The 57,671-nt window shown below is 33.3% G+C and carries 58 protein-coding genes and 1 tRNA gene (1 of these 59 running past the window's edge); 28 read left to right on the plus strand and 31 right to left on the minus strand.

All coding sequences use genetic code 11. From position 1 onward, the window contains the following. Positions 1-218 precede the first annotated feature (218 nt). The 11 genes from K8344_RS12060 to K8344_RS12110 all read left to right on the plus strand — a co-directional run bounded on the left by K8344_RS12060 (position 219) and on the right by K8344_RS12110 (position 10,764). Positions 219-1,319, plus strand: a complete 1,101-nt coding sequence (locus K8344_RS12060; protein ID WP_237608940.1) for a toxin-antitoxin system YwqK family antitoxin — start codon at positions 219-221, stop codon at positions 1,317-1,319. Positions 1,320-1,568: 249 nt separating this feature from the next. Further along, the gene (locus K8344_RS12065; protein WP_237608941.1) at positions 1,569-2,447 is read left to right on the plus strand and encodes an aspartyl protease family protein; all 879 of its coding nucleotides are present in this window, start codon (positions 1,569-1,571) and stop codon (positions 2,445-2,447) included. A 266-nt stretch (positions 2,448-2,713) separates the two neighbouring features. Further along, positions 2,714-3,796, plus strand: a complete 1,083-nt coding sequence (locus K8344_RS12070) for a S41 family peptidase (protein WP_237608942.1) — start codon at positions 2,714-2,716, stop codon at positions 3,794-3,796. Between the two features lie 332 nt (positions 3,797-4,128). Next, positions 4,129-4,827: a hypothetical protein gene (locus K8344_RS12075; protein ID WP_237608943.1), complete on the plus strand. Its 699-nt coding sequence runs from the start codon at positions 4,129-4,131 to the stop codon at positions 4,825-4,827. Positions 4,828-4,982: 155 nt separating this feature from the next. Beyond that, positions 4,983-5,423, plus strand: coding sequence for a hypothetical protein (locus tag K8344_RS12080; RefSeq protein WP_237608944.1), 441 nt, complete (start codon positions 4,983-4,985; stop codon positions 5,421-5,423). A 363-nt stretch (positions 5,424-5,786) separates the two neighbouring features. Next, a complete protein-coding gene (locus tag K8344_RS12085) occupies positions 5,787-6,761 on the plus strand; it encodes a DUF6624 domain-containing protein (RefSeq protein ID WP_237608945.1) in 975 nt (324 codons plus the stop codon). Between the two features lie 206 nt (positions 6,762-6,967). Continuing rightward, the gene (locus K8344_RS12090) at positions 6,968-7,819 is read left to right on the plus strand and encodes an alpha/beta hydrolase (RefSeq protein WP_237608946.1); all 852 of its coding nucleotides are present in this window, start codon (positions 6,968-6,970) and stop codon (positions 7,817-7,819) included. Positions 7,820-7,986: 167 nt separating this feature from the next. Beyond that, on the plus strand, positions 7,987-8,607 hold the full coding sequence (locus K8344_RS12095; protein WP_237608947.1) for a hypothetical protein: 621 nt from the start codon (positions 7,987-7,989) through the stop codon (positions 8,605-8,607). A 374-nt stretch (positions 8,608-8,981) separates the two neighbouring features. Then, positions 8,982-9,269, plus strand: coding sequence for a hypothetical protein (locus tag K8344_RS12100; RefSeq protein WP_237608948.1), 288 nt, complete (start codon positions 8,982-8,984; stop codon positions 9,267-9,269). A 187-nt stretch (positions 9,270-9,456) separates the two neighbouring features. Continuing rightward, complete coding sequence (locus K8344_RS12105) at positions 9,457-10,266, plus strand: helix-turn-helix domain-containing protein (protein WP_237608949.1); 810 nt, start codon at positions 9,457-9,459, stop codon at positions 10,264-10,266. A gap of 42 nt (positions 10,267-10,308) precedes the next feature. Continuing rightward, the gene (locus tag K8344_RS12110; protein ID WP_237608950.1) at positions 10,309-10,764 is read left to right on the plus strand and encodes a hypothetical protein; all 456 of its coding nucleotides are present in this window, start codon (positions 10,309-10,311) and stop codon (positions 10,762-10,764) included. Positions 10,765-11,142: 378 nt separating this feature from the next. Here the strand turns inward: K8344_RS12110 and K8344_RS12115 are convergent, their stop codons facing one another. From K8344_RS12115 to K8344_RS12150, 8 genes are all read right to left on the minus strand, one after another. Next, a complete protein-coding gene (locus tag K8344_RS12115; protein ID WP_237608951.1) occupies positions 11,143-11,925 on the minus strand; it encodes an ABC transporter permease in 783 nt (260 codons plus the stop codon). Beyond that, positions 11,918-12,628: an ABC transporter ATP-binding protein gene (locus K8344_RS12120; protein WP_237608952.1), complete on the minus strand. Its 711-nt coding sequence runs from the start codon at positions 12,626-12,628 to the stop codon at positions 11,918-11,920. Before K8344_RS12120 ends, K8344_RS12115 begins: the two co-directional genes overlap by 8 nt. Next, positions 12,615-13,868, minus strand: a complete 1,254-nt coding sequence (locus K8344_RS12125) for a nitrous oxide reductase family maturation protein NosD (RefSeq protein ID WP_420908354.1) — start codon at positions 13,866-13,868, stop codon at positions 12,615-12,617. Before K8344_RS12125 ends, K8344_RS12120 begins: the two co-directional genes overlap by 14 nt. Positions 13,869-13,986: 118 nt before the next feature. Beyond that, on the minus strand, positions 13,987-14,421 hold the full coding sequence (locus K8344_RS12130; protein ID WP_237608953.1) for a nitrous oxide reductase accessory protein NosL: 435 nt from the start codon (positions 14,419-14,421) through the stop codon (positions 13,987-13,989). Positions 14,422-14,514: 93 nt separating this feature from the next. Continuing rightward, positions 14,515-15,132, minus strand: a complete 618-nt coding sequence (locus tag K8344_RS12135) for a hypothetical protein (RefSeq protein WP_237608954.1) — start codon at positions 15,130-15,132, stop codon at positions 14,515-14,517. A gap of 139 nt (positions 15,133-15,271) precedes the next feature. Continuing rightward, on the minus strand, positions 15,272-17,242 hold the full coding sequence (nosZ, locus tag K8344_RS12140; RefSeq protein WP_237608955.1) for a Sec-dependent nitrous-oxide reductase: 1,971 nt from the start codon (positions 17,240-17,242) through the stop codon (positions 15,272-15,274). A gap of 32 nt (positions 17,243-17,274) precedes the next feature. Then, complete coding sequence (locus K8344_RS12145) at positions 17,275-17,850, minus strand: fasciclin domain-containing protein (RefSeq protein WP_237608956.1); 576 nt, start codon at positions 17,848-17,850, stop codon at positions 17,275-17,277. A 72-nt stretch (positions 17,851-17,922) separates the two neighbouring features. Further along, a complete protein-coding gene (locus K8344_RS12150; RefSeq protein WP_237608957.1) occupies positions 17,923-18,426 on the minus strand; it encodes a c-type cytochrome in 504 nt (167 codons plus the stop codon). Positions 18,427-18,639: 213 nt separating this feature from the next. On the opposite strand from K8344_RS12150, the gene K8344_RS12155 reads away from it, so the two are divergent. Continuing rightward, a complete protein-coding gene (locus K8344_RS12155) occupies positions 18,640-19,467 on the plus strand; it encodes a universal stress protein (RefSeq protein ID WP_237608958.1) in 828 nt (275 codons plus the stop codon). Between the two features lie 11 nt (positions 19,468-19,478). On the opposite strand, the gene K8344_RS12160 is transcribed toward K8344_RS12155, so the two are convergent. Continuing rightward, positions 19,479-20,111: a hypothetical protein gene (locus tag K8344_RS12160; protein WP_237608959.1), complete on the minus strand. Its 633-nt coding sequence runs from the start codon at positions 20,109-20,111 to the stop codon at positions 19,479-19,481. Positions 20,112-20,313: 202 nt separating this feature from the next. Here K8344_RS12160 and K8344_RS12165 point away from each other — a divergent pair, with 202 nt between their 5' ends. Next, on the plus strand, positions 20,314-20,823 hold the full coding sequence (locus tag K8344_RS12165; RefSeq protein ID WP_237608960.1) for a hypothetical protein: 510 nt from the start codon (positions 20,314-20,316) through the stop codon (positions 20,821-20,823). Positions 20,824-21,122: 299 nt separating this feature from the next. Next, positions 21,123-21,965, plus strand: a complete 843-nt coding sequence (locus K8344_RS12170) for an ATP cone domain-containing protein (protein ID WP_237608961.1) — start codon at positions 21,123-21,125, stop codon at positions 21,963-21,965. Positions 21,966-22,013: 48 nt separating this feature from the next. Here K8344_RS12170 and K8344_RS12175 read toward each other — a convergent pair whose 3' ends face one another. The 7 genes from K8344_RS12175 to K8344_RS12205 all read right to left on the minus strand — a co-directional run bounded on the left by K8344_RS12175 (position 22,014) and on the right by K8344_RS12205 (position 28,539). Next, a complete protein-coding gene (locus K8344_RS12175; protein ID WP_237608962.1) occupies positions 22,014-22,496 on the minus strand; it encodes an acyl-CoA thioesterase in 483 nt (160 codons plus the stop codon). A gap of 212 nt (positions 22,497-22,708) precedes the next feature. Continuing rightward, positions 22,709-24,079: an MBL fold metallo-hydrolase RNA specificity domain-containing protein gene (locus K8344_RS12180; protein WP_237608963.1), complete on the minus strand. Its 1,371-nt coding sequence runs from the start codon at positions 24,077-24,079 to the stop codon at positions 22,709-22,711. 2 nt (positions 24,080-24,081) lie between these two features. Beyond that, positions 24,082-24,915 carry an ATP cone domain-containing protein gene (locus tag K8344_RS12185; protein ID WP_237608964.1) on the minus strand — a complete coding sequence of 278 codons (834 nt, stop codon included), beginning with the start codon at positions 24,913-24,915 and terminating at the stop codon, positions 24,082-24,084. Positions 24,916-24,931: 16 nt separating this feature from the next. After that, a complete protein-coding gene (locus K8344_RS12190) occupies positions 24,932-25,783 on the minus strand; it encodes a universal stress protein (RefSeq protein WP_237608965.1) in 852 nt (283 codons plus the stop codon). A 41-nt stretch (positions 25,784-25,824) separates the two neighbouring features. Then, entirely contained in the window at positions 25,825-26,676 is an 852-nt protein-coding gene (locus K8344_RS12195) for a universal stress protein (RefSeq protein ID WP_237608966.1), read from the minus strand. Between the two features lie 36 nt (positions 26,677-26,712). Continuing rightward, positions 26,713-27,555, minus strand: coding sequence for a universal stress protein (locus tag K8344_RS12200; protein WP_237608967.1), 843 nt, complete (start codon positions 27,553-27,555; stop codon positions 26,713-26,715). A 138-nt stretch (positions 27,556-27,693) separates the two neighbouring features. Then, the gene (locus K8344_RS12205; RefSeq protein ID WP_237608968.1) at positions 27,694-28,539 is read right to left on the minus strand and encodes a universal stress protein; all 846 of its coding nucleotides are present in this window, start codon (positions 28,537-28,539) and stop codon (positions 27,694-27,696) included. A 143-nt stretch (positions 28,540-28,682) separates the two neighbouring features. Between K8344_RS12205 and K8344_RS12210 the strand changes: the two genes are divergently transcribed. Next, a complete protein-coding gene (locus K8344_RS12210) occupies positions 28,683-28,916 on the plus strand; it encodes a hypothetical protein (protein WP_237608969.1) in 234 nt (77 codons plus the stop codon). 61 nt (positions 28,917-28,977) lie between these two features. Here the strand turns inward: K8344_RS12210 and K8344_RS12215 are convergent, their stop codons facing one another. The 3 genes from K8344_RS12215 to K8344_RS12225 all read right to left on the minus strand — a co-directional run bounded on the left by K8344_RS12215 (position 28,978) and on the right by K8344_RS12225 (position 32,196). Further along, a complete protein-coding gene (locus tag K8344_RS12215; RefSeq protein ID WP_237608970.1) occupies positions 28,978-29,817 on the minus strand; it encodes a universal stress protein in 840 nt (279 codons plus the stop codon). Between the two features lie 83 nt (positions 29,818-29,900). Continuing rightward, on the minus strand, positions 29,901-30,959 hold the full coding sequence (locus K8344_RS12220) for a response regulator (RefSeq protein ID WP_237608971.1): 1,059 nt from the start codon (positions 30,957-30,959) through the stop codon (positions 29,901-29,903). Position 30,960: 1 nt separating this feature from the next. Next, complete coding sequence (locus K8344_RS12225) at positions 30,961-32,196, minus strand: PAS domain-containing sensor histidine kinase (RefSeq protein ID WP_237608972.1); 1,236 nt, start codon at positions 32,194-32,196, stop codon at positions 30,961-30,963. 113 nt (positions 32,197-32,309) lie between these two features. Between K8344_RS12225 and K8344_RS12230 the strand changes: the two genes are divergently transcribed. The 5 genes from K8344_RS12230 (at position 32,310) to deoD (ending at position 35,422) form a co-directional block, all read left to right on the plus strand. After that, positions 32,310-32,705, plus strand: a complete 396-nt coding sequence (locus K8344_RS12230) for a hypothetical protein (RefSeq protein ID WP_237608973.1) — start codon at positions 32,310-32,312, stop codon at positions 32,703-32,705. Between the two features lie 73 nt (positions 32,706-32,778). Then, a complete protein-coding gene (locus K8344_RS12235; RefSeq protein ID WP_237608974.1) occupies positions 32,779-33,645 on the plus strand; it encodes a DUF3298 and DUF4163 domain-containing protein in 867 nt (288 codons plus the stop codon). A gap of 121 nt (positions 33,646-33,766) precedes the next feature. Next, positions 33,767-34,069 carry a thioredoxin gene (gene trxA, locus K8344_RS12240; RefSeq protein ID WP_237608975.1) on the plus strand — a complete coding sequence of 101 codons (303 nt, stop codon included), beginning with the start codon at positions 33,767-33,769 and terminating at the stop codon, positions 34,067-34,069. Continuing rightward, entirely contained in the window at positions 34,069-34,740 is a 672-nt protein-coding gene (gene deoC / locus K8344_RS12245) for a deoxyribose-phosphate aldolase (protein WP_237608976.1), read from the plus strand. The genes trxA and deoC overlap by 1 nt, the downstream gene beginning before the upstream one ends. Further along, a complete protein-coding gene (gene deoD, locus K8344_RS12250; protein ID WP_237608977.1) occupies positions 34,724-35,422 on the plus strand; it encodes a purine-nucleoside phosphorylase in 699 nt (232 codons plus the stop codon). The genes deoC and deoD overlap by 17 nt, the downstream gene beginning before the upstream one ends. 73 nt (positions 35,423-35,495) lie before the next feature. Here deoD and K8344_RS12255 read toward each other — a convergent pair whose 3' ends face one another. Further along, positions 35,496-36,332: a universal stress protein gene (locus K8344_RS12255; protein ID WP_237608978.1), complete on the minus strand. Its 837-nt coding sequence runs from the start codon at positions 36,330-36,332 to the stop codon at positions 35,496-35,498. A gap of 10 nt (positions 36,333-36,342) precedes the next feature. Further along, complete coding sequence (gene hpf, locus K8344_RS12260; protein WP_237608979.1) at positions 36,343-36,642, minus strand: ribosome hibernation-promoting factor, HPF/YfiA family; 300 nt, start codon at positions 36,640-36,642, stop codon at positions 36,343-36,345. Positions 36,643-36,842: 200 nt separating this feature from the next. Between hpf and K8344_RS12265 the strand changes: the two genes are divergently transcribed. The 6 genes from K8344_RS12265 to K8344_RS12290 all read left to right on the plus strand — a co-directional run bounded on the left by K8344_RS12265 (position 36,843) and on the right by K8344_RS12290 (position 41,615). Beyond that, positions 36,843-36,925, plus strand: a tRNA-Leu gene (locus K8344_RS12265). A gap of 123 nt (positions 36,926-37,048) precedes the next feature. After that, positions 37,049-37,945: a MerR family transcriptional regulator gene (locus tag K8344_RS12270; RefSeq protein WP_237608980.1), complete on the plus strand. Its 897-nt coding sequence runs from the start codon at positions 37,049-37,051 to the stop codon at positions 37,943-37,945. 152 nt (positions 37,946-38,097) lie between these two features. After that, complete coding sequence (locus K8344_RS12275; protein ID WP_237608981.1) at positions 38,098-39,564, plus strand: phytoene desaturase family protein; 1,467 nt, start codon at positions 38,098-38,100, stop codon at positions 39,562-39,564. Then, positions 39,561-40,403, plus strand: coding sequence for a phytoene/squalene synthase family protein (locus K8344_RS12280; RefSeq protein ID WP_237608982.1), 843 nt, complete (start codon positions 39,561-39,563; stop codon positions 40,401-40,403). Before K8344_RS12275 ends, K8344_RS12280 begins: the two co-directional genes overlap by 4 nt. A gap of 48 nt (positions 40,404-40,451) precedes the next feature. Further along, a complete protein-coding gene (locus K8344_RS12285) occupies positions 40,452-40,901 on the plus strand; it encodes a sterol desaturase family protein (RefSeq protein ID WP_237608983.1) in 450 nt (149 codons plus the stop codon). 3 nt (positions 40,902-40,904) lie between these two features. Continuing rightward, complete coding sequence (locus K8344_RS12290; protein WP_237608984.1) at positions 40,905-41,615, plus strand: lycopene cyclase domain-containing protein; 711 nt, start codon at positions 40,905-40,907, stop codon at positions 41,613-41,615. Between the two features lie 18 nt (positions 41,616-41,633). Here K8344_RS12290 and K8344_RS12295 read toward each other — a convergent pair whose 3' ends face one another. From K8344_RS12295 to K8344_RS12320, 6 genes are all read right to left on the minus strand, one after another. Further along, complete coding sequence (locus K8344_RS12295) at positions 41,634-42,197, minus strand: TlpA family protein disulfide reductase (protein ID WP_237608985.1); 564 nt, start codon at positions 42,195-42,197, stop codon at positions 41,634-41,636. 71 nt (positions 42,198-42,268) lie between these two features. Further along, positions 42,269-44,533, minus strand: coding sequence for an aconitate hydratase (locus tag K8344_RS12300; RefSeq protein ID WP_237608986.1), 2,265 nt, complete (start codon positions 44,531-44,533; stop codon positions 42,269-42,271). Between the two features lie 263 nt (positions 44,534-44,796). Next, entirely contained in the window at positions 44,797-45,750 is a 954-nt protein-coding gene (locus K8344_RS12305) for an AAA family ATPase (RefSeq protein WP_237608987.1), read from the minus strand. Positions 45,751-45,766: 16 nt separating this feature from the next. Next, entirely contained in the window at positions 45,767-47,200 is a 1,434-nt protein-coding gene (locus K8344_RS12310; protein ID WP_237608988.1) for a peptidylprolyl isomerase, read from the minus strand. Then, positions 47,193-48,050: a peptidyl-prolyl cis-trans isomerase gene (locus K8344_RS12315; protein WP_237608989.1), complete on the minus strand. Its 858-nt coding sequence runs from the start codon at positions 48,048-48,050 to the stop codon at positions 47,193-47,195. Before K8344_RS12315 ends, K8344_RS12310 begins: the two co-directional genes overlap by 8 nt. Next, positions 48,047-50,002, minus strand: coding sequence for a peptidylprolyl isomerase (locus K8344_RS12320; protein ID WP_237608990.1), 1,956 nt, complete (start codon positions 50,000-50,002; stop codon positions 48,047-48,049). Before K8344_RS12320 ends, K8344_RS12315 begins: the two co-directional genes overlap by 4 nt. Positions 50,003-50,234: 232 nt before the next feature. Here K8344_RS12320 and K8344_RS12325 point away from each other — a divergent pair, with 232 nt between their 5' ends. Continuing rightward, on the plus strand, positions 50,235-50,477 hold the full coding sequence (locus tag K8344_RS12325; protein ID WP_237608991.1) for a hypothetical protein: 243 nt from the start codon (positions 50,235-50,237) through the stop codon (positions 50,475-50,477). A 116-nt stretch (positions 50,478-50,593) separates the two neighbouring features. Further along, positions 50,594-51,112: an OmpH/Skp family outer membrane protein gene (locus K8344_RS12330; RefSeq protein ID WP_237608992.1), complete on the plus strand. Its 519-nt coding sequence runs from the start codon at positions 50,594-50,596 to the stop codon at positions 51,110-51,112. Positions 51,113-51,288: 176 nt separating this feature from the next. Here K8344_RS12330 and guaB read toward each other — a convergent pair whose 3' ends face one another. The 4 genes from guaB to K8344_RS12350 all read right to left on the minus strand — a co-directional run. Next, entirely contained in the window at positions 51,289-52,761 is a 1,473-nt protein-coding gene (guaB, locus tag K8344_RS12335) for an IMP dehydrogenase (RefSeq protein WP_237608993.1), read from the minus strand. Between the two features lie 107 nt (positions 52,762-52,868). After that, complete coding sequence (locus K8344_RS12340) at positions 52,869-55,301, minus strand: TonB-dependent receptor (RefSeq protein WP_237608994.1); 2,433 nt, start codon at positions 55,299-55,301, stop codon at positions 52,869-52,871. A gap of 10 nt (positions 55,302-55,311) precedes the next feature. After that, positions 55,312-56,676: an HTTM domain-containing protein gene (locus K8344_RS12345; RefSeq protein ID WP_237608995.1), complete on the minus strand. Its 1,365-nt coding sequence runs from the start codon at positions 56,674-56,676 to the stop codon at positions 55,312-55,314. A 64-nt stretch (positions 56,677-56,740) separates the two neighbouring features. After that, on the minus strand, positions 56,741-57,671 hold the 3' portion of the coding sequence (locus K8344_RS12350; RefSeq protein ID WP_237608996.1) for an imelysin family protein. Its footprint extends 191 nt past the window's final position; 931 of the gene's 1,122 nt are visible here — the last part of the coding sequence; the start codon falls outside the window, past its right edge — the gene reads right to left on this strand; its stop codon occupies positions 56,741-56,743.

Genomic DNA, 57,671 nt, shown 5'->3' on the forward strand with positions numbered 1-57,671 from the left:
TCAATCGCAGATTTCTATCCGAAAATAATGGAATATTTAAAAACCTATGAGGAATAAATGCCTGCGTACAACAATGTATATAAAAAATAGGCGAAGCAGTAATAAATTCAAAGCTTTTGGCTTGTATAAAACTTTGTACTTAACCGAAAGTTTAGTGCTACGAAATCGTCTACTTTTAATAAACTAACCGCTGTAAAACTTTTAAAAAAAACTGATTAGTGAAAAAATATTTTCAAATAACATTCCAACTTTTATCGATTTTTTTGTTTTGTTTTTACACAGATTTAGCTGCACAAGAATCTGAATATTTTGATGATTTAATAGAAAAAACTCAAGACGGAAAAGTCAAAATTTATTTAGACGGAGTTTTTCGTATCTCCTACAAAGATTGCTCTAAATATTACTTAATTGCAGAATTTGACGACAGACTTTTTCAATTCAAAGATTCTTTAAAAGTTTATTACAAAAATGATGATTTATTCTTAACTGGCTCATATCAAAATGGTAAACTAAACGGAAAATTCAATTCATTTTATAGAAACGGGGAAAAGAAAATGGAATTTGAATATGCTTTAGGAAACAGAACAGGAATTTGGGAGAGTTTCTCAAAACGTGGTAAATTAATTAAAAAAGTGATTTATAAAAACAATAACGAATTCCTATTGGAACAGCGTACTGAACTAGGAGAAATTATTGTTGAGAATGGAAATGGAAAATTTATTGACAGCCTTTATATGTCTATTTCGGGTTCTCAAAAATCCAAATTAACCGGAAATGTAAAAAGCGGATTACCAGATGGAGAATGGAACTTTTACACTGCAAACGCGAATTATGGGAAAGAATATTTTGAAAATTTTACTTTCAAAAAAGGAATGTCTATATCACCAATTTTAGGTAATGAATTGTATTATAATTACTTCAATGCAACATTTACTGGAATAATTTTTTTAGAACACCTAAAGATAATTGGACCTTCTCGGTGTAATCAAAAAACGGACATTGGAATAAATGATGACTTTTATGAAAAAATTAAAAAACGCTTCTATAAACTAAAATTAAACGAATCAATAACTGATAATTGGTTTTTATTGGAAATAGAAACGGGAACAAATAAAAAGATAATTGATGTATCGATTATTTCAAAAGCGGATAATCAATCAATTAATTTGATAAAAGAATTAATTTTTAGTTTAAAAAAGGCAGTTACTTTTCCTTTCAAATACAAACCAGGTTTTGATTATTTCCCCATTGTAATTAAAAACTCAGAAATATTTACACCATATGATAAAGAAATTGAATTATTGAGTTATAAATATTGAAAAAATAATGTGCTACCACACCGTATAAAATTAATTGCTCTGTAGGAGCCTACTTACAAATCCCGATAGCTATCGGGACGCGGATTTTCTATTCGGTTTTTATTTGCTAAATTAGTTGCATGGAGCACGCCACAAATCATACACAAACACGTTTACCGCAATTATAAAAAATCCGTGATATAATGAAAATTGTCACAAAAGGCCAAGTTAAGCGTCTTATTTGTAAATCAAATCACAGAAAATAATCCTATGAACAAATTATTTGCAGCCTTATTTATCTTATTTACAACACTAAACTACGCACAGGTCAAGACGGACAAAAAAATTGAAATTCCATTTACTCAAACTTCAAATGGTCACATTATAATTTCAGCAAGCATCAATGGAATTCAAGGGAGTTTTATTTTCGATACAGGAGCAGGAATAAATCTCTTGACCAAAAAGTTTGCAGACAAAGTAACCGACCTCGAAAAAACCCATCATTTCTATACAGGACATCGAGCGACAGGCGAAGAAATTCAATCAGATTTATGGAATTCCAAAAATTTAAAGATTGGCGATTTTAAAATAAATAAAGAAATATTTGCTGTTTACGATATTGATTTCCCTCTTGACGGACTAATTTCATTGACGCCATTTAAAGACAAGCCTATTACAATTGATTTCGAGAATAAAATTCTGAGTATCGAAACGGAAAGATCAATGAATCAATCTATGGCAGATAAAGATTTTGAGATGCCCATCCAAATTAATAATGACAGAGATATTAGAATTGGTATTGCCACTACCATAAAATTAAATGACACACTAACATTAAATGTAAGTTTAGATAGTGGTGCTGGATTTAATGTTTTCAGATTTAGTTCGAGATTTATGGAAAATCTTGGAGTAGACAAGGAAAGTATTGAGAGTGAATATAAGCAAAGTATGTTCAAACCAGAAAACGGAAATCAATATTACTACACGACATTATCAAAAATGACGGATATAAACAACAATGTTTCTGTAAGAGATTTTAAGGTTACATTTATTGATGGGTTGATATACGAAGGAATTTTGGGAATAAATTGGATTGGTAAAAAAATAACGATTGATATTCCAAATAAAAGACTAATCGTGCGGAAATAACTATGGCTAAATATCTAAATAAAAAATAGCGCAAGTCTTTACGTAAACTAAGACATGGGCATATTTGGAAAGTCACCAAATTTATAACTTTACTATCATTTCTATTTTCCATATTGATAGCAGTAGCCCTTCGGCGGACGACTTCTAATAAATAAGTTAAATAGTAAAATTTAAAATTTGGCTTGTACTTAAAACCGAATATAATCGCTACATTACACACTACAAGCCATATATAAACACGTTAACGGTTGTATAACACGAAAACAGTGAGGAAATTTATATTCATCATATTATTAATTACATCCATTAATATAGTATCTGCTCAAGACACTCGAATTGAGCAACCAGTAAATAATTTTGAAAAACTCTGGAATGAGTTTAACGCTAGATATGCAAGCTTTAAAATTAAAAACATCAATTGGAGTGAAATTTATAAAAAATACCGACCGCTAATTAATGAAAATACTACAAATGACAGTCTTTTTAAGGTTTGTAACAAAATGCTTCTTGAGCTAAAAGACGGTCACGTTAACTTAATACATTACGGAAAAAAAGGTAAGGTCATAAACAAAGCAAGTGATGGAAGCTCTTCCAAATTCCTTAAAAAGTTTCCTCTTTCAAAAGAAGAAAAACCGAATATTTATCAACTATTAAAAACAACAGATAAAACCCTTAAGGATAAAGGCTTTTCCATTGTTGGTGTTTCCAAAAAAGGTTCTATGGAATATGCAATTTCGAAAGATTATGGGTATTTAAGAATTTTATCAATGGGCAATTTATCTATAAGTGATTATAGAAAACATGTAGATAAGGCAGTTAACGCGTTTGAAAATTTGAAAGGTGTAATAATTGATATTCGATTCAATGGTGGTGGAGATGACAAAACATCATTTGAAATTGCAAGCAGATTTACTGACAAAAAGAGAATTGTACTATACAAAAGAGAGAGAAAAAAGGGAACTTCAGAATTCAAAAAACTAGAAACTAAACACTTAAAGCCTTCGGGTAAAAAACAATTTACCAAACCAATAATAATTTTAACAAGCGACTTGACGGCAAGTGCAGCTGAGGTCTTTACTATGATAATGAAAGAACTACCATACGTAACCATAGTTGGGGACCATACAAATGGAATTTTCTCAGATATGTATGATTTCAAATTACCCAATGGATGGCTTGCTACTTTATCCCATCAGCAGTACTTCTCTTCCGAAATGAAAAATTTTGAAAGTATTGGTATTGAACCTGACATAAAACTATTGAATGAACCTCAGAACATTATTGATAAAATAGATCCTTTAATTGGAAAAGGAATTGAAGAATTGAAAAAAACAACCGCTAATAACTAAAAATCCGTATGGTCGGTACAACTCAACAAGAATGCAGTGTTGACTGAACCGGTGTATGTCGGTTTGTCCTTATGGGGATTGGTTTAGTTTGGGATGGATTTTTAGAAATTGATTTTTCTAATTTTAATTTTTGCACATCCAATATATTTTTAAAAGTTATTATACTTGCTATAACCCAATTAACCACTCTGGAAGCTTTAAAAATCGCATTCTCGAGAAATTTTATAAAATTCATGAAATACGGAAATCTTAAACCTGCAACTGAAGTTATAAGAAAATTAGTGTAGTTTTGGGACAGACTGCCGTTGCCACCCATTTAAAAAAAACGAGAGTTGATTAATAAACTAACATTTATATTTCTAATTTCTATTGGATTCAGTGGATTGTCTCAAAATAAAATTGAGTTAATGACTTCAGATTGTACTCAAGAAAATGGATTTACAATGTTTCAATTGGACGAAGCAAATCCACAAATTTTGACAAAACAAATCTTTAAAAAGGAGAATGGATATTGGGGCGGCCATAAAAAAATAATTCAAAACCAATCGGATAGTTTAAAAATAGAATACACAAATATTTTTGGTCAACAAATTGACACCACATTTGCAAATGCAAAGGAATTGAGTAAAATAAAAATTTGTGTAAATAAATATAAAGATTACGAAAAAAAATCTTTGATAAGGCAATCAATCGAGGGAAACAAAAAATGGATTTTATCTACAAGTTGGGGACATCAAGTTTTTGAATCTGACAAATTAATTCTAAAACCCAAAAAGGGATTTTTAAAATTTAAATATTATAAAAACGGGAAAAGAGTAAAACGCGGTAAAATAAAAATAACCAAAATCATTATTAACCGAATATCCTTATTTGAACGCAAACTTAATTCAATGCAAAATGCAGATGGTGGTTGTAATTTTGGAGTAAGTTATTATCTTGATAATGGAATTGAAAAACTTAATTTTCAAGACAACAGTTGTAATGGATTTTCGAACGACCAGTTATTAACCGAATTAAAAATAATTGAATAAAAAACGTGTGGCTACAATGTATATAAAAAATAGGCGAAGCAGTAATAAATTCAAAGCTTTTGGCTTGTAAGACTTTGTACTTAACCGAAAGTTTAGTGCTACGAAATCGCCTACTTTTCATAAACTAACCGTTGTAAAACATTTAAAAAAAACTGATGAGAAAAAAAATTACCTTATTGTTATTGATTATAATATCAGTAACATTTATAACGAAATTGAATGCGCAATCTTCTGAAAAAGAAATTACAACTGAATTTTTTCGAGTATTCGAAAGCGAACCGATGAAAGCTATGGATTACGCTTTTTCGACTAATAAATGGATGGAGAGAAACATAGACGGAATAGAAAGTTTAAAAACAAAATTTAAAGATATACTTCCTTTGATTGGCGATTATTATGGTTATGAAATGATAACAGAAAAAAGTGTCGGAAAAGATCTAAAATTAATAAGTTATATGCTCAAATACGACCGACAACCTTTACGCTTTACTTTTGTTTTGTATAAACCGAATGACAAATGGCAAGTTCAAAATCTCAATTGGGATGTTGACATAGATGATGAACTAGAAGAGTCTGCAAAATTGAATCAGAATTAGATGAAAAAACGTTTTACAATAACTAAGCATTCGTGTGGACGGTACGACTCAACATGAATGCGGTGTTGACTGAACCGGTGTATGTCGGTTTGTCCTTATGGGGATTGGTCTAGTTTAAGATGGATTTTTAGAAATTGATTTTTCTAATTTTCATTTTGGCACATCTTATATATTTTTAAAAATTATTTTTCTTGCTATAGCCTAATTATCCACTCAGGAAGCTTTAAAAATGGCATTTCCGAGAAATTTTATAAAATTCATGAAATACGGAAATCTTAACCCTGCAACTGAAGCTATAGGAAAATTAGTGTAGTTTTGAGACAGACTGCCGTTAACACACATCAAAACAAAAAACGAACATCAATGAAGAAATCAACGATTTTAGCAATTTTAAGTCTTTTAATGTTCAATCTTTCCTTTGGACAAAACCGAGAAAAATATTCCGAACTTATAAAGGAAGCTTGGAATTTATACCAAACAAAGGATTATAAACAATCCGCTGAAAAATATTCCGAAGCTTTTATTGCTTTAGGAAACAAAGGCAACATATCGGACAGATATAATGCGGCCTGCTCTTGGGCTTTAGCAAAAGAAATTGATTCCTCATTTGTTCAGTTGTTCCGAATAGCCGAAAAAGGAAATTATTCAAATTTTGGACATTTAACAACAGATACAGATTTAGATACTTTACATTCGGACAAAAGATGGAGTGAAGTTCTCGACAAAGTAAAGGCTAATAAAGAAAAAGCAGAAGCCAATTTAGATAAACCGCTAGTGGCAATTTTGGACACCATTTATCAAGAAGACCAGGGTTTAAGAAGACAAATAAGCAAAGTCGAAGAAAAATATGGGAGAGATTCGGATGAAATGATAGCTCATTGGAAAAAAATATCCGAAAGAGATTCTATTAATCTTATCAAAATCAAAAAAATACTTGATGAACGGGGTTGGCTCGGTCCTGACGTTATCGGCAATCAAGGAAATATAACATTGTTTTTAGTTATTCAACATTCTGACCAAGCAGTTCAAGAAAAATATTTGCCAATGATGAGAGAAGCTGTCACAAAAGGAAATGCAAGACCAAGTAATTTGGCTTTACTGGAAGATAGGGTTGCACTAGGGCAAGGAAAAAGACAAATTTATGGAAGTCAAATTGGTCGAAATCCCGAAACTGGAGAATACTTTGTTTCGCCTTTAATTGACCCTGAAAATGTAGATAAAAGACGAGCAGAAGTTGGACTTGGACCAATTGAAGGTTACATAAGTAATTGGAATATGACTTGGGACGTTAAGAAGCATATAGAACAAACTGAAAAAATGGAGAATGAAAAGAAATAAATACGTTTGCTAATAACTAAGCATTCGTGAGGTCGGTACGATCCTTCATGAATGCAGTGTTGACGGAACCGAATCCCCACAGCTATCGGGATGTGAATTTTTGCTACGTACATTTCGCACAACTCGTCGTGTCAATTCGCTTTGTATATGCTAAATTAGGTGCTTAATACACGCCACCAATTATAAACCATTACATGCTAACCAATTTGAAAAAAAGTATAAAACAAACAATATTAAGTCTAATTCTACTTTTAGTAGTTCAAATTGTCTACAGTCAAGAAGTAAGCGAAAAAATTAGCGAAACTGAATTTTCAATTGGCAAGACTATAAAAATTAAATCTCAATTATTAAACGAAATAAGAGAAGTAAATATTTATCTACCCATAAATTACTCAAAGGACAGCTTAAAGACCTATCCTGTAATATATTTACTTGATGGCTCAAAAGATGAGGATTTTATCCATATTTCAGGAATAGTACAATTTGGCTCATTTTCTTGGATAAACATGATTCCCGAATCAATCGTAGTTGGAATAGGTAATGTAGATAGAAAAAGAGATTTTACTTATCCCTCGCAAAGTGAGCTTGACCAAAAAGAATTTCCTACGTCTGGTAAATCTGAAAAGTTTATTTCCTTTCTAGAAAAAGAACTTCAACCCTTTATCGATTACGAATATAGAACAACAGAAATGAAAACAATCATTGGACAATCGCTTGGTGGCCTACTAGCAACAGAGATTCTATTCAAAAAACCCAAACTTTTTGACAATTATATAATTGTAAGTCCAAGTTTATGGTGGGATGAGGAAAGATTGTTAGATGAAAATCCTAAAACGTATCATTCTAAAAAATCGATTTATATAGCTGGTGGAAAAGAGGGAGAAATAATGGAACGAACTGCAAAGGAATTGCATGACAAGCTCAATAAAAACAAAAAGCAAAATACGGATTTGACTTACAAGTTTTTAGAGGATAAAACCCACGGAGACGCTTTGCATATTGCTGTTTATAATGCGTTTGAGAATATATTTAAACAGGAGAAAAAAGAAAAAAACTAGCTACAAAGCCGAATATAATTATTTACTAGTAATAGTTTAATTACAGATCCCGATAGCTATTAAGCCTAGGACTTTCAGTATGGAGTATGCTTGCAAAACTAAGTGCTAACGCACACAACTACCCATAGTCGAGACCGCGTTGTATAACATTTACATAAAATTAGAGAATGAAATTAAAAATTTTGATATTTAGCATATTTCTGAGTAATACAATTTATTCACAATCTGTTAAAGACTCCCTTTTGAAAAAGGATATAACCATTTTAGTAGAAGAAATGGAATTTATGTATGGTTACGACCAAATTATGCGTGAGTACACAATTTTTAAGACTTTTGACAAATCTGAAACAGACAGAATTGAAAACCTTCCAGACAGTTTGAGGGTTATGGAATTGGAAAATCGAAAATTCGTATCGGATAGTATTAGCAAGTTGATTTCTAGAAAATATATTAATCCAATGGATGCTGAACACACCGAGCGATTGATAGCAATAACAAAAAAATACGGATTTCCAAGCACTGAACGAATTAGAAAATACTATAAACAAGATTTTGCTGACCCAGAATTTAATCCCCTACTAATCCTTATCCATTCACCAAAAAAGTATTGGGAGGAACTAAAGGAATTAATGTTAATGGAATATCAGAATGGAATAATCAATCAATGCCAATATGGGTATGCACTTTGGCAATTTACTGGACGAAAAAGCTTTCAACCAATGCTAGATAATGGATTTGTAATGGTTGAAGAAAATGGAAAAACAACGCTAAAATCAACCTGTGACTAAAAACGTAGCACAACCTTGTTTGTCCCCATTTTGTCTCGACAATTGGCTGCCTTCGTGTCGACGGATTACACTACTACAACCTAAACTTTGAACAAGTAATCCGAATACACGCATATTAGCTCAAACCAGTGCTAAACCCTATATTTATGCTAAAAATCTAGTAATTGCAGTAATACTAAACGTTATAACCAATTTTGACCTGTTCTGAATAAAAGCTAAATATTTTAAACATTATGTATAAAAATGATTAAGTATTTAAACTATATCCAGAATCTTTTAAATTCAAAGTTTAAAATAAAATAAAACAAAATTTATCAACTGACCACTGAATCGGAGATTAAGCAAGTTTGAAGATTGAAAAAGCATAATTCTGAATGGAAAAATTAACTGACCTGATAAACAAGCCTAAAAATAATATTATCGGAATTCTAACTGCAACGCTGATTTCGTGGATTATCGCAATGTCAACTGATTTATCGCCAAGTTCAGGTCACGGCGGATTTATTCCATTAGTGTTTTTACCAATAATTGGAATATTTTTTATAGGAGTCTACTATGTTTCTCGGATTTTTACTAAAAAGTACAATTGGATTATTAGTCTATTTGCAATAGTCTATCTTTTACATTTTGCGATTGACTTTTACTTAACGGAGAATATTTAAAAAAAAACGAACATGCTTTCTCCAATGTCTCGCAATCTATTGTGAACACTGAACTTGGGTGACTACAAGTTAATCTCTTCATTATCTCATTTACTGCCGGGATTATTTTCAGCTTTTATTTAGTACCTTACGTTATAATCCACGTATCTAATCATACTCAATCATGATATGGTAATATAAATAACTGATGAAAAATGACTTCATCATACAAAAACCGTTCAATGACCATCTTCAATCGCTGGTGGACTACTACTTTTATATAGATATCCCGATAACGGAGTTAAGCATGGAAGAAGAGTATGTAATTCCTTTTCCTAGAATTACGTTCGGATATTTTTTTGAACATCCATTTTCGGTTACTAACCACTCTACCGAAGAAACTATTAAGGCGGAAATGATTATTTCTAGAATATCCACAAATCAAATTTCGGTGAAACCTATGACGGAGCGAATAAAAATTATTGGAGCTCACGTTAGACCCTATACTTTGGCCTATTTGACAAACGTGAATATTTGTGAAATGCCTTGGCTAATCAGAACAGAGAATTTGTTTGGTAAAAAAGCACTAAATTTCAAGAACAGAATCAACACATTTTCAAATCCAAAGAAAATGTTTGTAGAAATAGAGAACATTTTTTTAAAAACAATATTAGTTAAAGACCTTAATGTTATTACTGAAGCCATTAACATTATTGAATCGAAAAAAGGAAGTATTTCTATATCAACAATTTCGGACAAAATAGGAATTTCTAGCCGTACATTACGAAACCATTTTTATAAATCAGTTGGCTGTTCACCAAAAGAGTACATTCATTTAGTAAAATTAAAACAGGCTATTTTTCAGATGAAACATTCGACCGATTCTTTGACATCGGTGTCGTACACCCAAAATTATGCAGACCAAGCTCATTTTACAAATACGTTCAAAAATATAACCGGAGTTTCACCAAAAAACATACGTGGAAATATGTCTGATTTCCGATTCTTGCAATTTTGAGAGTATATAATGCAATAGTTTTGTTTCATAAATTGTAAAGAAATGAAACGGTCAAAAATAGTTACGGTACACATTATGGCAACAGTAATTGCCGGATTCACAATAAGCTGCTTTTTTAGCTTTTCGCTGATTGCAGAAATACTTGGAGAAGATTTGTTTATAAAACAAGTGAAAACGGGGATACTTTATTGTCTTCCGATTCTTGTTATTACAATGCCTATGTTGGCAATATCGGGGAAAAAACTTGCAGAAAGTTCAAAGAGTCTAATTGTTGCGAAAAAAATGAAAAGAATGAAATTTATTGCCTTAAATGGTGTGGTTTTAATTTTATTAGCAATTTACCTTTACTATCACGCAATTTATAAGACAATTGACAGTGCTTTTTTATATGTACAAATAGTGGAGTTATTAATCGGAGCTGTGAATTTGAGATTGATTGTATTGAACATTAATTCGGGACTAAAATTATCAGGCCGGAAATGGACAAACAGCACATAACTGTGGAAACAGCTGCACAAGTCATTAATTTTAAAAATTCAGTTATTAACAAAGTTTGAAGAGATTTTAATTTATGATCAGTGTAAAGAATCGTCAGATCTCAAGCGTCATAATTACAGCATTATTGGGTTAAGGAAGGAGGTATTTGAATAAATTCTAGTTATCGGAATATATAATAAAGTACTTACCCACTTTCCTACATGTTTAATTGTAAAGCTAAAAATGTCAATATAAAAATGGGAAATGATAAAGAGAGGGAGTAGGAAGTTTTGTAGCCTTAATTATTTAGAATATAAGGAGTTCAAGTTGCATTACGATGACATCAATGCAGGTACACATATTTTAATCTATCGATGTGAATATGTGTACATTCATCGTTTAAAAATCCTTCCGCTTAGCGATTCTCCAAATAAAGAAAGTTGGAATAACAACCCAAAACACTAGCATTACAAAGGATAATATCACACCAAAGCTAGTGCCGAAAAACTGTTGAAATACGGCTCCGGTATAGCCTAATAAAGCAGAAATATCGAGTTTAAGAAGTATTAAAACTCTCGACAAGTCTACTGGGTTTAGCATGGTTGCAAATAGTGAGAATTTATCTAAAGGGTAGTCTTCAAAATACAACAGCGACATTAAAAATAATCCGTCGTAGATAACCGCCATAAAAAGCCAAAGTAAAATAGCATACCCAAAACCTTTGATTTTATTTTCATTAGAAAGTGCTATAACAAAAGCTAAAGCGGTAAAAATAAAGGTAAGAAATCCACCAGTAATTAAGAGTAATGAGAAGTCCCAGATTGCACTGCTATTAAAAATTCCATAAAAAGCAAATGGAAGTCCTAGTCCGATAATTAAACTCATTGCTAAAGAGGTGGCAACCCCAAAGTACTGCCCTAAAAAAATAGAACTTCGCTTAACAGGTTGTGCCAAAAGAAGCTCAGTAAATTCGCGAGAATTGTAATAATACATCACGCCAAAAATGGTTCCAATTAAGGGGACAAGGATGATGATAACGTTCATTAATGTTATCACTGCTTTTGATAAATCGTTGTTTAAAAACAATAGGACAATACCAAGCAGTAAATAAAACAGAAAGTATACGTAGCTCCAACGGCTTCGCATTAAATCGTAAAAACTATATTTTAATATCTTAAGCATAACTTGCGGATAAAATAGAGGCTATTGCGTGTTCAAAATCTGGTTGTTCGGTCTTAGTCTTGAGCTTAGTGATACTACCTTTAAAGTAAATTTTTCCTTCTAAAAGGAAGACTATTTCATCGGCAATTTCTTCAACAAAACTTAAAATATGAGAGGTTACAAGAATTGTTTTTCCCTTCTCTTTTTCGGCAAAAATTAAATTCTTTAATCTTAAATGAGAAATAGGATCTAGACCGCTTGTAGGCTCGTCCAGAATAATTAACGGACTGTCGAACATAAAAGTAAGGACTAAGTTTACTTTTTGTTTTGTACCTCCAGAGAGGTTTACAAGCCGCTTATTCAAAAAAGGTTGCAGTTTAAACAAATCTATTAAAGCTTCGTCATGTGTTGCCTTAGTAGCTCTAAGATCTTTAATCATCTCTATAAGCTCACTTACTTTCAAATTTCCAGGGAAATTGGCTATTTGTGGTAAATAGTCAATCTTATCGCGATATTTAAAGTTGTTTTTTAAAGATTCTCCATTAAAGAGAATTTCACCTGAATCTGGTATTACCATCCCAAGAATAGCTTTTATAAGTGTAGTTTTCCCTGAACCATTCGGCCCGAGAATAGAAAATATTCCTCCTTCACCTATAGAGAGGTCTATGCCCTTTAGCACCTCGTTCTTACCAAATTTTTTATGTAAGTCTTTAATTTCTATCATGGTCTATACGTTTCATTTTTGGATTTTCATCCAATAAATTGTCTGGCGTAAATACTGGAGATACTTTTTCTGAAAAGTCTATGATATCTATAAATAGACTTCGCATTAAAATTATCGTTTCTGGGGTTCGGTTTACTATATATGAAAACAGTTTTACAGGTCGATAGGGAACATCACCTATCCCGTTTTTATTAAGATCGTAGCCGGTATAATTACTCCAAAAATTATTGTCGAATTTATTGTCATTGATTCGTCCGTTATAGGAAATATCGAATGAATTATACAGAAAGTTATTGTTTATTACATGGTTTTGATAGCAGGCACCTTTCACTTTTAAAGCATATCCATTACTCGTAAAATCGTTGTTGGTATATTCCAATCGATTACTTCCTTCTACCGTTATTCCCACGGTATTTTCGAAAAACAAATTGTTTTTTATGTTGGCGTCGTTTACTTCTTTTAACAATAACCCATAAGCCGCTGTTCCCCAGTTTTTCTGAATAATATTATTTTCAACTTGCATAAATTTTGAAAACATTAGTGCTATTCCTGCTCCATTAGTTTCAAAAGTATTATTGATTACATAGTTGTTGTTACTAAACATGAAATGAAGTCCGTATCGAATGTTGTTCTTACTTACATTATCTTTGATAGTTATGTTATCTGAAAATTCTAGATAAATCCCATCGCGAACATTTTGCACATCATTACCAATTACCTCAACGTTTTTGCAATACCATAGATGAACTGCATTTCCAGAGTTAAACTCAGTCACAGCTTCCCCCCTAACCTTATTATTTAAAACTTTACCATCGTTAGATTTTTGAAGATAAATTCCGAAGAAAAGCTTTTCGAGTTCCAAATTCTGAATTAGGAAACCCTTGCTATTTACAACTCGAACCGCAGCATAATCTGTGGTATAACTTACGCCTACGTTTATAATTTTAAATCCGTCTATAGTAACGTTGTCTGTGCCAATGGTTATTACTTCTCCTTTTTCTTGTCCATCAATAGTGGGAAGATTTTCACCAATAAGCGTAATTCCTTTATCAATTTTAATATTAGCTTCTTTATATACACCTTTTTTTACCAAAATCGAATCTCCTTCCGCTGCTTGTTTAACCGCCTCTTTAATAGATTTCACCGGACAAGTAGCGCATACAGTAATTGTTTGAGACCATAGGTTTTTAAGGGAAAACAAGGAAACAAAAAGGAATAATATGAAGAATTTATTTTTCAAAATTTTATTAGATTTTAGCAATACTATGCTTGCAACTCAATCGATTTAGAAATTAAAAACATGGTTTCAGACAGGCTTCTTAGCGCCTTAAAATTTAAAAAACTGCAGAAGTCTATTTCTATTTCAATTTTAAGTGTTTCTGAATATCATTCCAGTTATATATTTTACCAGTAAACGTTTCTTGTGCTTTTTGAGCCTCTTCGATATTTGTAAATGCAGATAGGTTAGCCCCCATAGGACTTTGTAAATTTTCACTTACCAAATAGGATGCGTTTGAAGCATCAATCAATTCACTTGGATTATTTAGGTTAGCCACTATTTTATACGCCATTTCTGTGTCCTTAAATTCATCTTGTAAGGAATGAACCATACATTCAATAGCATCATATTTATACGCCTTCCCTTTAGCCGTAACCATCTGTGCAGCGTGTTGTCTATCTACAATAGTCATATCGCAATAATAACAAGCATCTGAGCCATAATTAATGGGTTTCGGTTGGATATTACAGGCTGCAAACACCAATGAAATTAGTAATAATTGTATGACTTTCATGATTTTAAAAGTTTTAAGGTTTACCCCTTTCATTTTAATAAGACGTATATATATTTTATTAATTCACATTCCGCTAAACAAGGGAAAGGAGTATTAATTATATTCTTTTTTATATTCTTTTTTACCAACAAAGAAGGCTACTACAGTTAATAACATCCCAGTAAGTATCATATAAGCTCCTGCTCCTGGCCAAGAATCTACATCGAAATTCAACATTTTTTGATACCCGATAAGCGGTGGTTTATAAGTCATAGGTGTACCATCAGGGTTTTCTAACTTCATTATAGCTTTTGGATCGAGGTCTGTTCCGTATTCTATCAACCAAAGGTTAAAATCATACATCCCTAATAAACCTAGAATGGACATTACTATAAACCAACCTAAAAACCATTTATAACTTACTTTTCCTAAGAAGCCAAGAATTCCGATGATGACCCCCAATGCAACCATAAGTCCGATTACTTTTGGAAACACATCGAACTCCCACATTTCTTCCACTTTAGGGATTGGTTTCATCCCGATATAGTGGTTAATGCCGTCGATATTTTGAATATCAAATTCTTCAACCCCTTGAATTCCTTGAATGTAAATATCCATTCCTAAAGGCTGTGGATATTGTGGTGCACCAAGCATAATATTCCACAATGGGAATTTAAAAAGACCCAATAATAGCAAGGAGCCAATTATCATTATTATTCCTGCTTTTTTCATTTGTAAGAGATATTAGATGTGAGATGTATTGAATTTTAGGATTTAATTACTTTAAAAAGACGGGGGAAATCAACAACCCCCGTCTTCACTGAAAATACTACTAATCACTAATATGTATTTTCACTACTAAAAACATCTTTTAATCTTCACCTAAAGTCCAAGACAATTCAATATCCGAATCAGCGGGGCTAACACGTACATATCCTTGCATTTCTTGGTGAAGTGCCGAACAGAAGTCGGTACAGTAGAATGGCCATACACCTACTTGTTTTGGTTCCCAAACTAAAGTTTCGGTTGCTCCTGGCATAATTAGCATTTCGGCATTATTTGCACCAATTACTGCGAAACCGTGAGGTACATCAAAATCTTGTTCGTGGTTTGTAATATGGAAATATACTTTGTCACCCACTTTTACACCTTCAATGTTATCAGGGTTAAAGTGACTTCTAATCATATTCATATAAATATGAACTTCTTTTCCATCGCGCTCCACTCTAACATCGCTGTTGTCTAATACTGCATATTTGTGTTTGTTTTCTGCTAGTTTGAAAATTTTTCTAGACTTCGGAGCTACCATTTCTGCAGGAATAGCAGCTGCGTAGTGAGGTTCACCAATAGTAGGAAAGTCTAGCAATAGTTCCATTTTATCTCCAGTAATATCAAATAATTGAGCAGATTGGGTAAGTTCAGGACCGGTAGGCAAGTATCTATCTTTTGTAATTTTATTTAAGGCTACAAAGTATTTTCCAAATGGCTTACGTGAGTTTCCTCCAGGAATCATCCCGTGACCTACAGAGTAGAATACTGGTTGACGGTCTAATACTTCCCAAGTTCCCACTTTCCATTTTACAACTTCAGAAGAGATAAAGAAGGTTGTATAAGCATTTCCTTTTCCATCAAATTCAGTGTGTAATGGGCCTAATCCTGGTTGTTTTACAACTCCAGCAAGAATATCCTCAAAGTTTAAAATTGGAATACCATAGGCTTCTCCATCAAATTTCTTGTTTTCGATGGCATCAAGCATTTTAGTAAAACTGTGAACAGTTAAATCGGCAGAAAGTTTTCCATTACCGATAATGTATTCTCCAGTAGGATCTACGTCACATCCGTGAGGAGATTTTGGAGTTGGCAGAAAGTAAACTGCTCCTGGCACTTCTAATGGGTCTACAGTAAGAACCTCATCAATCATAGTAGAAGTTGCAGTATGCGTATGCTCATCTAAAACGTTGTGTGCATATTTAGCTGGTACTTTTTTCCCGCCACCATTATTTACGTATTCTTCAATTTTTTTCCAGTTTACAGCCGCAATAAAGTCTTTATCGTTTTGTGAAGCGTTTACTTCCAATAACGAGTGGGCTTCCTCGGTATTATATGTAGTAAAGAAGAACCAACCATGACTCTTATCACGTCCTGGGTGAGAGAGGTCGTAGTTAAATCCAGGCATCATTAGCTGGAATTTAATATTCATTCTTCCTGATTCTTGATCTACCTTAATAAAAGTTAAGGCCCCTTTAAAGTTACCCTTGTATTCATTAATAGACATATCTTTCTGTGGCACTGGCACAGAGAAACGTGTTCCTGCTACAACGTACTCAGTATTTTCAGTAATAAATGAAGAACTGTGGTTACCCGCACTATTTGGGATTTCAATAATTTCTTCAGTTTTAAAACTTTCTAAACCTATACGTGCGATACGTGGAGTGTTGTTACCATTAATAAATATCCAACGTCCATCTAGTACTCCTTCAGTTTGAGAAATATCAGGGTGGTGAGAGTCGTCCCAAGGTACAAAACCGAAAGATGTATTTAGCATTGGTTTAGTCTCCTCGGTATATCCCCATCCATTTTCTGGGTTCTGAGAAAACACTGGAAGTACTTTTAACAAACGTCCTGATGGTAATCCGTACACACCAAGTTGTCCACTAAATCCTCCAGACATAAATCCGTAAAACTCGTCATGCTCTCCGGGAGCCACATACACCCTTTCGGCAGCATTGGTTGCCAAACCTCCTTGGCTTCCACTTTTGCTCTTTTTTGTTCCGCCATCATTACAGCTAACCAAACCGGCTACCATAATCGCGGATATTAAAATATTAATTGATTTTTTCATTGGTCTATTATTTAAGTTACATTGTTTTAAAACTAATTTGCAGGTAGAATTACCTTATCTACCACGTGTACAATTCCGTTACCTGCAGGTACACTTGCTATAATTTTTGCTCCTCCTACAGTTACATCATCACCATTTACTTCCACTATTGCATCACTACCATCTGCCTGACCTACTTTTTTAAACTTTTTTAAAAAATCTTTCGAATAATTACCAGGTGTTACGTGATGTTTAAGTATTGAAGCCAATTTCTCTTTGTTTTCTGGCTTTAATAAATTTTCTACAGTACCCTCAGGCAAAGCGTCAAAAGCCTCATCAGTTGGTGCAAAAACCATTAACGGACCCGCGTTAACTAGTGAATTTTCTAAACCCGCCGCTTGAACCGCTGCTACTAATGTTTGGTGGTCTGGCGAACTCATTGCAATTTGAAGAACATTAGGGGCAGACTCATCATCGGTAATAAATGCTTGCCCTTGCTTTTTAGGCACACTATTTTCTACGGAATTCTCAATAAGGGTTCCGTTTCCTTCCGAATTTGTTTCGTTTTTACACGCGGTATAAGCGAGTAATAAAACAGAAACAACAAGTACTTTCAAAATCGCTTTCATCCTGCTTCTCAGTTATTTTAACCCTTGCAGAACGATTAGTCCTGCAAGGGAAATTTGGTTAGTTAAAAATTTTTATAGGGTTCTAAAATACTCTAGTATTTGCCTTGCTTCTTCTTCTGTTAAGCTTTGATTTGCCATTGGCGAACCATTGAATTCTTGTAATAAAGCTTTTGCTAGTGGATCGTTTTTAACCATTCCTTCCGGGTCGAGTATCATATTCATTACCCATTCTGGAGTACGTCGCTCCAAAATTCCCGTTGGAGCTGGACCGATAAACTTTTTGTCAACTTTATGACAAGCCATACATTTTGATTTAAATAACTCTAAACCTTTGGCAGCCATTGCATCGTCAACTTCAGCAGAAAGATCAACGTTTTTAATAGGACCTACCCCTTTATTAGTAAGGTCGATAGTCTCGGAAGGCTTAACAGTTGAAGCTGGTGTTTCTTTTGGAGTTTCCGTTGGAGCTGGTTTTTGCCCAATTTGAATTCCTTCTTTCTTTTTCTCTTCTTTTCCACCGCAACTTACTAAGAGTAAAATTACGAGTGCAGCCATCGATTTAATTATGTTTTTCATAGTTGTTAGAATTAAATTATAGAACAAATGTATTTTATAATGGAAGCTTGTAAAATGATATTTATCATATTTATGACCTTTTGGTCATTTATTGTAAAATTAATTATCTTCGGTAAATTATGTTGTAATTTTAAAATTGAAAATCTAGATATTAATGACATAAATCATTCTTTAAAACAATCGTTGTCAATACATTTGAATAAAGAATAGCTTATGAAAAATATACTCTTACCTACAGACTTTTCTAAAAATTCAAAAAATGCAATCGAATATTCATTGAAGCTTTTTGAAGGAGAAACTGTTACATTTCACATTTTGAATTCACAAAAACCAACAGGATATATGACTGCAGATGTTTTATATGGCGCTGCAGGAGATTCCGTTTATGATGGGATTTTAAACGACAATAAAAAGGAACTTGAAAAGTTAATTCGATACTGTGAAACGCAATCTGAAGGTGAAAACTTCACATTTGTCCCGAAAATTGATTTCGACAATATAGTTGATGCTGTAAATCAAGCAGTAAGTTTAAATAATATTGAACTTATTATCATGGGCACAAATGGAGCAACTGGAGCTGAAGAAGTTGTATTTGGAAGTAATACATTAAAACTAATTAGAAAAGCAAACTGTCCAGTTTTAGCAATTCCTGAAGGATATGTCTATAATAAAATTGAATCCGTTTTACTGTCTGTAAATTCCCAGTATGAACTTAAAACTGATGGTTTAGCAGTAGTTTTAGATATAATTCGAAAACACGATGCAACTTTAAAAATATTGAATATAGAAGAAAACAATGTAGAAGTTGATCCACCAAATGGTAATAATTTCGATCAATTGAAAGATATAAATATAGAGCGTTTTTGTATTAGGAAGATTCCTTCTGCTGTTGCAATTGATGCCTTTACACAATTAATTCCTGTTCAACTTCACGCTATGTTTGTAGAAAGAAAGAGTTTGTTAGACCGTTTTATATATGGCTCAGAAACTTCCAAAATCAGCTATAGCTCTAAGGTGCCTCTGTTGATATTTAGAAAATGATTTTAAGAGTTTTACCTTAGAACTAGCAAGTTGTTCTTCTTAAGTGCTTGCATCAAAGTATTTACATAGTCTCGAATAGAAGTAGCTGCAGTAGGAGGATTTACTATATCTATTTTTCCTCTCCATATTAAATCGTTGTTCCTACCTGGGCAAAGGCAAAACAAAGATGTTTCTGTATTATAAACTGGATAATCTTCAATGTGGTCATTTCCATAAACTACCTTATTTTCATTGTAGTAATCATTAAATGACTGAAAAGATCTTTTAAGGTTTCTGTAAGATTGCGCCATAGTTACCTTGTTTTCCTGTCCTACTATTTTTGAAAAAAGTACTGCATCGAAACTTTCGTTTAATAATTGCTTTTTTAGAGCTTCTAAATTCTCTTCAGATTGATCAATCTCGTTCACATTACTTTTAAAGTAATCTACACTTTTAATGGCGATTATATTTTTATCCTTTAAAGCCTTTACAAGACTGTATTCAAATTGGCGTTGCAACCCACCATCTGGAGTTAACCCCACTACCAATACTTTCTGAGCTTGAAAGTTCGGGCTTTCCTTATTAATGTATTCGTCTACCAAGCGACTACTCGAACAACCAGCAATCAGAATTACTAAAACGAAAAGCAATACTAAGTTTTTCATCGGATTAATATTAGAAAGACAATAATAAGAATTGCCATATGTAAATATACGTTTCTCTTTTTTAAATTAATTGAAAATAAAATTGTTGGAATAAAAATATGTGGTTTCAATAAACCTTAATATGATTATAATCATAACTTCTCGATATAAAAATCCCGTGATTTGTTAAAAGTTAAACAAGAAAAATCAAAAATTATAAATAATGAAAAAAACAATTTTATCATTAGCCATCATTTTAGCTTTTTTAGTGAGCTGTAACGAAACAAAAACAAAAGATGTAACCACTAGTATTGAAGAAATGCACGAGCACGATACTTCCAATTCAAATGCTACCCACGAAGAAGTAGCTGCCGAAATGCATGCTATAAATAATGCATGGGTAGATGAAATAAAACTAGACAATGGAGATAAATGGGAAGCAAATATTGAAACTACTGAAGGAGTAAATAAAATGTTAGATATGCTTAAGTCTACTGAAACTAAAACCACTGAGGGCTACCACGCTTTAGCTTCAAATTTAAATGAAGTAAAAAACTTTGTTGTTAAGGAATGTACTATGGAAGGACCATCTCACGATAATTTACACGTTTTCTTACATCCACTTATCGAGAAAATCGAGGCGTTAGGAAAAGTATCAACTGTAGCCGAAGGCGCACAAATCAAAAAAAGTATTAAGGAAAATCTAGATGGATATTTTAACTATTTTGAATAGAGCAAATAGCATCTTTTACAATAATTCAAAGTCTTCCTTAGCTTAAATACTCAATGGAATTAGCTGTCCGGAAATAAACATGTTTTTATTTAAAACATTTAACCTATAAGGCTTATTTAGTATTATTTCAACTTAAATGATATTCAGTAAAATCACTAAATAAACATTATAATTATCGAGTTTTGTATATGTTGAAAACAGACAGGTTTATATTGAATTGTATGAATAGAAGTTCTACATTGCTAAAAAACACTTGTTTGAAGAATTTTTTACAGATTTTTAGAATAATATAATACTATATGGGGGAAATAAATATTAAAATAGAAAAATTCAACGGCGACATTGAAGAATTTAAAGTCGAAAAATTAAAAAATTCACTCAGAAGAAGTAAGGCTTCTGAAAACGAAATAGATCAGGTAGTTAATAAGATCATGCCTACGCTTTACGACGGAATGAAGTCTAAAGAAATTTACAAAACAGCGTATTCTATACTAAAAAAACTCAATCGCGTATCAGCTTCTAAATACAGCCTAAAACGGGCTATTTTAGATTTAGGTCCTACAGGATTCCCTTTTGAAAGTTTAATTGGCGCCGTTCTTAAGCACCATGGTTATACAACACGGGTTGGAGTTACTTTACAAGGGGAATGTATAACACACGAAGTTGATGTTCTAGCCGAAAAAGATGGTAATGCTTACACTGTAGAATGTAAATTTCATGCAGATCCTAGGGCTGTAAGTAATGTAAAAGTGCCGCTATATATTAATTCTCGATTTTTAGATATTCAAAGGCAATGGAATAAAGATTCTGAGAAAAAATCTCATTTAAAACAAGGATGGTTAGTTACTAACACACGCTTTTCGAAAGACGCCATTGATTATTCCGAATGTGTTGGATTGCATTTAATGAGTTGGGATTATCCTGATAACAATGGAATTAAACACAATATTGATAAATATACCCTCTACCCTATTACCACGCTAACAACTTTGACAAAGAAGGAAAAACATCTTCTTATCGAAAAAAATGTTATTCTAACCAAGGAATTATACGAGTCTTCTTTTTTACTTGAAGAAATAGGACTTTCCCCAATACGACGAAAAAGGGTTTTAAATGAAATAAAAAAGCTGTGTAATCTTTAATAAAGAAAGTTTACACAGCTTTTTCCATTATATATTTTCTAATGAATATTATCGATTAGAATCTATCGATATATTTTGAATTAGTTCATAAACTTCAGGCGCTCTACTATTTAGCCTAACTGGTTTCCAGCTTTTATCCAACCACATATGCAGCGATGTTCCAGATGCCAGAAGTTCTCCTTCAGGTTCTCCCTCTATACTTTCATCTCGAGACAAAGGCGTACCTGCTTTTCCCAGTCGTCTTGCTTCATAATAGAATTCTAATTTAACTGCAGATTGACTCTTTATCTTTGTAAATACCCCGATAGCCTCATCGTAAAGTGCGGGTTTATGATATTTAACTTGAACATCTAAAACAGGCAGCATTAACCCCATACTTTCCATTTTGCTGTAAGGAAGCCCGTTGGAACGCATCATTTCTGTACGACCAATTTCAAACCAAGTAACGTAATTGGCGTGATGCACTACTCCCATTTGGTCTGTTTGCTTATAGTGTACTCTCAAATTGTGCTTGTGCCAGAATTCTTTCATAGTTTATCTTTAAAATAATAGCCGATAAAGGCTAGAACGTAACTAATAATTCAACTTTTTTAAAATTAGTGATGAGCTTTTTCAAGGCTACAACAAAATTAGAAATTTAAAAAGCTAATAACCATCACATTTTGAAAATAGATTTGAGGATGCAGAATAGAACTAAAAGGTTTCTTACATCCAATCAAATCACTTCAAAATAATTAAATTATCTACACTAAGATTTCCTTAACATCAAGTAGCTTAGGAATTGAAACCTTCCAACCATAAGTATCTTGAAGTTTTAGGCGAAGAACATCTTGTGCTGTGGGCTCTCCGTGAATTAAAAATGTATCCTCTGGTATATTTTTAATTTCACTCGTCCAATTTAGAAGTCCTTGTTGATCTGCATGGGCAGAAAGACTTTCAATATGGTGTATCTCTGCCTTCACTGGGTGATATTTTCCAAAGAATTTTAATTCATGAGCTCCTTCTAATAGCTGTCGTCCACGAGTACCTTCAGCTTGGTAACCAACTAGCAATACGGAAGTATTTGTTTTATCAATCATTTGTTTTAGATACGTCAATACTCTCCCGCCCGTAACCATTCCACTTCCAGCAATAATTACCTTGGGTTGTAGGTTATCTATTGTTTCCCAAGTTTCTTTATAGGATGTAATTATATTCATCCTTCTATTCATGGCATTAAAATCTTTCATTGGTATTTTGTGCCAATCTGGAAAATTCTGAAATACGGACAATACATTATTTCCCATTGGACTATCAATAAATATTGGAATGTTTGGAATTCGGTTTTCATTGTACAATTTCCAAAGCAAAAACATTAAAGTCTGTAGCCGTTCTACAGCGAATGATGGAATTATAAGATTCCCCCTATTGTTAATCGTTTTGTTGATGAGTTCTACCAATTTATCTGAAACACTTTCTTGCGGATGAAGTTTATTTCCATAGGTGCTTTCAATAAATAAATAGTCGGCCCATTCTGGTTTTTCGGGTGGAGAGAGCAATAAGTCGTGTTCGCGACCAATATCTCCAGAGAAGACAAAAGTTTTACCGAAAATATCCAATTCAATAAAAGTGGCTCCAATTATATGCCCGTTATATTTAAATCTATATTTAATGTTTTCTGAAAGTTGAATCCATTGATCTCTTTCTTCCGATTGGAAAAAACCTAAGGTAACCTCAGCTTCTTGTAAAGTGTAAAATGGCTCGGCAGGTGTGTGTTTAGAATATCCTTCTTCATTTGCTCTTTCAGCTTCTTCCTCGTGAATTTTTGCACTGTCTAACAATATAATTTTTGCAATTGCTAAAGTTGGTGCTGTCCCAATAATTTTGCCCCTATACCCCTTTTTTACCAATCTTGGTAAATATCCTGTATGATCTAAATGCCCATGCGTTAATAATACAATGTCGATTTCAGAAATAGCTATAGGTAAATCTTCCCAGTTTTTCTCCCGCATCTCCTTTACCCCTTGAAACATTCCACAGTCAATTAAAATATTTTGCTCTGGCGTTTCAATATAGAATTTTGACCCTGTTACCGTTCCAGTTGCACCTAAAAAATGAACTTTAATTTTTTGCATAACTAGTTGTGTTTACACAAGATTTTTATCTCTTCTAAAATTCGAGCTTGTCTATTTTCAGAAATTCCCAGATGGTCTAAATAAAAATCATCGTTTATTAATTGTTTGCAAAGCACTATATCACGACTGAGCAAAAACTGTTTTTCTCGCTGGCTCAACAATGTTGAAGCAGTAATTGGGTAAAGCCCCAATCGATCTATCCGGTCTTTAATCCCGTTGTCTTTTGGGTAATCCCAACTTAACAAATAGAGTCCTGCACATTTCCCGTATTGCAAGGCATCTTTTGAAAAACGAGTATTAGTAACCACCCAACCTTGGGTTGGCTTTTCTACTTCATTTTTAACGTTATAATTGTTTAAAATATCTCGATATCGGGAATGGATATACAGTGGAATTTTCACATTACAATTTCGACCTTCATCACTGTGAAACTTACATTCTACAACAATAATTTGGTCGTTTTTTCGTGCAACAACATCAACCTCGTGAAGGACGCATTTTCCTTGTAAAAACTGCCCAGTTTTTACATTATAGCCACTATAAAACAACAGGGCAGCTATAAATTTTTCAAAAGGAAATCCCGTTGGTCCTAATTCGTAAATTGCTTTTTTTAACTTGTATTTTGAAGCATAGCCTTTCTTCTCTTTTTTAAGAAGAGCAAAGGCGCGATTATATATTTCTCTTGTTGAAATGCCCTGATATAACTCGTCGCGGACGTTGTTGGAAATTTCATTAACCAATGCCTCTTCTGCTCCACTTTTTCGAAGTGAAGATTTTAATTTATCGATTGAAAAATTTGTCCGTTCTCCAGAATGCTTAATAATTTCAACATCCATTATTTCTTTAATTTAACTATGTTCTGGAATCGTGTAGCGCCAATATTGGCACTTTAGAATGTACACCAAGGCTTTTAACCAAAGGATTTGTAAAAGCACTGCCAAAAAACCAATGTTTTCTGTTTACAAAAGCTATCATCCCACTTTCACGTTCATCAATAAACGTGAGCAGTTCTTCTTTAACCCCTCCACTATCAATCCAGTGATATGTAAATTCTAAGTCTTTAAAATGGTTTTCTAGTTGACTTCGGTTATTTTTTTGTCTTTCAGTGAGATTGGTTTCCTTCCCAATATGTAAAATACGAATCGGAGAATTGCCTTGTTTTGCAATTTTCACAAAGGTTTTCATCTCACTTTCGATATAGTGACTTTTAAAATTGGTTGGAAATACAATTTCATTAATATTTCTGTAGGATATATTGGAAGGAATTGCGAGAACGGCACAATCCCTTATATTTTCCATGATATTTACCGAATTTCTACCGTAGGCAACTTCTCCATCATTAGTTACACCGCGGGTTCCCATGACTATTAGATCAATATCATTTTTTTTTACTTTTTCTTCTATTAAGTCTATAAAAGATCCAAATTTGTGATCGTAGTATATTGTATGTCTAGGATTATCAGCTAACAGATTTACCTTATTTTTAAGAAAAATCATTTTCTCTGCTGAATGTCTTGCTGCAGCATCATACTCAGATGGTTCTGGTTCTGGAAATAAGAAATTTCCACGAGCGGAATGCTGTAAAAAATAAGAGTGAAAAATATAAAATGTACAATCTATATTTTTAAAAAGCTCAAATGTGTAGACAATAGCATTAAATGCATTTCGCGAATAATCAGTAGGAATTAATATATTTTTATGCATAGCTAAAAGTTTATTTGTGTATTGAACCCCACTCTAAAATTCTATGTTCTTACATCGTGCATTGCTAATAGTGGAACATTAGTATGCTTACCGAGTTCTTTCACCATAGGGTTTGAAAATATACTGCCAAAAAAGTTGTGTTTTTTATTTACAATTGCAATCATTTCGCTTTCTCGACTTTGAACAAAACAACTTACGCCATCTTTTAAATCTACATCATACAATCTATGATGCGTAAACGATGCTGGATCTAAAATTTTTTCTAATAGCAATTTGTTGTCTATTTGAGGTTGTGATAAAGCCTTCCCCCTTTGCACGTGTAAAATGCGAATTGGTGCATTTAAAAGCCGAGAAATCTCTACTAAAGTAGACAGTTCCTTTTCCTTATAATGTGTTCTAAAGCTTGTTGGAAAAACTATTTCGTTTGGCTCCTTAAATAATACTGTAGATGGAATGGCTAGCACTGGGCAACTTCTAATTTTCTCCATCACATTAACAGCATTACTTCCTAAGATAACAGTTTTATTATCTGTTTCACCTTGAGTTCCCATTATAACAAGTTCTATATCTTCTCTGGCAACAACAGTTTTCATTACTTCGAAAAATGGTCCAAACTCGCTAAAATATTTAAAACTGTGTTTCTCATTTTCTTCATAAAAACTCATTTGAACTTTTAATCTTTCAATATTCTTTTCAGAACGTTCTTTTACAATACTTAGGTCTTTATCTGTTGGCTGAGGACTTAATAAATTGTCTTTAGAATATCCTGATAGATAGTATGTGTTTAGAATAAAAAATTCACAATATTCGCGTCTATATAGTTCCATTGCATATTTAATAGCGTTAAATGCATTGCGTGAAAAATCTGTGGGTATTAATATTCTTTTCTTCATAATATCTGTTTATTTAAACTTTTAATTTACAATATTTTATTTAATCTTTGATGGAATTACTAGAAGTGGAACATAATCGTGTTTTCCAATCCGGTTTACAACTGGCTCACGGAAAAGTTGTTTTATAAAATTATGTTTATGATGTATGATTGTAAATAGATCTATATCCTCTTTTTCTACAATAGAATGTAAGGTATTAGAAATATTTCCCTTTTTCGGTACAAAGTGAAAATCTACATCGTATTCAGTTAAGTCTACCAAAAACTTGTTATAGTTTTCTTTTTGTGTTTTGTCAAGTTCTTTTTCCGAACCTACATTAATAATGTGAATTTGCGAATTGAACTGTCTAACAAGCCTTGTGATTGGTTTAAATTTTGAAAAACTAAAAAACTCATTGTAATCGCTAGCAAAACCAATCTTTAAAGGAACTACAAACTTTACGTGATTGGGAACAATAAGTAAAGGACAGTTTTCTAGCGATTTTAAAACTTTTATTGTTGTACTCCCTACTAATACATCTTCTGCACTAGTTCGCCCTTTATCTCCCATCACAACAAGGCTTACTTCATCTTCCTTAGCCATTTTATTGATGGTACTCGACAAAGATTCTGGGGTTAAAATAAATTCGTAATTATGCCTTTGCTTCGGGGTGCTTAGTTTAATTTTTTGAAGCAATTTTTTACTTTCTTCTTCAGGATTTATTTTGACGTTTTCTGTTTTAACACTTAGCCCTGCAAGATTATTATTATTTCTACTCTGCGAACTATAGGAATGTAAAACTACTATACACAACGACTCATCACCGTAAAGTTTTGAAGCATAATGCAATGCTGCAAATGCATTATCAGAAAAATCTGTAGGGACAATTATTTTTTTCATGGACTAAAAATTAGTGGTTTAAGCTTCAATTTATTTAAAATGAAGCTTTAGAGTCTATGTGGTTTTGGTAGTATAAATTATTCAAAATTCCATAGATAGCAAAGAATAATTAGATAAATGATCGGTTAAAATTTTTTACTAACGCGGTAAGTTTTGAAGTACTAAAAATGGAATATCAATTTTTAAACCTATTTTTTCTATAGTTGACTTGTACAAGATATTTTCTAAATAAGAATGCCGTGTATTCACCATAACTAGCATATCAATAGGGTTTTCTATAATAAATTTATTAACTGCTTTAGTTACATTCTTTTTATCCTTTTGAACAAAATCTATCTGATTTTCACTTAAACAAGCTTCCATAAAGGCTTTATTATCATGTTGCCTTAAAGACAAGTTATTAAATTTAGATACGTACAAAAAGTTAATTTTGGAAGCAAAGCATTTAGCTAGTGACCCTAATAGCTTTAATTCTCTTCTTTTAAAAGGAATCATAAAATCTGATGGAAACAAGATGTTTTTTGGATGAACATCGGTATAGATTTCTGGAATAGCCAAAACAGGACATTTCACGTATTTAATAACTTGAAGTGTATTACTACCAAAAGTGATATTTTTATCGTCGGTTTCCCCTTGTGTTCCCATCACGACAATATCAGCATTTTTACTTTCCACCCATTCATTTACCGTATCCACCAATAAGCCAAATTCAGCAACTGTAAAAATTTTATGTTTTGGATTTGGTGAGTAAGCGAAAAGTTCCTTTTTCATTTTAGCTAATTTCTCTTCTACATCACTGAGTGTCTTTGCCTTTAAATTGTCAAAATCGGCATCTGGCAAATTTATTTTTTCATTATACACTCTATCTGCAAACGCGTGTATAAGATAAATTTCAGAATGACCGTGCTTAAAAAGCTCGGCAGCATATTTAGCAGCATTCATGGAGTTATTAGAAAAATCGACAGGAATTAAAATTTTGTGCATTAGAAAGTATTTAGAGGTTTAAAAGTAAATATACGTTTTTCTTACTGAAATAAATATGATAAGTATCAGCTAAACACTTGATATTTAAGGTTTCATTATGAAACATTAGGTTTCGATTTTCGTAACTTTAAAATAAAAATGTTATGAAACTCTCTGTTATTTCATATTTGGTAATAACTACTTTAGTATTGACGACAGTTGCAATATTTGCAGCCTTAGGATTCTCATTCGATTATATTTTTTTCCTCACTGTTATAGGTGAAGTATTATTGATATATTCGGTCTATAGCGTTTTGTCTGATTATTACACTACAGATAAAAAATTTAAAGATTTTTATGAGGATCATCCTATAAAAAAAGAAGAAGACAAACTTTAAAACTATTGTTTTAAAAACCTATCAAGCTCTTTTTTAAATTATAGATGCTCATAAATATCAACTATTCGTGAATCACTAAAAACGGAACATTTGGCTCATAACTCACTAATTTAGCCACGGGCCTTAATAACAAACGCTCTATAAAATTTAAGTTTTTAGCTACAATGGAAACCATACTTATATCCCAAGTTTCGATAAAATTTTTAAGCCCTGTTTCTAGTTCCTTATTTTCTACAAAATGAAAACTGTGTTTCTTTTCTCTAAAAGAATAGTGTAAAAAACCTTTATTGTCGGTTTGCTCGCTATTAAGTCCTAAATTATGTGTTCTTATATTAAGCACCCGAAGTGCTGAATTATGCAGTTCCAGATTATCGGAAAGTGTCGAAAATATTTTACTTCTAAATATATTGTTATAATCGGTTATAAAGGCAATATTGCTTATTTTTCTAAATCTAGCATTACCAGGTATAACCATTATTGAACATTTAACCTTTGTAATAACTTCACAGGTATTACTTCCTAGCCTTTTTAAATTAGAAACAGACATTCCTCTGGTTCCCATTAAAATATAATCTATTTCTTTCGCAATTACCTGCTTGCGAATAGCTTCTACTAAGTTTAAGTCGTCTTCTATTGCATAGAACTTATGCTGAGCGTTTAATCTGGATGTTTTACAGGTGTTAATTAGCGATTTAAGTTTGGAGGAAGCGTTTTGAAGTGTAGTTACATTAGCGATAGATTTTGTGAAACCATCCCCCTCTCCATTTGGTTCTTGTATTTCAATTGAAGCTACATGAAGTAAATAAAAATTGACTGGAATATCAGCAAAGTAATCTAGCGCATAACGAATTGCATTATGCGAATTTTTAGAAAAATCTGTAGGAATTAAAATATTTTTCATTTTACCAAAGTCTCACAGGCAAAGTTATCCGTAAGCTTTGATATTAGAAATGATAAAAATCAGTTTTGAAGGAGGTAATTGTGTTATTCTATAAACTTTAACCTGTCTAGGTCTACAATGTGAATATCACGCCCTTCGATTTCAATAATTCCGTTTTTCTTGAATTCAGATAGCGTTCTAATTAAACTTTCTGTTGCTATTCCTGCAGTTGCAGCTAAATCATTACGCGAAATTCGCAAGGGCGCTGAAGTGTTTTTATTCATAATTTCAGCAAATTGAATGATAGTAGCTGCAGTTTTCTTCCTAACCGAACTATAGGCCATCCTTATAAGTTGCTGCTTTATCTCGGTTAAATTATCGCTAAGAAGATTCATTAATTCTAAAGTAACATCCTTACTTTTTATTAAAATGTCTTTTAGATAAGTTTTGGATAAACTAACCAGTTCTACATCTTCTACCGCTGTAGCAAACTCGGCATAAGGTAGATTATCTTCAAACGAGGTAAATCCTAAAAAATCGTCGGCTTTGTATAATCCAGTAATAAGCTCTTTCACATTATCGTCCATGGTATGCGTTTTTACAACTCCTCTGGTCAATAAAAAAATGTTATTTGAGTGATCACCAGCACGATAAATAGTTTCACCTTTTTTATAATTGGCAATGGTACCCTCATCGCAAAAATAATTTTTTAGCTGATTTAAATTCCTTGGGGCGTCCTCATCTTCAACTACATCTACATTGATGCCTGCGTTAATTGAACGCATAGATAAGATGGCAGATTTCGCCAATCTACTTTCTATAGCACTAATTAAATCCGCTTCATCAAATGGTTTAGTAAGGTAATCATCTGCTCCCATATCCATTCCTTTTCTTATTTCTTTGTGCTCGGTTTTAGCAGTAAGAAATATAAAAGGTATATGTGTGGTTTTTTCATTTGAAGCTAATGCCTCTAACACGCCGTAACCGTCAATTTCAGGCATCATAATATCACAAACTACAATATCGGGTAATTCCTTGAAAGCTTGTTCAATCCCTAATCTGCCATTTGCCGCAGTAATTACGTTATAATCTGATAGCTCTAAAAGCTCGGCTGTATTTTCCCTTAGTGCTGTATCGTCTTCAATTAGAAGTATTTTCTTCATATTAACTTTTTGGAATTTTACTTGGGAAGGTAATAGTAAATGCACTTCCTTTATTTTCTTCACTTTCGAAGATTATAGTACCACCTATATTGTTTAGATGACTTTTAACAATATTTAAACCAATGCCAGTTCCTTGATTCAATAAAGCATTTTCAGCTCTAAAATATCTGTTGAAAATAAATTTCTGCTCTTTTGCAGGAATACCAATCCCTTGATCGATAATTTTTATACTCATAGCGTCCTTCTGAGGCAGAACAATTACATCGATACTTGTGTTTTCTGGGGAATATTTTATGGCGTTATTAATAAGGTTAGTTAACGATAATTCTAAAATTTTTTCGTCAAAATAAACCTGTATGCCGTCAATGTTTTTTGGGTAGTTAATTTGCTGACCTTCCTTTAAAAGCATATTAGCATTATAGATCACTTCATTAACTACTTTACTTAATGGAAAAGTACTGTACTTATAAGTTTCCCTCCCAGATTCTAGACGTTCAATAGATAAGAAGTCGTTGAGGATATTATTTAGATACTTTACTTTATTTTGAATGGTTTTTAAGTGTTTCTCTCTTTTGTCTTGTTGGCTAGTCTCTTTGTATTTCTCTACCAATGTTGCAGACGTGAGGATTCCACTTAACGGGGTTTTAAATTCGTGTGAAACTAAGGATAAAAACTTTGTTTTAAGCTCACCTAATTCTCGTTCTTTTCTTAAAGACTCTTTAATTTTATCCTCGGCATCTTTCCTTTTTACTACTTCTTTTTCGAGTTCTATAATACTTTCTTTTAAAGCTTGTGTTCGCTTTTCAATTTTCAATTCTAATTCATTATTGAGCTCTCTAATTTGCAACTCCTGTTGTTTTCTAACAGAAATATCTGTAACCAAAGCCATTACATATTTGCTGCCATAAACTTCAAATGGATTTAGTCCAGCTTCAACAGGAAAGGTGCTGCCATCTTTTCTTTTACCATATAAATCACGACCATGACCCATTTGTCTCGGGTCGCTATTTTCCATAAACTCATTAACCTGAACATGATGATTACTCCTATATTCCTGAGGTATTAAAACACTAAGGTTTTTACCAATTAGTTCACCGTGTTCGTATCCAAACATTCTATCACCCGCATCATTAGAGGTTACAATTTCATGTTTGTCGTTAACAATAACAATCCCTTCTGAAATAGCTTCAGAAAGAATTTTAAAAATGTTACCTTTTTTTTCGTCAAATACTTTCATTCCTTACAAAAGTAAAGAATTTTATCAGTTTCCCTTAACTGATTTATATCATTAAAATTAAAATGAATTAAAACTAGATTTACACACTTTATAACCACAGAATTATGGGTATTATGGATAAACCACAATTGCTTTTTTACCAGAAAATGGGAGAACTCTTTTACGCAATTGCAGCTGCTGATAAGGTTGTGCGCAAAGAAGAATATGAAATTCTTAAAAAAATGGTGCTAAATAAGTGGAAACACATTGATAACGATAAAAATTCATTACAAGAAGCCGCTGCACACCAAATTGAAATTGTATTTGATTGGTTCGACTATGAACAGCTTGATGCAAACGACTGTTTCGACAGTTTTGCCGATTATAAAAAGGAAAATTCAAAACTCTTTACTGAAGAGCGAAAAAAACTAATTTGGAAAACTGCTGATGTCATTGCCAGTTCTTTTTCAGGTAAAAACAAAAGCGAACTTGTAATGCTTGCCAAATTAAAGTTGCTACTTGAGGAATAACTCTTAATTATTCTTACTTTTTTCTCTACAATATAAATCTTTCATTATTTTTATAAATCAAACCAAAATTAAAATGAAAAACCTTCTTCCAATCCTTGTCTTTCTTTCACTTCTTGCGTGTAAAAACGACACTAATAAAGTAAAAATTGAAAGTGAAGACGCACAACCAATTGAAAAAAACGCTGATTCCTTCAGTGTATCAGATAAGGATTTGAAGTTGAAGGAGCAAACTCTAGATATTAAAAGAAAAGAACTACTTGAAAAAAAGGATCAAAAAGAAGAATTAGAGACATTACTAGTTTCTAAGTCATTTTTAAAAAAAGATGAATGGTTTACATTAGATTTTAAATACCCTTATTTGAATGAAAAAATTAAACCACAATTTGAGAACTTCAATCAGTATATTACGGATAATTATTTAGACATTAAAGAAATAGAAAAGCAAATTTTAGACGAAAAGCGCTTGTGTGATTCATTGGGAATTCCAAGACAAAATGAGCTGCGAAGTGTAGACTACAAAATCTATAATCTTAACGATAGAATAATAAGTGTACTTTTCTATAAAGAAAATCACTACACGGGTGCAGCCCATGCTGCTTATACCTTTGAGACTTTGAACTTTGATTTAGAGCGCGGAGTTTTCTTAAAATTTGAAGATTTTTTTAACGACGGAACGGAAGAAGAAGTTCAGGAAATTTTAAACGAATTTTTAAAAGAAAAGATTCAATCGGGCGAAATGTATTACGATTGTTGGACAATTTCAGACGACGATTTTTTCAATGCTAAAAACAATTTTGTAATAAACGATATGGTTGTCGAATACTATTTTGACGACTGCATAATCTGCCCTTCATACACTGGGACGTATTCTATTAAAATACCCTTAGAAATGCTGAAACCAGTGCTTAGAAAGCATAAAAAGAACCTTTTAATGTTATAATTTAGCGAACAAAACTTGATACTTTAGCCTTCAAATATTAAATTATCGTTTAAATATAAATCGTATTAACGCACAGCCAAATACTAATACTATTTGGCAAATTTAATCCTAAAAAAATTCTATGAAAAGTAATTTTAAAGATATCATTAATTCCGGAACACCTGTTCTTGTTGATTTCTTTGCTGATTGGTGTGGACCTTGTAAAATGTTAGCTCCTATTTTAAAACAAGTGAAAGATGAACTGGGTGATTCTGTAAAAATCGTAAAGATAGACGTTGACAAAAACCAACCACTTGCAGCACAATTTCAAGTGAAAGGTGTTCCTACCATGATTTTATTCCGTAATGGAGAGCAAAAATGGCGACAGAGTGGTGTTTTGCAAAAAGATGAATTAATTGCAATTATCAATCAGCATAAAAACTGATGGAATTAAATCAATATATAGACCATACTCTTCTTAAAGCCACAGCTACAAAAGATGATATCATCAAACTTTGTAATGAAGCTAAGGAGTATAACTTTTACGCTGTTTGTGTGAATAGCTGCTATATTTCACTGGTAAAAAACGAACTTAAGAATAGCGACGTAAAAATTGCTGTAGTTGTTGGTTTTCCTTTGGGAGCTAATTCTGCCAATTCAAAATTATTTGAAGCAGAACAAGGTGTAAAAAAAGGTGCCGATGAAATTGACATGGTGCTTAATTTAGGATTTTTAAAATCTGAAATGTTTGATGCTGTTGAAAAAGAAATTTCAGATATAAAACAGGCAATTGGAGGTAAAATTTTAAAAGTAATTCTTGAGACTTGTTATTTATCCAATAGCGAGATAATTACCGCTTGTAAAATTTCAAAAGCAGCCGGAGCAGATTTTGTAAAAACATCCACAGGGTTTGGCACTGGCGGCGCGACCGAGGAGGCCGTGAAACTAATGGTTGAAACTGTTGGTGATACATTAAAAGTAAAAGCTTCTGGGGGCATTAGAGACGCAAAAACAGCAAAAAAATACATCGATCTAGGCGTGAGTAGAATAGGAACTTCTTCCGGAATTCGAATTGTTACATCAAGCAATACAAGTACAAATGAGCACACATATTGAAGCCAAAATAGGCGAAATTGCAGAATCTGTTCTTCTCCCTGGCGACCCTTTACGCGCAAAATGGATAGCCGAAACGTATTTAAAAGACGCTAAATGCTATAACGAGGTACGCGGAATGTATGGTTATACTGGCACATATAAGGGAAAGCGTATTTCGGTGCAAGGTACAGGAATGGGAGTTCCGTCAGCCTTAATTTATTGTCACGAACTTATAAAAGACTACGGCGTTAAAAACTTACTTAGAGTAGGTTCGGCAGGTAGCTATAAAAAAGATATTAATGTTCGCGATATAGTAATTGCAATGGCAGCATCATCCAATTCTGGCATCAATAAATCACGGTTTTCAAACTCCGATTTCGCTCCTACTGCCGATTTCAATTTGTTTATGAAAGCTGTGTCTTATGCTAAAGAAAATAATATTTCTATAAAAGCTGGAAATATTCTTACAACCGATCTGTTCTACGAAGACAATGTGGAAGATTATAAAAAATGGGCTGAATACGGGGTGCTTTGCGTGGAAATGGAAACTGCAGGGCTCTATACCATTGCGGCAAAATATAATGTAAAAGCTTTGTCTATTCTAACTATTTCAGACTCCCTAGTAACTGGTGAGACTACGACTTCTGAAGATCGAGAAGGAAGTTTTTCTAAAATGATTGACATAGCGTTAAACACCGTTTAGTAAAAAAAAGAAAGCAGAAATTCACCAATTGAATTTCTGCTTTTTATAGTTAATTGATGTCGATAGCAACTAACTAAACTTTAAATGTCATAACTGGCAAATCTGAGTGGTTTACTACATCTTCCCCTATACTTCCTGAGAAAAAGTGTGCTAAGCCTTGTCTACCCTGTGTGGGTAAAGAAATAATATCTGCATTAACTATTTGGCTGTAACCAAAAATTCCTGCTTCTACAGAATATTCGTTGTAGTGAGCCACACTGTTTAAGCTTTCCAAAGGGTTGGCTTCTCCAGCAGATTTGAAAAAATCTAAAATTCTTTTTTCAATTTCTCTTGTACTACGAAAATCTCCAGCTAGGTTTATATATACCATTTGCATATCTATTCCGAAAATTTCAAAAACCTCTTTTGCACGTTTATAAGGTCCAACTGAATTCTCTAAAAAATCACAGGCGAATACCCCTAACTTCGGATTAAATTTTTCGTGTCTGTGTTTTATCACTAAAACCGGAATTTCTGAAGTGCGAACCACTTTCTCGGTATTACTACCTACAAAGACTTCTTTTAAACCAGAGCTTCCGTGAGATCCCATTACTATAAGATCTATGTTCATTTCTTTAGCAACGTCATTTATTTCACTAAAGATTGTATAATTATGAACTGTATCGGTTACTTTAACACCTTCTAAGTAATCTTTATCCAAAAGTTCTGCAAACTTTGTTTCAGCAAGCCTCATATAGTACATTGCCTCAAAAACCTCTCTCGATTCGTTTTTTGTTACTACCGCATCACTAAGCCCCATCATATGCAAGGCAATAATTTCAGCGTTTTGTTTTTTAGCAATTCCAGCAGCCACCTCCATGGCGTAATCTGAGTATTTCGAGAAATCTACAGGGACTAATATTTTTTTCATCTTTATGTTTTTAGTGGGTTGAAAATTTTGCTTTACGTTTTTTAAGTTGTCTTTCTAAATCTGAGATTGTTTCTTTAGCTGCTGCTTCAAAAGTTGATTCGGTTGAAGTTGCAAATATTTTAGGTCCAGGCAGACTTAACTCAATTTCACAAATGTTACCTTTTCCATAGACGTTATTTTCCATTTTAAAACTTACATCTGCACGAATAATCCAGTCGTATTTATCACCTAGTTTATTCAGTCTTTGTTTAACATAATCAGACATTGCCTCACTAGTTGGCATTTTTATGAATTGAATGTTTATAGTCATAATATCACAAATTTGTTACTTATTATATCAAATATAACCTTAATTAACGAGTCTAATAATGACTAAAATCATATTAAGCTTCATATTAAAAATAAAACAAGAAAAATTATCCAAATAAACTTTGAAGGCTTTAGCTTTAATTTTATAAAATATTATATTTGCGCTCTGTTCGAGAAAGCTAGCAGCTTATAGCAACATCCACCCGGGTGCTGGAATTGGTAGACAGGCATGGTTGAGGGCCATGTGTCTTATGGACGTGTGGGTTCAAGTCCCATTCCGGGTACAAATTTTAATGTATATTTAATCAATATACGTATCGAATTGTTTAAAGATAAATTCAAATTTTTAAACAAACTTTCTTTCTTTTTAGTAATTTCACCCTTGAAATATTAATTATTTAATTTTTGTGGTTAAAACTCAATTCGGCATAAAAGATCTTGAAAATCTTTCAAACGTTAAAGCCCATACGATAAGGATTTGGGAAAAACGATATAATCTTCTTGAGCCTAATCGCACCGATACCAACATAAGGAAGTACGATCTGGAAAGTTTAAAAAAGCTTCTCAACATTGTATATTTATATAATGAAGGTCATAAAATTTCAACCTTAGCAAGTCTTAATAAAACTGAGCTTCAGAAGTTAGTTAAAAAGAATATCCACGAACTAAACACCGAATATGCTTGTAATGTTTTAAAGACAGCTATGTTCGAGTTCGATAGTGAGCTTTTTGATACTACTTTTATGAAATTAATAGAACAAAAGTCGTTTCGAGAAGTGTTTTTAGAAGTATTTGTTCCTTTATTAAATGAAACAGGAGTTCTTTGGCATTCTGGAACTATTGACCCTTCGCATGAACATTTTATTTCAGAAAAAATACGCCATTTAATTATCCAACAATACAATCTTGTAAAAGATGCTTCTACAGGGAAAGAAAATAAAATCTTTGTATTGTATTTACCGCTAAAAGAAATTCACGATATTGGGCTACTATACGCTAATTATGAACTTTTATCTGCGGGTTATCACACTATATATTTAGGAGCAAACGTACCCATTGATAGTTTAAATCACGTTGTAAAAACCCAATCTGAAATCGTTTTCTTGACGTATTTTACAGTACAACCAGAGACAGACCAAGTAGAGAATTATATTGGTGAATTTCAAGAGAAAGTTAGCCATATAAAACCTTGTGAACTTTGGATTTTAGGTAAAAGGGTTGATCAGATAGCAAACCCAAATAATAATATTCGCGTTTTTAATAGCTTGGAATTATTTACCCAACATATTGAAACAACTTTATAAATATTTTACACTCTAAAGTTCTCACAATACCTCACCACCCGCTCACTATAAAAAATTGCTGTGCAAATAAGAATTATTTGGAATGAAAACTTTTAATTAGTGATTTTTTTGACATTATACTGTTTAATTATTTTGTACATTTGTTAAACAAAATGAGCAAATCTGTAATAATCATTGGTTCTGGGTTTTCATCACTAGCTGCTTCTTGCTATTTAGCTAAAGCGGGATATAGTGTAACCATATATGAAAAAAATTCAAGTATTGGGGGCCGCGCTAGGCAATTAAACAAGAATGGGTTTAAGTTCGATATGGGTCCCACTTGGTACTGGATGCCTGATGTGTTTGAACGATTTTTTTCCGATTTCGGGAAGTCTCCTGCAGAATATTACCAATTAGAGAAACTCAATCCTGCCTATCGCGTTTTTTTCGGAAAAAACGATTCTATAAGCATTGAAGATACTTTAGATAAAATTTGTGTTGCATTTGAGAATGAAGAGGTAGGCAGCTCAACGAAGCTAAAAAAGTTTATTGCACAAGCCCAAGATAATTACAATATAGCCATAAAAGATTTGGTTTATCGACCTGGAGTTTCACCTTTAGAACTCGTAAATACTGCCACCATAAAAAAAGTTGGACAGTTTTTTAGCACCATCAGTAAAGACGTTAGGAAAGAATTTACCAATCCTAAACTAATTTCTATATTGGAATTTCCAGTTTTATTTTTAGGTGCTAAGCCGTCAAATACACCGTCTTTTTACAGCTTTATGAATTATGCCGATTTTGGTCTAGGTACATTTCATCCAAAGGGAGGGATGTATTCTGTAGTAAAAGGAATTCAGAAACTTACAGAAGATCTTGGTGTTACAATTAAAACAAATCAAAACGTTGAAAAGATAAATATTGAAGATGGCAAAGCCACATCTATTATAATAAATGGAAATCTAGTAAATGCTAATTTTATATTAAGCGGTGCAGATTATCATCATACGGAAAGCTTACTACCCACTAAATACCGTCAATATTCTGACAGTTATTGGAAAAAGAAAACTTTTGCTCCTTCTGCCTTACTTTTCTATGTAGGATTTGATAAAAAGATTCAAAATGTAAATCATCACACTTTGTTTTTCGACGTAGATTTTAAAAAACATTCTGAAGAAATTTACGACCACCCCAAATGGCCTAAGGAACCTTTATTTTACGCTAGTTTCCCTTCAAAAACAGATGAGAGTGTTGCGCCTAAAGGAAAGGAATTAGGGATTTTTCTTATACCTCTAGCCCCTGGTTTGGAAGATAATCTCGAAATAAGAGAAGTGTATTTTGAAAAAATAATAAAAAGATTTGAAACTGTTACGAATCAATCTATCACAAAATCAGTTATATTTAAAGAGTCATTTTGTGTAAACGACTTTATTTCAGATTATAATAGTTATAAAGGAAATGCATACGGACTTGCAAATACGCTTTTGCAAACTGCATTTTTAAGACCGAATTTAAAGAGTAGTAAAGTGAAGAATTTATTTTTCACAGGACAACTTACTGTTCCAGGTCCCGGAGTACCACCAGCTTTAATTTCAGGAAAATTGGCAGCAGGATTAATTGAAAAATCAATAAAAAAGTGAAAGAGCTTTTCGACATAGTATCTAAATCCTGCAGCAAAAAGGTTACTGAAACTTACAGCACATCTTTTTCGTTAGCTACACGAATGTTAGCTCCATCTATTCGTCAAGATATCTACAACATCTACGGGTTTGTTCGCTTCGCCGATGAGATTGTAGATTCGTTTCACGATTACAACAAGGAATTACTTTTTAACCGTTTTGAAACTGCATTAAATGAAGCTTTGGAAGATCGCATTAGTCTAAATCCAATATTAAATTCATTTCAACATACCGTTTACAAATACAACATTGAAAGAGAGTTAATAGACACCTTTATGGCCAGTATGCGATTAGACTTGACTAAACAGGTTTACACCACTCCAGAAGAATTTAATAACTATATTTATGGTTCTGCCGATGTTGTTGGGTTAATGTGCTTAAAGGTGTTTGTGAAAGGAAATACTAATAAGTACGAAGCTCTAAAAGATGCAGCAATGTATTTGGGTTCAGCTTTTCAAAAGGTAAATTTCCTCAGAGATTTAAAAGAAGACCACGAAAATCTACAACGAACTTATTTTCCAAATGCAAATTTGGATTCGTTAGATGAAATTTCAAAGCAAGATATAATTAGTGAAATAACTGATAATTTCGACAAAGGATATCAGGGAATATTACACCTTCCAAATGAAGCGAAACTCGGAGTTTTTATTGCGTATAGATACTATAAAAGGTTATTAAAAAAACTTCAAAAAACTCCAGCCTTAGAAATTAAAAACACTCGGATTCGAATCCCAAATACTGAAAAGATTGGGCTTTTGATGAGGAGCTATGTGAAATATCAATTAAATTTGGTGAGGTGATATTATCTCTAAACAAGATTCCTAATACATAAAACAGTAAATAGAAAAATGGATACAGTTCTTTGGATAATAATTTTCATTGCTACTTTCTGCATAATGGAATTTATGGCGTGGTTCACTCATAAATATGTTATGCACGGATTTTTATGGAAGTTACACAAAGATCACCACAAAAAAGATCACGACAGCTGGTGGGAACGCAATGATTATTTTTTTCTATTCTATGCTTTAGTAAGCATAAGTTGTTTTATTGGGTGGAGTTATTATGGCTTCTGGGCCGGACTACCAATTGGGTTAGGAATATTTGCTTACGGCCTCGCCTATTTTTTTGTTCACGATATCTTTATCCACCAGCGCTTTAAGTTATTTAGAAATGCAAATAATTGGTATACTAGAGGCATTAGAAGAGCGCATAAAATGCACCATAAACACCTGGGAAAAGAAGATGGAGAGTGTTTCGGAATGTTACTACCACCCTTAAAATATTTCAAGAAATAAATTATGTGGCACCTTTATTTTGTATTGGATTTAGCTTCCTTAAGCATTCCATTTATTTTCAGTTTTCACCCAAAATTGAAGTTCTACAAATTGTGGAAATATTTTTTTCCCGCCACATTCATAATGATGGCTTTTTTTGTTTCTTGGGATATCATTTTTACTCAAAATGGTTTTTGGGGCTTTAATGACACCTACCTTTCAGGACATCGATTAATAAATCTCCCCATTGAAGAATGGCTGTTTTTTATTTGCATACCCTACGCTTGCCTATTCACCATATATGCTTTTAAAGATTTATGGCCTAAGTTTGCATTTTCCAATAAGCTTACAAAATTAGTATATTACACGCTGCAAACCATTTTTATTGTAATTCTTCTTTACAATTTCGATCGTTGGTATACCGCTATTAATTTCGCTTATGCTGTGGTTTTACTAGGTTTAGTCTTCAACTATATGCGAAGTGCTTTAAAGATATTCTTCCCAGTGTTTTTGGTGCTTTTAATTCCATTTTTTATAGTAAATGGTTTCTTAACTGGAAGTTGGATAAACGAACAAGTGGTTTGGTATAATGATGCTGAAAACTTAGGAATTCGAATAGGAACTGTTCCAATTGAAGATAGTGTCTACGCTCTTAGCATGTTGCTTACAATATTTGTATTAATGGAAAAATTTAAAGAGAAATACCCTTCAAAAACGAAAGAAATTACAAAATAGTAAACTTAATCTTTATATCTATTCCGACAGAAGTTTATCTAAAAGGGCTCTCATTTTCTTGCTATTCCAATCGGCTACACCCGTTTCATCTATAACTATTTCACCTGTTTTAGACATTACATAAGTAGTAGGAAGCACATTGGATTCTAACTGCGTTGGTGCTTTATATTTTTGAATATATATCGGCAAATTATAACCGTTTTTATCTATAAATTTCTCAATCTTTTCTGAAGTTTCTGAAGTAACGAAATAGAAATCTACTTTGTCTCCATAACTGTTGAATAGTTTTTGAAAAGAAGGCATTTCTGCGACACAAGGTGGACACCAAGTAGCCCAAAGGTTTACTATTGTGACCTTTCCTTTTGATTGTGAGAAATTGATTGCTTCAGAATTGAGTGGCTGTAAACTCCAATTGTAATCGGTTAATGTTTCTCGTTTAGATTCGGCTTTTTCAGATGGCGAAAATGATATTAATCGTTGTACAAAAACTTGTATTGGCATTCTCGTTTGCGGGATAATAAGTAAAACAAATAATCCAACGAATAGAATATTGCTCCAGTGCTTTTTTAAAAAACCTATCATATTTCTAAGGTATAAAAAAAACCTAACAGGTAATGAAACCTGTTAGGTTTGTATATTGAAAACAATGATTTTTAAGCGTTTTGCTTTTTAATCAAATTTAAAGCTGAACCTTCACGGTACCACTTAATTTGAGCATCGTTGTAAGTATGGTTTGCCATAATAACATCTTTACTTCCATCCTTATGAACAACTTCAATTGTCAATGGTTTATTAGGAGCAAAGTCTGCAATATCCACAAAGTTGAAAGTATCATCTTCTTGAATTAGATCGTAATCTGCTTCATTAGCAAATGTCAATCCAAGCATACCTTGTTTTTTCAAGTTTGTTTCGTGTATTCTAGCAAATGATTTTACTAAAACAGCTGCAACACCTAAGAATCTAGGCTGCATGGCTGCGTGCTCACGTGAAGAACCTTCACCGTAGTTATGGTCACCCACAACAATAGTTTTAATTCCTTGCGCCTTGTATTGACGCTGTACATCTGGTACACCACCGTATTCCTCAGTCAACTGATTTTTAACGAAGTTAGTTTTCTTGTTAAAAGCGTTTACAGCACCGATTAATGTATTGTTCGAAATATTATCTAAGTGCCCACGGTAACGCAACCAAGGTCCTGCCATAGAAATATGGTCGGTAGTACATTTTCCGAATGCTTTTATCAACAGTTTTACACCTTGTAATTCAGAATCTTGAATTGGCACGAATGGCTCTAACAATTGAAGGCGCTCGCTATCCGTTGCAACTTTTACCTCAACAGTACTACCGTCTTCAGTTGGCGCTAAATATCCATTATCGTCAACCGCAAAACCTTTAGGAGGTAATTCAAGACCTACTGGCTCGTCTAATTTAACCTCTTCTCCATCTTCATTAATAAGCGTATCGTTCATAGGGTCGAAGTCTAAACGACCTGAAATTGCAATTGCTGCAACCATTTCTGGTGAACCTACAAAGGCATGTGTATTTGGATTACCATCTGCACGCTTTGAGAAGTTTCTATTAAAAGAGTGCACAATTGTATTCTTTTCTTCTCCTTTTCTATCACTTCTATCCCATTGTCCAATACATGGTCCACAAGCGTTTGTAAAGATAGTAGCATCAAGATTTTCAAAAACATCTAGTAAACCATCACGCTCTGCGGTGTAACGTATTTGTTCAGAACCAGGATTGATACCGAAGTCACTTTTCGACTTTAATTTTTTATCGATTGCTTGTTGTGCGATAGATGCAGCTCTAGATAAATCTTCATATGAAGAGTTTGTACAAGAACCGATTAATCCCCAATCAACTTTAAGAGGCCAATCATTTTTTCTTGCTTTCTCACCTAACTCACCAACTTCAGTAGCTAAATCTGGTGTAAACGGACCATTTAAGTGTGGGCGTAATGTAGAAAGGTCAATTTCAATTACTTGATCGAAGTATTGTTCTGGATTTTCGTAAACTTCATCATCTCCAGTTAAATACTCGCGTATCTTGTTTGCTTCATCAGCAATTTCATTTCTATCTGTAGCTCGTAGGAAACGCTCCATAGAGTCGTCGTAACCAAATGTTGAAGTAGTAGCTCCAATTTCGGCACCCATATTACAGATAGTTCCTTTACCAGTACAAGAAAGGTTCTTTGCACCAGGTCCAAAATACTCAACTATAGCCCCTGTTCCACCTTTTACAGTTAGAATACCAGCTACTTTTAATATTACGTCTTTAGAGGCTGTCCATCCATTTAACTTACCAGTTAATTTAACACCAATAAGTTTTGGGAATTTTAATTCCCAAGGCATTCCTGCCATTACATCAACTGCATCGGCTCCACCAACTCCAATTGCAACCATTCCTAAACCACCTGCGTTTACAGTATGGCTATCGGTACCAATCATCATCCCTCCAGGGAAAGCGTAGTTTTCAAGCACTACTTGGTGAATAATTCCAGCTCCTGGTCTCCAAAAACCTATTCCATATTTATTTGAAACAGATTCTAAGAAGTCAAAAACTTCATTACTAGTTTCGTTAGCGCGCATTAAATCTTTTGCAGCACCTTGTTTTGCCTGGATTAAGTGATCACAGTGAACAGTAGTTGGAACTGCAACCGATTTTTTCCCCGCTTGCATAAATTGTAACAATGCCATTTGTGCTGTTGCATCCTGGCAAGCAATTCTATCTGGAGCAAAATCTACATAATCTTTCCCACGTTGGAAAGCCTTACTAGGTGTGCCATCCCAAAGATGTGAATAAAGAATTTTTTCAGAAAGTGTAAGGGGCCTACCCGTGATTTCACGTGCTTTATCAACACGTTCCGCCATCTGGGCGTACACCTTTTTAATCATATCAATATCAAAAGCCATAGTTGTATTTTTTGTTGTTGCGAATTTACAAAAATTTGGAATATTTAAAAAGTATTTAACGAAGTTGCTTCTTTAATGAAAATAATTCACTTAAAACTAATATTAGTTATTGAAAAATATCAATTCTTTAATTTTTAGCTACTAATAATGAGAATTTAAAAAAGAAAAGAGCAACTTAATAAGTGTCTGATTTTATTTCAACTAAAATTATTACTGTGAAAAAGTTCACGCTATAATTTTAATGAAAAGAATTAGGCAAAAAACTAGAATAAACTTCTAATAATTTCTTCTATACTCAAGCCCTCAGCCTCTGCTTTATAGTTTTTTATGAGTCGGTGTCTTAAGATTCCGATAGCAGCTTTCTGAACATCTTCAATATCTGGCGAGTATTTCCCATTTAAAGCAGCATTCGATTTTGCTGCTAAAATTAAGTTTTGTGAAGCTCTAGGTCCCGCTCCCCAATCGACATAATTCTTTACAATTTCAGGTGCTGACGGACTATTCGGTCTCGTTTTTCCAACTAGTCCTACAGCGTATTCAATAACGTTATCAGCAACAGGAATTCTTCTAATTAGTTGTTGAAAATCAATAATTTCTTGAGCTGTAAACAATGCATTTACATTTTTATGTACACCAGCGGTTGTTTGCTTTACAACTTCTACTTCCTCAGTAAATGAAGGGTATTCTAAGTTAATGGCAAACATAAAACGGTCTAATTGCGCTTCAGGTAATGGATAGGTTCCTTCCTGTTCAATTGGGTTTTGAGTAGCGAGCACAAAATAGGGTAAATCTAATTTATAGTGATGTCCGGCCACAGTTACAGCGCGTTCTTGCATTGCTTCTAAAAGAGCTGCTTGTGTTTTCGGCGGCGTTCTATTAATTTCGTCTGCAAGAATAATATTTGCAAATATTGGACCTTTGATAAACTTAAATTCGCGGTCTTTATCCAAGATTTCTGAACCTAGAATATCACTAGGCATTAAGTCTGGAGTAAATTGTATTCTTTTAAAGTTTAACCCCAAAGCTTCAGCAACAGTATTCACCAACAAGGTTTTTGCAAGCCCAGGAACACCGATAAGCAACGCATGCCCGCCAGAAAATATGGAAAGCAACACTTGCTCTACCACTTCATCTTGACCTACTATTACTTTTTTAATTTCCTGCCTAAGGGCATTGTATTTTGAAACCAGTTGTTTTACGGCTGCTACGTCTGACATATTAAAAAATCATAAATTATTTTACCCAATCCCCTGCGAAGTCACAATCTTGGTAATCTTCGTTGATGCTAATATAGGTACTTTTAATCTTTTCGTTCTGCCACTTGTTTATTACCTTGATTTGCTTTTCGCGTAATGCCAATTCTTTTATACGTTCGTAGTCTTTCGTATAGTCTGCAGTGTGCTCTTCAAAACGCTTGGTAACTGTAAGAATTTTTAAACTACTCTTACCTGTGCGGTCACGATCTGTAAATACTTTAGACACTTCACCCTCTTCAAGGTTGTACACTTTTGCACTAAGGGTTGGGTCCATTTTTGTTAAATCGAATTTAGTATCGAAAGTAACTGGATTTACTAATCGACCTCCGTTGTTGCGCGTTTCTTTATCGTCTGAATATTTCTGAGCTGCCTCAGCAAAAGTGATTTCTCCGGCTTCAATTTCAGCTCTAATATCATCCATTCTTTTATGAGCTTCATCAATAGATTTTTGTGAAACTTCTGGGAATAATAAGATATGACGTACATCTACTTCTTGACCTCGAATTTTTTCAACATAAAGAATATGATATCCAAATTCGGTTTCAAATGGCTCACTTACTTCTCCTTCTAACAATGAAAAAGCCTGATCTTTAAATTCTTTAGCCCAAGGTGAATCTCTTTTAACCCCTTCATACAAACCTCCTTTTGAAGCAGAACCTGGATCTTTAGAGTAAAGTACTGCCTTAGTAGAAAAACTTGCGTCGTTGTCGATAATATCGGCACGCATAGCGTATAACTTAGCTATAACTTCATCTTTTGCTTCTTGCGTAACTTCAGGTTCAACTACTATTTGAGCAATTTCAATCTCAGCACTAAACACTGGACGCTCATCTTCTGGAATTGAAAAGAAGAATGTACGCACCTCTTCAGGGGTAATCTCAACCTTTTCAATTACTTTTTGCTGCATTAGGCTAGCTAATTTTATATTTTTATTTGCCTCAAAAAGTTCTCTTCTTAAATCTGCAATATTGTCTTTACGGTAATACGCAGCAACTTTTTCTTCACTCCCTAATTCCGAAACCATGTACTGTAATTGCTGGTCTATCATTCCATTAATTTCAGCATCAGCAACCATGATACTATCTTGTTTAGCTTGATGAGCATAAAGCTTGTCTTCCATTAGCTTCCCCATTAACTGGCAACGACTCACATCTTCAACAGACATACCTTGCGACTTCATTTCAACATAAGCTTTATCAATATCGCTATCCAAAATAATGTGCTCGCCTACTACTGCGCTAACGCCTTCAGCTTTAAATCGTTTAAACGGTACTATTGTATCTTTTTTAAGCGCTTGACTCACTACAAGCGAATCGTTACTTTTTACAACTCCGCTGCTATCCGGCTCCAATACTGTTTGGCCGTAAATCATTGGTGTGCATAAAAGGAATAGTAATAAGAATTTATTCATTGGTGTAAATTTCAAAGTTTTTTGTTTCTATAGCGTCTTTAGTAATATCGGCTTCAAACTTTTTTATAAGCTCAAGCTTTCTTTTGTTGAGAATAATCTGCTTTAAAGTAGGTTTAATGTATGGTAGTGGTGGTGTATCATTGGGATTGAGTACATCTTCAATTTTCACCAAATATACCCCCAAAGAATCTTGTAATTGTACAAAATTTGATTTTTTTAACACTTGCTCATTAATTCCTTTTAAAACAGGTAAAACATTGAGTAGCATTTGTTTTTTAATCCAAACCGAGTCATTAAAATTACTTGAAACAAATCTGTAATTTTCGGTAGTCAATGACTTTTTATCTTTTTTATCGTAGCGTGATAATTTCTGTTTTACCTCTTGTACTCCATCGTATTCGGGAGGTAGGTGTATGTATCTTAATTTTACCAATAAATCTTTTAGTCTAAAATTATCGATGTTTGAAGCGTAATAAATTCTATAATCTTCTTCGGTTATCACACTATCTATTTGTTTACTAACAACAGCTCCTTTATAGCTTTCGGTTAACAAATCGTTTTTATATTCCTCAACCAATTTATCAAATTGCTGAAGCTTATCCGGTGATAAATTAATTTTAGCTTGTTCGATAAGCAATTTTTGCGTTGCCCAACGATTGATATAATTATTGACAATTAAAATACTATCCTCTTTTGAAGAGTTTTCCGGAACTAAACTTTCAACCTCACTTAAATATAGGTAATTGTCGTTAACTCTAGCTACAACATTTTCCTCTGTTGGTTTTTCAAAGTAATTGCAGCCCGTGAAAACGGATGATAATATGAGAGAAAAAAGAATTGTTCTTATCACTTAAGCTCTTTTTTAATACGCTTTAAGGCTTTTTTATTTACTTGAACCTTATACTTAGCACGTAAAGTTTTATTCCACTCCTGCTCTAAATGATTTTGATAATCACTTAAAACCCTACCTTTTACTTCATCTAAAGGCTTTATACTAGGAGCTAAAATATCGTTCACTTTTACCACTATATACGAATCGTTACTCTCGTAAATATCCGACACACCCTTTTTAGCGGTTATATTTTTTGGCAGATCATCAGCGTCAACTTCAAAAGTACCAGTTGAAGCTAATACCTTTACTTCTTCATTTTTATTTATTTCAGATTTTATTTCTTCAACAGACTTGTTGCTTTTCAGCATTGCTTGAATTTCTTGAGCTACCTTTTTAGAAGTTGCCGAATAAATCTCTGCATCTAAACGTTGTTTCCAAGTGTAATTGTTTTTTGTTTTATCATAAAACTCCTGCAGACCAACAGTATCAGTTTTAGCTTTTTGCCAAATGTTTTTGTTCATAACATCAAAAATCAAAAGCCCATTTCGATATTCATCTAAAACGGCTGCATACGCCTCATTTTCATCTTCTAATTTGTCTTTAAAGTAATCTGTTAAACTTACGTTCACAAATTCTTCATATAAACTGTTCAGTAAAAGAGTTTTATCTTTAAAAGCTCTAGTAGATTTTTGACGATAAGAAATATAATTAGCAAAATCTGAATACTTTAAATCTTTATCCCCAATTGTAAACAACACTTTATCGTCTTCTGGCTTTATCTCTTCACCTTCCCATCTTCGGTTAAAGACATCTTTTGAAACATAATTATCAAAAAATGGCATATAATCTACACCTTCTTTAAAGCCATATTTATCTTTAATTTTCTTATTTACTGCGTGATATACTACTTTTGATCTATCGCCACCCTCCACTTTTTTATCGAGTGTTTCTTTTTGGCTTTCGTAGCTTTCTTCTGGAATAATATTTCTCAATTTGATGATATGCCATCCAAACTCAGATTTTACAGGCTTGCTTAATTCTCCTGGAGTTTTAAGTTTGTATGCCGCTGCTTCAAATTCTGGTGCTTTAAGATCGCCTCTAGTAAAAGGCTTTAATTCGCCACCTTTATTTCCAGAACCTCTATCGTCTGAGTATTGTTTTGCCAAACTCTCAAAAGACTCCCCTTGCTCTAGAAGTTTATAAATTTCCTGAATACGTTCTTGAGGATCAAAATTGCGCTCTTTTCTTTTGTCGGAAATCATTATATGACTTACTTCAATTTTTGGAGCCCTTTCTCTTCTATTGTTTACTTTTATAAGGTGATACCCAAACTGAGTTCTAACTATATTTGAAATCTCTCCAGTTTTAGTATTGTATGCTTCTGTTTCGAATGGATAAACCATTTGAAAAACAGAGAAATAACCTAAATCTCCACCACTTACTGAAGCATTAGGCTCTTCAGAATATTTTTTAGCTAGTTCGGTGAAATCTTCACCCTTTAAAGCGCGCTCGCGAATCTTCTTTAATTTGTTATAAGCAGCCAACGTATCTTGTGGCATTGCATCAAAATCAACAAGAATTAAAATGTGAGAAGCATTAATCTCTTCTTTCCCTCTTTCGTAAGCTTCTTTAGACAATTCATCAGTAATTTGATCTTTTGCTAAATACTGTCTTGAAAGTTGATCGCGATATTGAGAAAGCTCTCTAACGTAAGATTGATCTTGATCTAAACCTTGTGCCCGAGCTTCAGCAACTTTTAATTTATAATCTATAAATAACTCCAAGTAGCCATCGACATCTTTTTGAGATTCGTCCTGTACAAGGTCTAAGTTTTTCTTATAAACACGATTAAATTCTTTTACATAAACAGGAGAACCATCTATCGTTAGAAGTTCATCTTTTTTACTTTGTGCAAAAACTGTCGTAGCGCTTAAAAAAGCTAAAAGACATACGGTAAGAAATTTTCTCATTATTATTGAATTATTGTTTTAAATGAAGTTATGCCTATACAAATATTTTGGCCTACAAATGTGCGAAAATAGCAAAAACCTATGTGAACTCACACCCAAAAGCAAACGAATTTATCGGCAATATAGTGTCTTCAATACTAAAATAAATACAAAAAACACTTAACTTGCATTGGTCTTAAAATTTAGATTATAAATTTCATAAAAAGTATTTGATACATATAAAAAAAAATGAATGAGTGAAAGAGTAAAACTTATATGGGATTTTCGTGGCCCTAACGCCGAACAAACAGCAAAACACCACACAATTCATCTTTCTGAATTCGCACAGATTGAGAACTTAAACAATCCAATAATAGGTCAAGAAGAACTTTCAAAAATGCATCACACCGCATATATGGTTGTTGATAAAGATTTAATGCATTCTTTGAGAGAAACACTAAAACCTACTCGTGGACAGTATTACGATGAAGCATGAATGTTAATCCTGATGCATTAAATTAAGACAATTTTAGCGTACTCTAATTCCATCATTTAGGGTTATTTGTAAATTTTATAGTAATATTGCCCTCTAAATAATTAATTACAAACGAGATGAAATTTTTAAAAATTGCCGTTTTCTTTATTAGTTTATCCACTTTTGCACAAGGAAAAGTAGGTGCTGTAGACATAGAGTATATACTTTCAAAAATGCCAGAACTTACTTCTGTACAAACTGAAATGGAAACTTACGGAAAGTCTTTAGACGTAGATTTAAACAAAAAAATAGACGAATACAAAGCGCTTCTTGAAGAGTATAAAAAAGATGAAGCTACATTTTCTGCTGAAAAAAAGAAAGAAAAACAAACAGCTTTGCTAGCATTAGATAACGATATTCAAAAGTTTCAGCAAAACGGAACAAAACTTATGGAAATAAGGCGACAAGAAGCTTTAAAACCGTTATACGCTAAAATAGGTCAAGCGCTAGAAAAAGTAGCTAAACAACAAGGCTATACTCAAGTAACTAGAGCAACGCAAGACATAGTATATCTAGACCCAGCTTACGACCTTACAGTTCCAATTTTATTAGAACTTGGCATTTCAGTATCTGATGAAGAAGCCGAAGGAAACTAAATTCTTTATCGTATAAATTTTAAAAAGGTGAGGTTTATAACTTCACCTTTTTTTATTGACAACATTCTTGCTAGTAGATTTGGTCTTGTGGGGGTAATTCCAAATAATATTAAAAAGCAAAAGACACTAGAAAACCCTAGTGTCTTTTATTGTTTAATTTATATATGTTGAAAAAATTATCTACTATAATTAGGAGCTTCTTTAGTAATAGTTACATCATGAGGATGGCTTTCCGTAACCCCTGAAGATGTTATTTTAACGAATTTTCCATTCTCTTTTAAAAACTCAACATCTTTTGCACCACAATACCCCATACCAGCGCGAAGACCACCAATAAACTGAGTCATACTTTCTAGCAACTCACCTTTGTAGGGTACACGTCCTACAATTCCTTCTGGCACTAATTTTTTAATATCATCTTCTACATCTTGGAAGTAGCGGTCCTTACTACCTTGTTTCATAGCTTCTACTGAACCCATTCCTCGGTATGACTTGTATTTTCTTCCTTCGTAGATAATTGTTTCTCCTGGTGATTCTTTAGTACCTGCTAGTAGCGAACCTAACATTACAGAATCTGCACCTGCAGCCAATGCTTTAGGAATATCGCCTGTATAACGTATTCCACCATCTGCAATTACAGGAACACCTGTTCCTTTTAAAGCTGCCGCAACTTCTAAAACAGCTGAAAATTGTGGAAAACCAACTCCAGCAACTACTCTTGTAGTACAAATTGAACCTGGCCCGATTCCAACTTTTACAGCGTCTGCCCCTGCCTCAACTAAGTACAATGCAGCTTCGGGTGTTGCTATGTTTCCAACTACAACATCTAAATCTGGAAACTTTTCTTTTACTTTTTTTAGAACATCCACCACACCTTTTGTATGCCCGTGAGCTGTATCGATAATTACAGCATCAACTTGAGCATTTACTAGAGCTTCTGCTCTATCAATTGCGTCAGGAGTTACACCTAAAGCTGCTGCAACGCGAAGTCTTCCGTATTGATCTTTATTAGCACTTGGTTTTTGGGTAAGTTTTGTGATATCTCTAAAGGTGATTAAGCCTAAAAGTTTTCCTGAATCATCTACAACGGGAAGCTTTTCAATTTTGTTTTGTTGAAGAATTATTTCTGCTTGTTTTAATGAAGTTCCTTGTGCCACTGTCACTAAATTTTCTGAAGTCATAACTTCCGACAGCGGACGTTTTAAGTCTTTTTCGAAACGCAAATCACGATTGGTAACTATTCCGATAAGTAATCCAGCTTTATCAGTGATAGGAATTCCTCCAATACTGTACTCACGCATTGTGTTTTGAGCATCTCCAACAGTATTTTCTTTATGAAGCGTTACTGGATCGATAATCATTCCGCTTTCTGCACGTTTAACTTTTCTTACTTCGGCAGCTTGTTGCTCAATTGTCATATTTTTATGAAGAACACCAATCCCTCCCTCTCTAGCCATAGCAATTGCCATAGCACTTTCAGTAACGGTATCCATAGCTGCAGAAACTATTGGAACGTTAAGTGTAATATTTCTAGAAAATTTGGTGGTTATTGAAACCTCACGGGGTAAAACTTCAGAAAATGCGGGTACTAAAAGTACGTCGTCATAAGTAAGGCCTTCTCCAAGAATTTTGTTGTTGTGTGCAGTCATTGCAATTAATTTAATTTCCGAGGCTAAACTGAAGTGACAGAATCGGAATGTAGTTATGTTTTAATTGCGTGCAAATATACAACTTTTAATTTTAAAATATATTAAGCTTAGAGCTTAATTTGAAGTGTGGCATACCAAGTTCTCGACTGACTAGGAAGAATTCCTGGACCTGGATAACCAGTAGCTCTTCTGGTAAAATAACTATTGTTTAAAACGTTGTTGATCCCGCTTTCCAATTTAAAATTACCAAAGGTATAAGCCAAAGAAATATCTAGAATATCGTACGCAGGAATTTCTCCTACAATTCCGCTTTGACTCTCAAAATCGCGTTCGCTATTCGTGGCATCAGTAAATTGTTTACTTAAATAGGTATATTGAGCACTTCCTAAAAAGTTTTTATAACCGAATCCTAATCCGGTTTTTAGATTAATTGCCGGAATAAATTCTACTTTATTTCCTTCTACATTATTTTCTTTCGAGGAAATATACTCACTATTAGTAAGTGCAAGGTTTACAAAGTAATTCATCTTAAAGTTGCTATTGGTGGAGAAAGACTCCATTACATTCCAATCTACAAAACTTTCCAAACCATAAGTTACGGCATCGCCAATATTGCCGCGAAAACGCTCTTCCTGAATGTCGCTTACCTCACGAACAATAACTCCTAACCTATCCTGATAACTTAAAAAGAACCCTCCTATATCATAAGAAATATATTTTCCAAACCTTCCACGAGCACCTAAATCGAAAGTATATCCTTGCTCATCGGTGATATTGGGATCCACTACTAACGACGGGTTGGTTATTCTAATATCATTGAAAGTTACAGAACGATAATTCTTACTTAAATTCGCATACATTTCCAGAGACCGCAAAGGTTTATAGCTCATGCCCACTCCCAATAATAAGAAAGCTCTGTCAAAATTCCGATTATCTTCAATATTCTCATTCAATATAGGGTTTCCCGCAATGTCAAAATTAATTTTTTTGAATTCGCCTTCGCTCTGTGTCTTGATATATTCAAATCGGAAACCTGGAGTTATAGAGAGTTTTGAGCTAAGGTTAAAAATACTTTCTCCAAAAACAGCAATGTTTAGGTTTGGAAATTCAAAATCACTCTGTCTGGGATAGTTAGGATATTTATCGTTGGCGAAATTAAAATCTGGATCGCTTCCATCACTACCAGGCCCTTGGCGTTCACTATTTTTAGATTGGTAATATTTACCCCCCAAAAGCAATACATTTTCGTTATTTAGTAAATTGTAATGAGTTAAAAATCTAGCTTCTGCTCCCCAATTATTGAAATTCCCCGAAACTAATTCTCTTGGCGAATCTAAATCATCTTCTTGTGAAACCCTATTTTCACGAAAACCAACAGTCTTTCGGTAAGCATCCAAGGCAAATAAATTTAAACTGAAATCTGTTTTATCGGAAAAACTATGGTCTAATCTAAGTGAGTATAGTTTCCAGTCTACTTTAAACCAATTTCGCGTGCGATTACTATATGTAGGATCTTCTTCAAACTGTCTATCGGTAAGCCCTCCTGGTTGTTGTGCTAAATAATTCAAGTAGCTCATTTCAAAAGCTACTTTAGTATTGTTGGTGAATTTATAATCTGTATGCGCATAGGCATTATGAGAATCAAATTCGGAATTTGGTCTAAAGTCATCGCCCGTTTTAAAATTGTAGTAGACGTAATAGCCAAATTTCCCTACGGTACCGCTTAAGCTATTAAAGCTATTGAAAAGGTTGAAGGACCCCAAAGATTGTCTTGATACCCACTCTACCTTTTTTCTAATATTGGGTTCTTTTAATTTAAAGTTGATTAAACCTCCAAACTGTGTTCCATATTGAAGTGATGCCGCTCCACGCACTACTTCAATCTCTCTTATGGCATCAGCAGGTGGTGTGTAGTAACTTTCGGGATAGCCTAAAACATCTGCGGAAATGTCGTACCCATTTTGTCGCGTATTGAAGTTTGCTGTTCTGTTTGGGTTTAAACCTCGACCGCCAATATTTAGCTGTAACCCTCCATCGTTGTTTTCGTAAATATTTAAACCTACAACTTGGGCGTAAATTTGCCGTGCATTATTAGTTGCTGTATTGGTTGTTAGATTACTCATAACCACAACCTCACTCTTTTTACCAGCGTATATAGCTGTACCCTCTACTTGTTTCAAATTTCGTAAAGCGAAAATTTCTTCTTTTCTCTTTGTAATAAGCACTTCAGATAACTGTTCGCCCAACAAATTAAGATTAAAAGAAATTGTTGTGTTTTCTGAAATAGTTATATGTTTTTTTAACACTTCATATTCCAGACTAAAGACTGCAAATTCATACGTGCCCGCAGGAATATTAGCAAATTCAAAATTTCCTTCCGCGTCGCTAATTCTAGATTTCCCTAAATCTAAAATATAAACCTCTGCGTAGGAAACCGCTTTATTTGATTCGTTTGAAAATACTTGCCCCGAAATGGAAAATTGTGCGAAAGCTGAAATATTAAAACCTAAGAATAAAATCAATAAAGTATTTTTAAACATAGAGAAATCTTTAAAGTCCTTTGATATTATGGTTAAATGGTAAAATCCAGTTTTTTGGTAAAAAGGATTCTTTTTGCAACATTAAGTCGGTTTCTGGATTTATAAACGGTTGGCTCAGTCTTCCATTTAATGCCACATAACTTTCTACGTAAACAGCAATATTTTTATGCCCCTGCGCGGCAAAATGATTACCTAAATAATGTGCATACTGCAATATAAAATCTGGTTGTGTACTCATTTGTTTTTCCTGAAATGGGGTTAGAAAATCTGTGTTATCCACCAAAAATTGTTCTCCAGTTTCCTTATTTTTTATTTTAAATTGCGCATAGCCAGCCTTCTCCATAAGCATTACCCGCCAGGAAAAACGATACCCTTCCTCAGTCCAAAAAAGCTCATTGGGGTACGCCAAATATCGCCAAGGAAATAACAATTGGACTATAAAAAATACCGTTACCACGGGCAAAGATATACTATTGTTAAACCTATATGTTGTTATTTTGGAACTAGCAGTATTTTTTGAAGGTTCGCAACCTAATATTCTTGAAATGAAATTAATGATACTTTGATGAAAACTTGGGTCAAAGAAAATTAACGTACTTACAATCATTATATACGGAAACATTCCAATAGGAAATAAAACTCTTGTAAGTATATGAAAGATTACAACCAGAGTAAAAGCTAACCATCGCGTAGGTTTATATAAAAGCAGAAATGGGATTGTTAAATCATAAATCGCACCTGTATAACTAAACGTATAATGCAGCCACTGTTGCTGCATCAAATCTCCCAAAAAGGGTAAATCATATTTTGAAGGGAGCCAAATTTTTAAAGGCATTGCATGCACCAACCAATCACTATTTAATTTTGCCAACCCTGCATAAAAGTAAACTATACCAAGCATAAGCTTAATACTATCTACTGTCCATTTAGGGATGGTATTAAAAGCATTTAAAGGTTTTTTTAAAGCGTCAATAGAAAAGTAAACATTAGCTGGTAAAAAAATCATTAAGAATGCAACACAACTTATGAAATAGTAATGGTTGAGATATGTAGTTTTATCCATCAACTCTATATAAGTAAAACTTAAAAAGAAGACGATAATGGCCAAACGATACTTATATCCCAAAGCCACTAATAGGGAGGCGATACCGCATACTATAAAAATGATATACGTGTAATCCCCAATTGGTTTCACCCATTCAAAACCGTAATAGCTAAAGAAAAACTTTGGTTGTACGTATAATTTATCGATCCACCCATTCGCCCAGAAACGAACAATGCTAAAAAACATCATAAATCCAAATAAAACACGAAAGACCGCTAATGGAGCGGCCTGCGTAGTTTTATTTAAATACCTATCAATTCCTTTTAACATTGTATTCCAATTAATTGGAAATAAGCCAATTTAATTATGAAGCTAGATTAATTTTCTCGGTATTTTAGTCCCCGTCAGAATCTATGTAATCTATACTTACGTCAAAGGCTTGCACCATGTCTACCTTCATTAAAATTACAAGACGTTGTAATTCGTCATAAGTCTCTAGCATTTTAAAATTATCCGTTTCTATTTGCTGAGCTAAATTTGGATTTAATTCATTGGCCTTAGTTTTTGCAACCGCAAATTGACTATTTATCAAATCACCCAAATTTTCTCCATTTTTAATGGTATTCAAATAGTTTAAATACGTATTAAAGCCAGGGCCGTTTTCATTTCCGTCAAAACTCTTTCCGTTGAAAAAATTTTGGCTTGCGGCAATTGCTTCCAATAAAAGTTCCTTTGAAATATCCTTCTTATAATATGCTTCCACATTTTGAGGCAAAGTTTCGGCAGAGAATACACCAGCTGGAATACCAACTTTTCCGGCACGAAGCGATTTTTCGAAGTAAAAAATGTAATCGTTGGTCAGTTTATCAACGGCTCCAGATGCCGATGAACTTGTATTAGCTACAAAAGTATCGCGATAACCGTTAATCCAACTATCTAAAACCGCATTACTCAAAGATGAAATGGATTCGGACAATGCTAAAAGATAGTTTCTATAACCTTCGGAATTTGCGTTTGTAGTGTAAAACTGAATAATTTCGGTATCGTTTTCTGCCAATCCGTTTAGCATATAATCTAAAGCTGGAAAGCCTTGTTTATCTATGGTAGAAGGCAGGGCAAAATCATAATCTCCACTGGAAATAAAATTTTCAATTTGATCTGTATTCGCAGGATACACATTTAACCGATTTCTAAAACGAAGTTCCTCCGCTTTTCCAATTTCGAACATGGATACATTTTGAAACGATACATAACTATCTTTCCATGCTGATCTAAGCAATTGTAAATTTTCCGCCGTGGGATTTGCAGTAAACTGTGCTGTACTT

Source organism: Aequorivita xiaoshiensis, from assembly GCF_022008395.1.
Lineage (GTDB): Bacteria > Bacteroidota > Bacteroidia > Flavobacteriales > Flavobacteriaceae > Aequorivita > Aequorivita xiaoshiensis.

Excerpts from the sequence above, each read along its gene's own strand:
- K8344_RS12065 (WP_237608941.1), top strand. The coding sequence starts at position 1,569 with ATGAACAAATTATTTGCAGCCTTATTTATCTTATTTACAACACTAAAC.
- K8344_RS12080 (WP_237608944.1), top strand. The coding sequence starts at position 4,983 with ATGAGAAAAAAAATTACCTTATTGTTATTGATTATAATATCAGTAACA.
- K8344_RS12085 (WP_237608945.1), top strand. The coding sequence starts at position 5,787 with ATGAAGAAATCAACGATTTTAGCAATTTTAAGTCTTTTAATGTTCAAT.
- K8344_RS12095 (WP_237608947.1), top strand. The coding sequence starts at position 7,987 with ATGAAATTAAAAATTTTGATATTTAGCATATTTCTGAGTAATACAATT.
- K8344_RS12100 (WP_237608948.1), top strand. The coding sequence starts at position 8,982 with ATGGAAAAATTAACTGACCTGATAAACAAGCCTAAAAATAATATTATC.
- K8344_RS12105 (WP_237608949.1), top strand. The coding sequence starts at position 9,457 with ATGAAAAATGACTTCATCATACAAAAACCGTTCAATGACCATCTTCAA.
- K8344_RS12110 (WP_237608950.1), top strand. The coding sequence starts at position 10,309 with ATGAAACGGTCAAAAATAGTTACGGTACACATTATGGCAACAGTAATT.
- K8344_RS12115 (WP_237608951.1), bottom strand. The coding sequence starts at position 11,925 with ATGCTTAAGATATTAAAATATAGTTTTTACGATTTAATGCGAAGCCGT.
- K8344_RS12120 (WP_237608952.1), bottom strand. The coding sequence starts at position 12,628 with ATGATAGAAATTAAAGACTTACATAAAAAATTTGGTAAGAACGAGGTG.
- K8344_RS12130 (WP_237608953.1), bottom strand. The coding sequence starts at position 14,421 with ATGAAAGTCATACAATTATTACTAATTTCATTGGTGTTTGCAGCCTGT.
- K8344_RS12135 (WP_237608954.1), bottom strand. The coding sequence starts at position 15,132 with ATGAAAAAAGCAGGAATAATAATGATAATTGGCTCCTTGCTATTATTG.
- nosZ (WP_237608955.1), bottom strand. The coding sequence starts at position 17,242 with ATGAAAAAATCAATTAATATTTTAATATCCGCGATTATGGTAGCCGGT.
- K8344_RS12145 (WP_237608956.1), bottom strand. The coding sequence starts at position 17,850 with ATGAAAGCGATTTTGAAAGTACTTGTTGTTTCTGTTTTATTACTCGCT.
- K8344_RS12150 (WP_237608957.1), bottom strand. The coding sequence starts at position 18,426 with ATGAAAAACATAATTAAATCGATGGCTGCACTCGTAATTTTACTCTTA.
- K8344_RS12155 (WP_237608958.1), top strand. The coding sequence starts at position 18,640 with ATGAAAAATATACTCTTACCTACAGACTTTTCTAAAAATTCAAAAAAT.
- K8344_RS12160 (WP_237608959.1), bottom strand. The coding sequence starts at position 20,111 with ATGAAAAACTTAGTATTGCTTTTCGTTTTAGTAATTCTGATTGCTGGT.
- K8344_RS12165 (WP_237608960.1), top strand. The coding sequence starts at position 20,314 with ATGAAAAAAACAATTTTATCATTAGCCATCATTTTAGCTTTTTTAGTG.
- K8344_RS12170 (WP_237608961.1), top strand. The coding sequence starts at position 21,123 with ATGGGGGAAATAAATATTAAAATAGAAAAATTCAACGGCGACATTGAA.
- K8344_RS12175 (WP_237608962.1), bottom strand. The coding sequence starts at position 22,496 with ATGAAAGAATTCTGGCACAAGCACAATTTGAGAGTACACTATAAGCAA.
- K8344_RS12180 (WP_237608963.1), bottom strand. The coding sequence starts at position 24,079 with ATGCAAAAAATTAAAGTTCATTTTTTAGGTGCAACTGGAACGGTAACA.
- K8344_RS12185 (WP_237608964.1), bottom strand. The coding sequence starts at position 24,915 with ATGGATGTTGAAATTATTAAGCATTCTGGAGAACGGACAAATTTTTCA.
- K8344_RS12190 (WP_237608965.1), bottom strand. The coding sequence starts at position 25,783 with ATGCATAAAAATATATTAATTCCTACTGATTATTCGCGAAATGCATTT.
- K8344_RS12195 (WP_237608966.1), bottom strand. The coding sequence starts at position 26,676 with ATGAAGAAAAGAATATTAATACCCACAGATTTTTCACGCAATGCATTT.
- K8344_RS12200 (WP_237608967.1), bottom strand. The coding sequence starts at position 27,555 with ATGAAAAAAATAATTGTCCCTACAGATTTTTCTGATAATGCATTTGCA.
- K8344_RS12205 (WP_237608968.1), bottom strand. The coding sequence starts at position 28,539 with ATGCACAAAATTTTAATTCCTGTCGATTTTTCTAATAACTCCATGAAT.
- K8344_RS12210 (WP_237608969.1), top strand. The coding sequence starts at position 28,683 with ATGAAACTCTCTGTTATTTCATATTTGGTAATAACTACTTTAGTATTG.
- K8344_RS12215 (WP_237608970.1), bottom strand. The coding sequence starts at position 29,817 with ATGAAAAATATTTTAATTCCTACAGATTTTTCTAAAAATTCGCATAAT.
- K8344_RS12220 (WP_237608971.1), bottom strand. The coding sequence starts at position 30,959 with ATGAAGAAAATACTTCTAATTGAAGACGATACAGCACTAAGGGAAAAT.
- K8344_RS12225 (WP_237608972.1), bottom strand. The coding sequence starts at position 32,196 with ATGAAAGTATTTGACGAAAAAAAAGGTAACATTTTTAAAATTCTTTCT.
- K8344_RS12230 (WP_237608973.1), top strand. The coding sequence starts at position 32,310 with ATGGATAAACCACAATTGCTTTTTTACCAGAAAATGGGAGAACTCTTT.
- K8344_RS12235 (WP_237608974.1), top strand. The coding sequence starts at position 32,779 with ATGAAAAACCTTCTTCCAATCCTTGTCTTTCTTTCACTTCTTGCGTGT.
- trxA (WP_237608975.1), top strand. The coding sequence starts at position 33,767 with ATGAAAAGTAATTTTAAAGATATCATTAATTCCGGAACACCTGTTCTT.
- deoC (WP_237608976.1), top strand. The coding sequence starts at position 34,069 with ATGGAATTAAATCAATATATAGACCATACTCTTCTTAAAGCCACAGCT.
- deoD (WP_237608977.1), top strand. The coding sequence starts at position 34,724 with ATGAGCACACATATTGAAGCCAAAATAGGCGAAATTGCAGAATCTGTT.
- K8344_RS12255 (WP_237608978.1), bottom strand. The coding sequence starts at position 36,332 with ATGAAAAAAATATTAGTCCCTGTAGATTTCTCGAAATACTCAGATTAC.
- hpf (WP_237608979.1), bottom strand. The coding sequence starts at position 36,642 with ATGACTATAAACATTCAATTCATAAAAATGCCAACTAGTGAGGCAATG.
- K8344_RS12275 (WP_237608981.1), top strand. The coding sequence starts at position 38,098 with ATGAGCAAATCTGTAATAATCATTGGTTCTGGGTTTTCATCACTAGCT.
- K8344_RS12285 (WP_237608983.1), top strand. The coding sequence starts at position 40,452 with ATGGATACAGTTCTTTGGATAATAATTTTCATTGCTACTTTCTGCATA.
- K8344_RS12290 (WP_237608984.1), top strand. The coding sequence starts at position 40,905 with ATGTGGCACCTTTATTTTGTATTGGATTTAGCTTCCTTAAGCATTCCA.
- K8344_RS12295 (WP_237608985.1), bottom strand. The coding sequence starts at position 42,197 with ATGATAGGTTTTTTAAAAAAGCACTGGAGCAATATTCTATTCGTTGGA.
- K8344_RS12300 (WP_237608986.1), bottom strand. The coding sequence starts at position 44,533 with ATGGCTTTTGATATTGATATGATTAAAAAGGTGTACGCCCAGATGGCG.
- K8344_RS12305 (WP_237608987.1), bottom strand. The coding sequence starts at position 45,750 with ATGTCAGACGTAGCAGCCGTAAAACAACTGGTTTCAAAATACAATGCC.
- K8344_RS12310 (WP_237608988.1), bottom strand. The coding sequence starts at position 47,200 with ATGAATAAATTCTTATTACTATTCCTTTTATGCACACCAATGATTTAC.
- K8344_RS12320 (WP_237608990.1), bottom strand. The coding sequence starts at position 50,002 with ATGAGAAAATTTCTTACCGTATGTCTTTTAGCTTTTTTAAGCGCTACG.
- K8344_RS12325 (WP_237608991.1), top strand. The coding sequence starts at position 50,235 with ATGAGTGAAAGAGTAAAACTTATATGGGATTTTCGTGGCCCTAACGCC.
- K8344_RS12330 (WP_237608992.1), top strand. The coding sequence starts at position 50,594 with ATGAAATTTTTAAAAATTGCCGTTTTCTTTATTAGTTTATCCACTTTT.
- guaB (WP_237608993.1), bottom strand. The coding sequence starts at position 52,761 with ATGACTGCACACAACAACAAAATTCTTGGAGAAGGCCTTACTTATGAC.
- K8344_RS12340 (WP_237608994.1), bottom strand. The coding sequence starts at position 55,301 with ATGTTTAAAAATACTTTATTGATTTTATTCTTAGGTTTTAATATTTCA.
- K8344_RS12345 (WP_237608995.1), bottom strand. The coding sequence starts at position 56,676 with ATGTTAAAAGGAATTGATAGGTATTTAAATAAAACTACGCAGGCCGCT.